Genomic DNA, 57,671 nt, shown 5'->3' with positions numbered 1-57,671 from the left:
AACGTACGTTTACGTTCTGAGCGTGTACATGTGGCACGTACAAATGTTAGCCGCCCGGCAACAGAAGCTGACCTGGCCAATTTTAAAGATGCAACTATCGAAATGACCGAACATGCAGAAGTGCCGGTTGTAGGTAAAGAAGCTTTTGTTACCGGTGAAGTTTCATTAGAAAAAGAAGTACAGGAAAACAATGAAACTGTACAAGGCACCGTACGCAAAACTGAAGTTGACACAGAAAATGTAACCAGCAAAGATGCTACGATAACCAATCAAAGCAGCAATGTTTCTTCCGGCTTAAATAGCGGAAGCACTTCAACCGGAACAGATAAAGACGGTTTTTATAAATAAACTTAATAAAAGCGAAAGCTTATTTAAAGCGCCAGCCAGTAATTATGCTGGCGCTTTATTTTTTAAATCTTTAACCTAAACAATTATTAATCATGGCAGAATTAAACGTACAACCCAAAAAAAATAACTCCTGGTGGATCTGGGTCTTGTTATTACTCATCTTACTTGGCTTATTATTTTTCTTCTTAAAAGGCTGTAACAACAAAACCGGTACAGGCACCAAACAAGATTCAACCGCAAGCAACAGCACTGATGGTACTTCCAATAAAGCTATTGCAACCACAGCGCCGGCAGATTCTAATCAAATTGATTTTAACTCACCAAAAGCAAACTATCAGGAAATCACGGATACAAGCATCAGTGTGCGTGGCAACAACAACTATAGCATTTATGGTTTAGGCGAAGATATTTTGTTTGATAAAGACAAATCCACACTTAAAGGTAGTGCACAAACTCAGTTGAAAATGATTTCAGCGTCTTTGGCCAAACGTTTTAAAGGTGCCAATATCACGGTTTACGGACATACAGATTCTACCGGAACTGCAAGTCACAACAAACAATTGGGCGCAGAACGTGCAGAAGCAGTGCGTAACTGGTTTGTTAAAAACGGGGCAATTGCAGATCAAAGTATTGCGGTAAAATCTTTTGGCGCAAGCAACCCGGTAGCTTCAAACGCAACACCAGAAGGCAGACAGCAAAACCGTAGTGTAGCCATTGTGGCAGCACCAGCCAAACCTGCCGGAACTAAATAAACCATTTTTTAAATTTTAAATTGAATTACCATGGCAACTAACGAATATGGCTCAAATGCACAATTACTGGCATTAAGCGGAAGTGATTTTGAAATTGCAGACGGACAACCAAACATTAAAGGTTGGGACGTAAAAGATGCACAAGGAAAACAAATTGGCGATGTAGATGATCTAATCTTCAACCCAAATAACGACAAAGTTGTATATCTTGTAGTAGACCAGGATGATAACGAATTGGATCTTACTGAAGATAAAAAGGTATTAATACCGATTGGTTTAGCCGAATTGCACGAAAAAGATGACGATGTAATTTTATCATCTATAACTGCTGCACAGTTGAACCAGCTTCCTGCTTACGAAAAAGGAAACATCACCTCTGAAACAGAAAGTACAATACGAAATGTTTTGGGCGGAGGAGCAGTAGCAGCTGGAGCAGCAGCGTTAACAGGAAAAGAGGATTTTTATCAGCATGAACACTTTAACGATGATAAATTATACGGCCGTCGGCAGCAAAAAACAGCTGATTTAACTTCTGCCGATCAAACCACCACTTCTATCCCTGTAATTGAAGAAAAAATGGAAGTTGGCAAACGCGAAGTGGAAACAGGCGGTGTGCGTTTAAAAAGCCGTGTAGTACAAGAGAAGGTTCAGGAAAACGTAAATTTGCGTTCTGAGCATGTACGCGTAGAAGAAACTCCTATAAACCGCCCTGCAACAGCAGCCGATTTGGAAACTTTTAAAGAAGGGACCATCGAGATGAAAGAATATGCAGAAGTGCCAGTAGTAAGCAAAGAAGCATTTGTTACCGGTGAAGTTTCTTTGGAAAAAGAAGTGGAAGAAAGAGACGAAACCGTACAAGGAACCGTTCGGAAAACTGAAGTTGAAACCGAAAACTTTACAGAGGATTCAACAAAACTTACCAATAATCCAACTAAGCTTTCGGGTGAAGAAGGAAGTGGTAATACTTTTAACAAATAGTTTTATATCATCATCAACAAAATCGCCGACTATTACAGTTGGCGATTTTTGTATGATAAAAGAAGCATTGGTATTAAAACAATAATTATTAAGGATAATTTCATTTTAAAAACTCAAAATCATGTTCGATCAAATATTAAATTTAGTTAAAGACCATATGGGCAGCAACCCAGAACTTTCATCTGCCATACCAGCAGGGCAAGAAGATGCCGTTCATCAGGAAATTGCAAGCCATGTAGCCAACGGGTTGCAAAACCAGGCATCGAGTGCAGGCGGTGCCGGTGGTTTAATGTCAATGTTGTCAGGCGGAATTGGTTCCGGAAGCCCGATCACTAGTGCGATAGAAGGCGGTTTGGTAGGCAGCTTGGGCACTAAATTTGGCTTGCCACCATTGGCCACCGGTGCTATTGCCGCAGCTTTGCCAGGTTTGCTGCAAAAATTTGCCAACAAAGCAAACGACCCAAATGATTCCAGCATTACCCAAGACAGCATGACCAGTGCTTTTTCAGGTGGCAGCGGTGGCCTTGGCGGAATGTTGGGCGGCATGTTTAAATAATAAGTTTTAGCTGATAGCTTTAAGCCATCAGCAATCAGTTGAATGCCAATTTTAAAAGCATGATACTGATTGTTGATGGCTTCTTTGTTTTATATTGAAATCAAGTTTACCACCAGATTAGCCAATGCTTTTTTTATCGGTATATTTTTGGTGTGAGGTTTCAGGTATGAGGCTTTGCAATTCGCTAATGCCTCAAAGCTAATTGCCAATGCTTCTTTTATCGGTATATTTTGGGTAAAAGGTACGAGGCTTTAGGTATGAGGCTTTGCAATTCGCTGCTACCACAAAGCTAATTGTTAATGCTTCTTTTATCGGTATATTTTGGGTAAAAGGTACGAGGCTTTAGGTATGAGGCTTTGTAATTCGCTGCTACCACAAAACTAATTGTTGATGCTTCTTTTATCGGTATTTTTTTGGTACGAGGTGTGAGGTTTCAGGTAAGAGGACTTGCAAGTTCCTAAAACCTGATACCTATTACCCCAAACCTATTCACTTCTCAAACTCTTTATTGGATTAGCCAATGCCGCTTTTACAGTTTGCAATGCAATTAAAAGCGCAGTAACCAGCGTAAGCAAAGCAATAGCAATCAAAAACGGATTTGCGGAAATCGTAATCCGGTAAACATAATCGCTTAACCATTTTTGCATGATAAAAAAAGCAATCGGGCAAGCTGCCAATGCTGAAAGTACAATAGTTCCCAAAAAATCTTTTAAAAATAGTACAATAATACCAGCGACTGACGAACCTAATACTTTCCGAATCCCGATTTCTTTTGTCCGTTTTTGGATGCTTTGTGCAATCAACCCTAAAATTCCCAATAAAGCAATAATAATGGCCAAAGCAGTTGCTAAGTAAGAAGCCTTTTGCAACTGGATTTCGGTTTGATATAATTTTCGCAGCGCATCATCCATAAAATTATATTCAAAAGGCGCATCAGGTAGGAGAGTTGCCCATTTCTTTTGCACGGCTTCCAGGTTTTGCTGCATATTTCCAGGCTTCAACTTAATGGAGAAGTAACGATAAAGATTAGAAAAGTTAACGTTGACGAAAGTAGCGGGTTGGATTTGCTGCTGCATGGAACCAAAATGAAAATCGGCAGTAACACCGCAAACGGTGAACGAATTTTGATTTCCGGTGATGCGGATTTGTTGTCCGATCGCCATTTGCGGATCGTTCCAGCCCATCGCTTTTGCTTGTGTTTCGTTGATCACCACTTTTGCAGAATCTGATGGCGTATATACTTCAGTAAAAAAACTACCTGCTTTTAACGGGATGTCATAAGTAGCTGCAAACTGGTTATCAGTTGCTAATGCTTGCGTAATGATTGCTTTTGTAGAATCCTGGCTTTGCTTATACACCTGAAACCCGCCGCCATTCATTCCATCAGGTATTTCCCAAGAAAGCGAAACGCTACTTATTTGAGGAGTTTGGGCGAGTTGCGTGCGTATCTGTTCCATCTTTTGCACGCCTTTGCGCGACCAATCCCGCGGGACAGAAGCATAAACCACGTAATCTTTATTGTAACCCAGGTTTTTGCTGAAGAAAAGTTTGACTTGCTGAGAGATAATCAGCGCGCCAACAAAAACGATAACCGCAATCGCAAACTGGAAAGCAACTAACAATTTCCGCATCAACACGCTTTCTTTAACCGAGTTTACTTTTCCTTTTAAAGAATCAACTGATTTTAAAGAGGCCAAAACAAAGGCCGGATAAACGCCCGATAGTAAACCTATAAAAAGTGCCAGTAAAAAAGGTATCAGAAAAAAGTAAGCCGGGAAGGCAAAAAGGCTTTGAATATCTTTCCCTAAAACATCATTAAAAAACGGCCTTGCAATGGTGTAAATGATTAATGCAAAAACTGTAGCCAGCAAAACCAGTAAAGTAGATTCGATCAGGAACTGCCAAACCAATTGCTTTTTCATCCCGCCTAAAACTTTGCGGATGCCCATTTCTTTCATTCGCGCAGAAGATTGGCTGATACACATATTGATAAAATTGACGACAGCCATCAACAAAATGAAAAGCGCAATGGAAGATAATGTGTACAACATCTTTTTTACCACGCCATTATTGGCCGATAAGTAATAAGTTTTTAACGGAACCAGATAAGGCGTTAAATTTTGTTGAATTTGAACTATTGTATTTTTCCTGAGCAGGTTTTTTATTGGTTTTTCTAAGTCAACTGGTTTTACGCCAGGTTGTAATTCTATGTAGCCCACCAAGCCAGTATTGCTCCAGCCATCTACCGTTCTGCCCATAAATTTGGCGGCACTTACCGGAAGAAAAAAATCGTTGTTATTGTTGTCGTTTAGGTTGAGAACAGAATTTTTGTTTGCTTCTTTTAATACACCGGAAATGGTAAAACTATGTTTTGACCCGGAGAAATTTTCGATTGTGATCGTTTGTCCAACTACATCTGTCTTTCCAAAATATTTGATGGCTTTAGCTGCCGTAACCACTACCGAAAAAGGGTCGGTAAAAACAGTATGCGCATCGCCATGCAACAAACTAAAACCATACATAGTAAGCAAAGTACTGTCGCCAATTTGGATATGTTCCCGAAAATGTTTTTCGCCTTTTGATATGGTTGAAGTAACACCATCCCAATGGTAATAATTGGCCACCAGGTTTGGATAATCTGTTTTTAAAGCTTTCGGCAATCCTGCCAAAGTACCCAACTCAAAACCCATGTTTGGGTCTTTCCATTTACTCTGGATGATGTATTGTTGATCGGCATTTTTCAACTGGTGGTTCACCTGCAACTCGCCCCAAACGTAAGCGCCAATCAACAGCGTAAAAGCAATACCGGTTGATAAACCGACAATATTTACCAGCGAAAAAACACGGTTTTTGATGATGTTTCGCCAGGCGATTTTGATGTAGTTTTTAAACATGGTTTTAGTTTTTTAGCTGATGCTTCTTTTATCGATACTTTTTTGGTGTGAGGTTTCAGGTACGAGGCTTTGCAATTTGCTGATGCCTCAAACCCCAAACCTACTCACTCCTCAGACTTTTTACTGGATTGGCCAATGCTGCTTTTACCGCCTGAAAACTAACGGTAATTAAGGCGATAATGATAGTTAAAGCCCCAGCTAAAGCAAACATCCACCAGCTAATGCTGATTTTATAAGCATAGTTACTTAACCACATTGCCATTGCCCACCAGGTAAGAGGTGAGGCAATGATTATTGCAACAATAACAAGCTTTAAAAAGTCTGCTGACATTAACTGCACAATTCCGATTACGGTAGCGCCCAGTACTTTGCGGATGCCAATTTCTTTGGTTCGTTGTTCGGCAGTAAACATCACAAGGCCTAACAAACCCAAACACGAAATGAAGATGGCTAAGAAAGCAAAGGCATTAGAGAACTTATTTACAATCTGTTCATTTCTATACAGCTTTTGATATTCTTCATTAGAGAAAGAATAAGAAAACGGAAACTGCGGATTGAACTTTTTGCAAAGTGCTTCAAGACTTGCCAATGCCTCTTTGGTTTTGCCCGGTTGTGTACGGATTAAAATATCGCCATAGCCATATCTTTCTCCAAACCTCATAATTAATGGTTGTATCTGCTCATGTAATGACCGGAAATGAAAGTCTTTTAAAACACCGATGATCGTCCCCTTACGGCCGTTCATCGTCAAGGTGCGTTCTACAGGATGAGCATAACCCATCTTTTGGGCTGCTGTTTCATTAATGAGATAAGCATTGGAATCTGTGGGAAAGTTCTTAGAAAAATCTCGCCCACCTGCCAATTTTAGTTTCATGGTTTGTACAAAATCATAACCCGCAACTGGTTGTTCAAAAGAAATCATGGTGGTTGCATCTCGTCCTTCCCAATCAACAGCATTAGTTTGTGAGTCAAAATTTGTTGGATTATCTGATACGCAACTTATATTTTGTATGCCGGGCTTTTTTAAAGCTTCATTTTTCCATGTTGCATACTTATTTACAAGTTCACCTTCTATCGGAACATAAATTAAGTTTTCGCGGTCGTATCCTAAGTTTCTTGTTTGTATAAAGTTCACTTGTTTTGAAACTACGATTGTGCCAATGATGAGCACCATAGAAAGAACAAACTGAAATACCACTAAACCTTTACGAAACCATATTGCACCGTTGCTAAGCTTAACCGTTCCTTTTAAAACTTTTACCGGGTTGAAAGAAGATAAAAACAAAGCCGGGTAACTTCCTGAAATCAATCCAGTGATCAATGTGATTGCAACAAGCTTCAACCAAAAAACAGCATCACCAAAAGGTACTGCCATTTGCTTTTGCGTAATCTCGTTAAAGACAGGCAAAAGCAAAGTCATTAGCATCAATGCAACAATCACAGCGAATGCAGTAAGCATCAGCGATTCGCCAATAAACTGTTTGATCAATACCGAACGCAAGGCACCAACCGCTTTACGCACGCCAACCTCTCTTGCTCTTTTTATTGAACGTGCAGTAGTAAGGTTCATGAAATTGATACAAGCAATCAGCAAAATAAAAATCGCAACCAGGCTAAAAAGATGAACATATTCAATACGTCCGCCAATAATTTTTCCATCTTTAAAAATGTTATGCAGGTAAACCTCATCAAATTTTTGCAACCCAAGTTCTATACGATGAGCTTTGCTTTGATTTTTATAGGTGTCCAGGAAATGGGTAAGCTTCTTATCAACCAAAGCCGGGTTTGCACCCTGACGTAATAATAGATAAGTTAACGGCCCACTTGCTTCCCAGCTTTTCGCCCAGAGGTTGTCTTGCTGCAAGGCTTCCCAACTGATGGCATAATCAAATTTGCGGGATGCATTTGCAGGTAAATCTTGAAACACGGCAGTTACAATAAAATCCCTTTTGTTATCAAAGCGGATAGTTTTGCCCATGGCATTTTGCGTAGTACCAAAAAACTGATTAGCAATTTTTTTTGAGATGGATATATTTACTGTTGAACTTAGCGCTGTTTTAGACGTGCCCTGCAAAAGAGGATAGCTAAACATGCTAAATAACTCTGCACCTGCACCGGTTCCTTCCACTTTCAAGATTTTGTTACCTACCAGGAAAGTAGCCTTGTGATTCTCTTCTTGTAGCATAACCGCATCTTCAACTTCTGGTATTGTCTTCTTAAGTTCTTCTGCTAAAAGTCCGGGTGTATCATAATCACCGTTTATGTTATGGTTATAGTACTCACGCTCATACACTTTGTACAACCTTGCACCGTTTTTATGAAAGGCATCAACGCTTAACTCATTTTGTACCCAAAGCAGGATAAGCAAGCTGCAACCTATACCTACAGACAAACCTGCAATATTGATAAAGGAATGAACCTTGTTCTTAATGAGGTTACGCCAGGCGGTTTTGAAATAATTGCTAAGCATGATTTTTAGTTTTTAGCTGTCAGCAATCGGCTGTCAGCTTCTTTTATAGTTAAATATTTGGTGCGAGGTGTGAGGTTTCAGGTACGAGGCTTTGCAAAGTGGCTGATTGCTGAAAGCCGATAGCTGACAGCTTCCCTTCACTCACTCCTTAAACTCTTTACCGGATTGGCCAATGCTGCTTTCACCGCCTGAAAACTGATGGTGAACAAAGCAATCAGGACAGCCAGCAATCCGGCCAAAGCAAAAATCCACCAACGGATTTCAATACGATAAGCAAAGTCCTGCAGCCATTGTTGCATGGCAAAATAAGATGCGGGAAACGCAATTACGCAGGCAACCAATACCAATTTGATGAAATCTTTGGAAAGCAAAGTGGTAACGCTGGCAACCGATGCACCCAAAACTTTGCGGATTCCGATTTCTTTGGTGCGTTGTTCGGTAGTGTAAATGGCCAAACCAAATAAACCTAAACAAGCCACCAAGATGGTCAGCATGGTGAAAATATTGAGGATACGGCCAGTTTTTTCTTCTGCCGAATACGTTTTGTTGTACAGTTCGTTGATAAAAGAATAAGTAAAAGGTTCATCTACATTAAACTTTTCCCATTGCTGTTTCATGGTTGACAAAAGGCCGGGAACATCGCCGGTTTTTATTTTAAATATCAAACCCGGTTCTGGGTTTAGTACCATAAATAAAGGTGTAATCGCTTCGTGTAAAGATTTGAAGTGAAAATCCTTTACCACGCCAATCACGCGGTAACTTACTTTTTGGACTTTGTCGCCTTTAATCCAGGTAATGTTTTGGCCGATGCTATTATCTTTAAAACCAAATGCATTGGCAGCAGCTTCATTAATAATTACTGCAGAAGAATCAGTTGGAAAGGACTTTGAGAAATTTCTGCCTGCGGTTATTTGCATCCCAAAAGTTGGAATGTACTGCTCGTCTACATCAAAACGATTTGTCCGCATCATCGAATTTTCTTTTCCGTTTGGATAAATCAAGGAATTGTTGCCATTGGTCGGCCCGGCCGGTTTGTACCCGGAAACGGTCGCATTCAAAATCCGTGGGTCTTTCAGCATCTCTTCTTTAAAAACCCGTTCGTTTTTCCCCAAAGCCCAGGAATTGGGCAGTACCAGCAATTGTTCTTTGTTGTAGCCCAGCTTTTTGTTGCGGATAAATTGCATTTGCTGGTAAACCACTAAAGTGCTCACAATCAAACTGACCGAAATAAAGAACTGAAAAACAACCAGGCCACTGCGCAAACCAAAGCTTTTAGTGCTTCCGCCAAGTTTACCTTTAATGATGGCAATGGGTTTAAAAGAAGAAAGAAAAAACGCCGGATAAATGCCCGCCAAAATACCGACCAGCAGGCCGAGAGCAATAAAAGCTGCCCAGGGTTTTAGGGCAAAGCCTAAGCTCAGGCTTTTACCAGACAGCTCATTGAACGCCGGCAATACCAACTGAACGCATAAGATGGAAACGATCAACGCCATAAACGCCAGCAGCACGGATTCTAACAAAAACTGTTTAACAAGTTCCGGTTTTCCTGAACCGATTACTTTGCGGATGCCTACTTCTTTAGCCCGTTTGGATGCGCTTGCTGTAGAAAGGTTGATGAAGTTGATGCAGGCGGTCAGCAAAACAAAAATAGCGATGGCGCCAAAAATATAAACGTACTTGATATCGCCGCCCGGCTCTAATTCATAGTTGCTTTGTGAATGCAAATGAATATCGGTTAAAGGCTGCAAAGCAAAACCAAGCTCGTTGCCTTTGGTACGAAACTGCGACAAGCTCATGCCCATGGATTGCGCTATTTGTGGCCCCATGTATTTCTCTACCATTCCCGGCAGTTTGGCTTCTAATTTTTTGTAATCGTAACCATCTTTCAAAAGTAGGTAAGTAAAAAAGTTAGAAGCCATCCAAGTTGGTTCTTTGGCTTCGGGCAAACTTTGCATCGAACCAAATAGATCAAAATGAAAATGTGAATTGGTTGGGATTGCAGCAATCACGCCGGTTACTTTATATAAATCCTTGTTGTTTAGGGTGAGTATTTTCCCAATCGGGTCTTCCTTTCCAAAATAGCGGTTTGCCGTTTCCTGGGTAATTACCACTGTGTTGGTTTGCTGCAATGCTGTTTTTACATCACCTTTTATCAGCGGCAGCGTAAACACTTTAAAAAAGTTGGCATCTGCCAAAGCCATGCTTTCTTCTTTAAAGGTTTTGTTGGCATAAGTAACTTTTGGTTTGCCCACTTCGCGCAGCCGTGTGGCTTCTTCCACTTCCGGGTAATCGTTTTTCATCGTTTGTGCAACGGGCGGCATTACAGTGGCTTCAAATATTTTTCCGCCATTGATATTTGCCTTAAAAACCACGCGGACAATTCGATCCGCTTGCGTGTTAAAGCGGTCATAACTCAGTTCATCCTGCACAAACAGCATGATGATAAAGCAAACCGAGATCCCGATGGACAAGCCCAGGATATTGATGGCCGAAAAACTTTTGTTCCTCCAAAAGTTTCGGAAAGCGATTTTGATATAGTTTTTGAACATGGGATTTGGTTTTTAGCTGATGCTTCTTTTATCGGTATATTTTTGGTGCGAGGTGTGAGGTTGCAGGTACTAAACTTTACAAGTTGCTGATGCTTCTTTTATCGGTGTTTTTTTGGTGCGAGGAATGAGGCTTTGCAAAGGCTGATGGCTAAAAGCCGATAGCCGATAGCTTTTTCCCTATTCACTCCGCAAGCTCTTAACCGGATTGGCCAATGCTGCTTTTACCGCCTGAAAACTGACGGTGGCCAGGGCGATAACCAAGGCAATTCCTGCTGCAACAGCAAATAACCACCAGCTTAACTCTGTTCGGTAAGCAAAGCTTTGCAGCCATTTGCTCATTATTAGCAAACTTAAAGGCGTTGCAATCATGGCGGCAACGGCTACCAGCAAGATGAAATTCCCGGAAAGTAACTGCACAATATCACTTGTACTGGCACCCAACACTTTGCGAATACCAATTTCTTTTACCCGTTGCCTTGCAAAAAGCGCAATCAAACCAAACATGCCCATGGCAGCAATAAAAAGGGTTATGGTAGCCACATAATTGGTTACTTTTAAAATCCCATTTAGCAAAGCGTATTGCTGGTCGGCCAAATCACTCATATATTTATAAGAAAAGGCGCGGCGGGGGTTTATCGCGTTAAATTCCTTTTCAAGTTTTGTAAAGATGTTTGCCGCATGTTTCGGGTCAATCCTCAAACTTAAATATTTGTAGTTTACGCTTTGCTTGCCTGCGTAACTGTGAATAATTGGCTCGATACTTTCGCTCAACCTGCGGTAATGGAAATCTTCCATTACACCAATTACGTTATAAACTTCATTGCTGACGCCTTTTGGTTTTAACTGTTTGCCAATGGCTGTTGTCCACCCCAAAGCTTTCATGGCCGAACGGTTGATGATAACGTTGCTTTTTTCGTTGGTATCTGCAACGTTTTTAAAATTACGCCCTTCTACCAATGGAATTTGGTAAGTATCAATCAAACCGGCATCGGTAGCAGCTTGTCGTAAACTCACTTCTTTGCCTGTGGCCGGATCGTAATAAGTATTATAATTTTGCTGATATGTGGTTGGAATGGTGTAACTGGTAGAGATGTTTTTGATGTAAGGATTGTTCCGAAGATCATTCAAAACGGCATCAAAACGGGCAGTTGCTACGGCAGGATTTTTAAAAGCTAGGTCAAGCGGAACAACCAAAACGTTTTCCTGGTTGTAGCCGGGAGAAGCTTTTTTCATGAACGACATTTGCCTGTTCAAAATTAGCGTAACACCAATAAAAATAATGGCCAGCGTAAACTGAAGCGTGATCAAAGCATTTCGGGTGATAAAGTTGCTGTTGTTATTGCTCAGTTTTCCTTTTACCGTATCGGTTATTTTGATAGAAGTTAAATACAAGGCCGGATAACTTCCGGCAAGTATCACAACTAAAGTTCCTGTAAAAAGAATGACCAATGTTAGCGGATAATCTTTTACCAAATCAAAAGACAGTTCCGAAAAATTGCTTTTGACCATTTGGTTGATTTGAGCAAGCAACACAAAACGGAACAGCAAAAAGGCCAGCAACAGCGAAGTAAATACGAGGATGGCATTTTCCACACAAAACTGCCACACAATTTGCATTTTGCTGCTACCTACTATTTGCTTCACCGCTACTTCTTTTGCCCGATTAAACATGGTGGCCATATTCAGGTTGATAAGGTTGGCCACAATAATTAGCAGGATAAAAACAGCACTGCCGGTAGCGCCTTTGATGATTACACTAATGGTATCGCCGGATTCTGCTTTAACCAAATCTTCAAAAGGCGCTAATTTTATACGCTGGTTTTTGTTGTCGGCAGCATAATTGGTTTTTACAATTTGATTGATTTGATAAGTGATGCGCTTTTTGTTGGCACCGGGCTTCAGCAATAAATAGTTTTCGGCAAAGGTGTTGTACCAGTTGGCCATACTTACAAACCCGGGGTTGGTTTTCAATAAATTTATACTGAGAATAACCGTCGGACGAAGCGTTGCATTGGCCGGAATGGGTTTTAAAACGCCGGTAACCGTGAGTTGCGTAGTATCATCAGCGGTAATGGTTTTTCCTACGGGATTGACTTTTCCAAACAGTTTTTCGGCAGTTTCGTGGCTCAGTACCACATCATATTTTCCGCTTAAAGCCGTTGCTGCGTTTCCTGATTCAAACGGAAAAGAAAAAACTTTAAAAAAGCCTGTTTCCCCATAAATGGTATTGTCCTGGAATTCTTTATCCTGATATTTTAACCATGGAGAGTGAAAGCTTTGTACGTGCGTTGCCGCTTCTACATCGGGACAAGCTTTCACAATTTCATCCAACAGCGGAAAAGGGGTTTGATTATAACCTTCGCCAGATTTTGAATAGGTTTTTAAATAAACCAACCGCTCCTGGTTTTTAAAAATACTGTTGGTCGTTAAATATTCATAAACCAACAGCGAAAGTACCATCACGCTGGCCAGTCCTAACGTAAGGCCAATCAGGTTAATCAATGTAAAACTTGTGTTTTTTAACAAGTTGCGGTAGCCTGTTTTAAAATAGATTTTGAACATGATTGTAGGTTTTTTGCTGATGCTTCTTTTATCAATACTTTTTTGGTGCGGGGTATGAGGTTGCAGGTACGAGGCTTTGCAATTTGCTGATGCTTCATACCTCTCACCTCAAACCTATTCACTTCGCAAACTCTTTACCGGATTGGCCAATGCTGCTTTTACCGCCTGAAAACTGACGGTTATTAAAGCGATTAGCACTGCAATAATTCCTGCCGCAGCAAATACGCCGATGCTAATGTGTATTCTGTATGCATAATTCTCTAACCATTTATACATCGCCCAATATGTTATAGGAATCGAAATAATAAATGCAATTATAACAAGCGATAAAAAATCTTTTGATACAAGTAGTAAAACATTTGGTACTGAAGCACCTAATACTTTCCTTATGCCAATTTCTTTGGTGCGTTGTTCAATTACAAAAGCTGAAAGCCCGAATAATCCAAGCGTTGCGATGATGATTGCAATAACAGCAAAGGCCGAAAATATTTGTTGTGTTCTAAGTTCGCTTGTATATAAATTTTTAAAATTATCATCGAGAAAACTATAACTTAAAGGACCTTGAGGATTAAACGAATCCCATTTTGTTTTCAGGTCATTTAAAAATCCTGTTACATCATTCGTTTTTATTTTGATGATTACTCCGCCGTAATTTTTACCCATCATCATCATTAGTGGTGCTATCTTTTGTTTGGCTGATGTATAATTGAAATCTTCCACAACACCAACAACTTTAAACTTGTGTTTAGCAGAGCGCACAATGGTTCTGTTTATGGGATTTACTTTATTCCAACCCAATTCATTTACCGCGGTTTGGTTAATAACAACGCCATCGCTGTCTGATGCAAAGCCTTTTGAAAAATATCTTCCTTGTTTTATGTGCATACCTAAAGTTTTCACATAATCGTAGTCAACATGATAAATGTTCATGTGGATTTCCGTGCCGTTTCCATTTTCATTTTCCGGATTTACCTGCGTTCCGTCCATAAAATCATTGCTACCCGGAACTGAACTTGAAATACTGGCAGCAACAACACGGCTATCCTGTAATAACTTTTGTTTAAAAGCATCCTGTTGCTTTCCCATTAATCTTCCCTCAGGCAAAAACAAAACCTGTTCTTTGTCGTAACCAAGTTTTTTATTCTGCATATAATTTAATTGCTGATAAACGATAATGGTTGAAATAATCAATGCTGTGGAAACGAAGAACTGGAATATAATTAAGCTGCTTCGCAGCGCATTTTTATTGCTTCCTATGTTCAAGGAACCCTTTAAAACTTTTATCGGGTTGAAAGATGATAAAAAGAAAGATGGATAAATGCCGGCTACAATTCCTACAAAAAATATAAGCCCCAGAATTACAAGTATGAACTTATAATTGAGAAAATATTCAATACTAATTTGCTTGCCGGAAAGCTGGTTGAAATAAGGAAGCAATACAAAGATCAAAACAATTGAAAGCAACATGGCGCAAAAACTCATCAATACAGATTCGGATAAAAATTGGTTTATCAATTGAAGTTTCCCTGAACCCATTACTTTTCTTACACCAACTTCTCTTGCTCTTTTTACCGAACGTGCAATGGAAAGATTCGTAAAATTTACACAAGCAAGTAGTAAAATAAATAGGGCTAATACGGAAAAAATATACACGTATTGTATATCACCGTTTGATTCAAGCTCATATTTTGTGTGAGAATGCAAATGAATATCTGTGAGCGGCTGCAAACTGAATACATATGTGTTCACAGATTTTTGTGCTTCAGCCAGGCTTACGCCCATATCATGTTGTATTTCAGGTACAATATACTTTGCAACAAGTTGAGGAAACTTCGCTTCCAGCTTTTTTACATCAATATTCTTATTCAATTTCAAATAAGTAAACACTCCAATATTGCTCCAGGTTGGATTTAGAACATGCAAAGTGGAAAGGCTTAAAAATGCATCAAAATGAAAATGAGAATTAACTGGTACTTTATCAAATATGCCGGTTACTTTAAATACTGCTTTATTTAAGACAAATGTCAACGACTTTCCAATAGCATTTTCATCTCCGAAATATTTTTTTGCAAATGCTTTTGAAATAACAATGCTGTTTGGTTGTACTAATGCTTCTTTATTGCTTCCGTCAAGCAATGGAATAGCAAACATTTGTAAAAAATTCTCATCTGTAAAAGCAAGTTTATTTTCTTTAAACTGCTTATCATTATACTTCACAAAATCTGTCGCGGGAGAAAGTCGTGTAAAATCTTTTATTTCAGGAAAAGCATTCTTCATTCCTTCACCAACTGCAAAATCAACATTCGGATACACAGCAACATCACCATTGCCGGTTACATTTAAATTAACACGGTAAATATCCTTTGCATTGTTGGCATAAGTATCATAACTCATTTCATCATGCACAAAAACAGCGATCAACACAAAGCATGTTAAGCCAATTGCCAAACCAATAATATTAATAAATGAAAATACTTTGTTCTTTTTAAAATTTCTTAAAGCTGTTTTGAAATAGTTTTTTAACATGGTTTTAGTTTTTTAGATGATGCTTCTTTTATCGGTATATTTTTGGTATGAGGTTTTAGGTATAAGGCTTTGCAAATCGCTGATACCTCAAACCTCTCACCCCAAACCTATTCACTTCGCAAACTCTTAACCGGATTGGCCAATGCTGCTTTTACCGCTTGAAAACTGACGGTGGCCAAAGCAATCACCAAAGCAATCAGCGTAGCCAAAGCAAAAATCCACCAACTCATATCAATGCGATAAGCAAAACTTTGCAACCAGTTGTGCATCACCCAATAAGCCACCGGGAAAGCCAACACGCTGGCCAGCAAAACCAGTTTGATAAAATCTTTGGAGAGCAAAACCACAATCCCCGAAATGCTGGAACCTAACACCTTGCGGATGCCCACTTCTTTGGTGCGTTGTACCATCGTCATCATGGCCATGGCCAGCAAACCGATACAGGAAATAAGGATGGCCAGGATGGCACCGCTAATGAACATATTCGACAGCCGTTTTTCACTTCGGTACTGGCGTTCGGTATTTTCATTTAGCCAGGAACCGTTAAATTCAGTGTTCGGAAAAATTTGGTGCCACTGCGATTTTAGGTGGTTAAAAGAAGCATTGAGGCCAACGGGTTTTATCCGCACAAAAACGTATTCTAACCGGTTTTTATGATTAATACTTAGGGTAAGTGGTTCCACTTCCTGGTGCAACGATTGGAAGTTATAATCTTTTACCACACCAATAACTTGCATCGGCGGTTCATCATCTTTAAACGGTAAATAAGTGCCAATCAGATTTTTACTGCCGATTTGCGCCGCCATCTTTTCGTTAATGACAACAGCGTTGCTATCTGTCGCAAAATCCCTTGAAAAATCCCTTCCTTGTGCTAATTGGATGCCAAGAGTTTTAAAATAATTATAATCAACAAATTGTATGTTCGTCCGCAGTTCATGTCCTTTATAATTAAAACCGCTAACGGAAGTGGAAGTAGAACCGTCGTTGCCCAAACCCAAATTACTACGCGAGCCGGTTACACTTTCTACTTCCGGCGAACCTTGTAATTTCTGCCGCAAAATATCTAAAGCATTGGTGCCAGCTAGGTTGCCCAACGGAATACTGATCACTTCCGTACGGTTATAACCCAGCGGCCGGTTTTGCATGTACTGCATTTGCTGCCAGGTAACCAGCGTACAGATAATCAGCAAAGTAGAAAGCGCAAATTGGGTAACCAGCAAAATGTTGCGCACACGGCCTGGCTTCGTGGTATTTACCGTTCCTTTTAAAACCAAAACCGTTTTGTAACGAAGCATGAGCCAGGCCGGATAAAAGCCAGCGATGATGGTTATCAAAAAAAAGGTGCTAAAAGAAGCAAGCAGCAAACCCGGCTGCAACAGCATGTTTAAATGGATGTGGCTTTTAAAATTCTGTGCAAACAGTGGCAGAATAAGTGACGAGATCAGCAATCCAAAGCCAAAAGCAATCAAACAAACCAAGGCCGTTTCTACCCAAAACTGAACCAGCAATTGCCATTTACCTGCACCTAAAGTTTTGCGGACACCAACTTCGCGGGCGCGGTTAAACGCGCGGGCAATGTTTAGGTTGATAAAATTGATGCAGGCAATCAGCAAAATAAAAATACCAATGGCCAGCAGGGCAATTACATAGACTTTACTGGTGTTACTGCCTTCCAGTCCGCCAATTTCGTTATTAAAATGATTGTTGGCGAAAGGAGCAAGGTTTACGGTGAACACGTTTCCGTTGGCATCCGGTTTGGCGCCATCACGTTTAATATTGCTGATGTCTTCTTTAAAATGGTTTTTTGCAAAAGGGATTAAACTTTTTTCAAAAGAGGCCGGATTTGTACCTGCGTTTAACTTCACAAAAGTAGCATGGTTTTGTACATCCCACTTATCCAGGTTTTGCTTGTAGTTGATGTAGTTTTCAAACCGCATTAACACATCAAAACTGATACTCGAATTATCCGGAAAATCCTTCGCTACACCGCTAACCACAAAACTTTGCGGCTGGTTGTACAAATTTACTTCTACCGTTTTGCCAACTGGGTTTTCTTTTCCAAAAATCGCTTTGGCAACAAATTCGGTAATTACAAAGCCATGCAAATCGTGCAATGCTGTTTTTACCGACCCTTTTTCAAGTGGGAAGGTAAATATCCTCAGAAAGTCCTCGTCCACAAAATGGACAGACTCCATAATCTTTCTCGTCTTGTAGCTGACCTCTGCATGACCGTTTCCTAACCGCGAAATATATTGCACATCTGGATATTCTGCTTTTAAAGCCGGCGTTAACGGTTCGGGCATTGGTGCAGCTTTTTCTATGCCTTTTGCCCGGTTTTGGGTGAGGTAAACCTGGTAAATATCGGGCAGGTTTTTGTGGAACTGGTCGTACGAAAACTCGTAAACCACGGTGAGGAACAGCAACACGCAGCAGGCAATTGCCGCGCTCAAACCGGCGATGTTGATTATGTTAAATGTTTTGCCTTTTAACAGGTTTCGCCAGGCAATTTTAAGGTTGTTTTTGAGCATGATGATGAGGCTTTTAGCTGTCGGCAATCGGCTTTCAGCTTTGGTATAGTTTGTAAATGGTAGTAGTTTAAATATGGGCTTTGCAGGTAGCTGAAGGCTGATAGCTGATTGCTTACAACTTTCCTCAATGATGTGCCGGTGGCGGAGGTGGCGGCGAAATGCCCAAAGAATCGTTCACCCTTTTAAGCAAAGCATCCTTTTGGTTTTGGCTCATCCCGCTAACTAAAAAAGTATGGTCGTATTTAACATCTTTCCCGGCTCTGCTGCTCTTGATCATGATGTGCATTGTCTTGCCATCATCGCTAACAGATTGCTTGGTATCGTCTGTTTTGTAAGTACTGGTTTTGGTTCTGGTTTGCGCTGAAGCGCACAAAGAAAAGGTGGATAAAAGAAGTATGGCTAAGTTTTTCATGTTGCTGGTTTTAGTGTTTTTTAAGTTTGAGTGTTTTTTAAATCATTAAGTTCTGCCATCATCTTTATCAATTCTATGCCGGATAGCTAATTAATTGTTTTTCAACCGATTAATTCTAATAAGCAATTGTAATCCGTTCGGTTTCGATACAGGTGCTGTACTTATTTGATACAAGTTTTTAGGCGGTAAAAACAGTATGCCCTTTAAAGATTTACTTATTAGTTAAACATTATTGGTTTTCTAAACTTTATAAAAAGAAACATGATATCAAAATAGAAAACATGAAAAAACTATCCGGAAAAACAGCGCTCGTAACCGGGGCAGAATCAGGCATCGGCCAGGCAATCGCCATTGAGTTTGCCAAAGAAGGTGCAAACGTGGTTATCGTTTATTTTAAAGATCAGGAAAACGCCGAAGAAACATTACAGCAGGTAGAACAAACCGGACAAAAAGGCTTGGTTTTGTACGCCGACGTAAGCGATGAGCAAAGTGTGGCACAACTGTTTGAACAAGCTTACCAGCAATACCAAACTTTAGATATTTTGGTGAATGATGCGGGCGTAAACGGCTCCGGAACGACTGTTGCAGATATGGATACGGCAACTTTTGACCGAACGATTAAAACCAATTTATACGGTCCGTTTTTTTGCTGCCGTGCCTTTTTAAAACACCGTTTGCAACAAGGCGGCAAAGGGAAAATTGTGAATATCAGTTCGATACACGAAGAAGTGGTTTCGGCCGGAACCGCAGATTACTGCGCATCCAAAGGTGGTTTACGCAACCTGATGCGCACGTTAGCGCTCGAAGTTGCCGAACAAGGCATCAACGTAAACAACATTGCGCCCGGTATGATCTTAACGCCGATGAACCAAAAAGCTATCGACGACCCGAAAGACCGCGAACAAAAAGAACAAAAAATACCGATGAAAAGAGCAGGCGAGCCACAGGAAATTGCTAAAGTTGCTGTTTTTCTGGCTTCTGCAGATGCCGATTATGTTACCGGTTCTACTTATGCCATGGATGGCGGTTTGATGCGTATGGTGGCACAGGGGGCGTAACCCTCCTAACCTCCCCAAAGGGGAGGAAGCAAAGTTCATCACTTTTATAGTTTGCTATGCAAAAGCCCTCTCTTTTGGAGCGGGTTTAAGTGAGGCTTTTCTATTCGCTCCTCAAACTTTTTACTTTTGCTTATAAAAGTTACGCCAGGCAATTTTGAAATAATTTGTAATCATAGTGCAAATATTAAACCCTTAATTTTTGTAAATTTGACTTGTAACCCGAAATTATTGTAAAATGGAACGGATCGTTATTGAAGTTGAAGACGCTACGGCAAAAAAATGGCGGTTGTCTTCGCAACAAACAAAGAATAAAGTATCTCAGCAAATAAATATCAGGCTGGCCAAGGAATTGATGACTGATCCTAAAAGTGAATTCAAGCAGTTTCTTGATGAAATAAGGGATACAATGGAGGAGCGTGGCCTTACAGAAGAGATCTTGAATGACATCTTGAAAGATGAAGATTGATTTTTTTGTTTTTGATACAAACACATTAATCAGCTCAGCACTTATTAAAAACTCTACAAATAGCAAAGCAATAGATAAAGCTATTGCCATAGGAACTATTGCAGTTTCGCAAAGCACTTTTGAGGAGTTTACTGAGGTATTGTTTCGTAAAAAATTTGACAGATATTTTTTAGGCGATGAGGAGCGTTGGTCTATATTAAGTAGATTGGAAGCCAATTCAAAACTTTTTACACCTGATTTTATCATCACCGATTGCCGGGATCCTAAAGACAATAAATTTTTGGAATTAGCCATTTCTGCAAATGCCTCTTGTATTATCACCGGAGATAAAGACCTCCTTGTCCTCCATCCGTTTCGTGGCATCTCTATTTTAAATGCGGTCGATTTTGTCAATAGCTTTTAGCTGATGCTTCTTTTATCGATACTTTTTTAGCCCCATCTAACCTCTCCAAAGGGAAGGAACCCAAGTGCTATATCTTTCCTTTATACTTTTATTATTTGCCCTGCAAAAGTCCGCTCTTTTGGAAAGGGTTTGGGTGAGGCTCTTTTTATTTTTAAATTATGAGGTATCAAACTTGTAATACGCTGATACCTCTTACCCCAAACCTCACTCACTCCTCAAACTTTTTACCGGATTGGCCAATGCTGCTTTTACCGATTGAAAACTGATGGTGAGCAGTGCGATGACAATGGCTAAAATTCCGGTCAAAGCAAAAATCCACCAACTGATGTTGATGCGGTAAGCAAAGCTTTCCAGCCAATTGTGCATTGCCCACCAAGCAAAAGGCGTACTAATTAAAACTGCCAGGGCAATTAGTTTGATAAAATCTTTGGAAATCAAAGCCACAATATTGCTAACAGTTGCGCCAAGTACTTTCCGGATTCCGATTTCTTTGGTGCGTTGTACCGTCATCAACGAAATCAACCCCAGCAACCCCAGGCAACTGATCAGGATAGCAACTACCGTTCCTGCTGTAATCAGCTTGCCAATCATTTCCTCTTTCTGGTAAAATTCGGCCAATTGTTCATCCAAAAAATGGTACTCAAAAGCGTTTTGCGGATACGTTTTTTGCCACTGCTGCTGAATCAAATTGAGGGTTTCATGTTGGTGGGAACCAGTTATTTTGACCGCAGCATTTTCAAAATATGTTGGTGCAGCAGTAATTAAAGCAGGTGCTAATCCAGAAGTAAGCGGAACGATGTTAAAATCTTTTACCACACCGATGATCGTTCCCGTATGATCGCCAAAATCACCGGCAGTAAGCCGTCGTCCAATTGCCTGTTCTGGTTTTTTTATACCTAAACTTCTCAAAACCTGCTGGTTAACAATGTACGCGTTTGTTGTATCTGTAGAAGACAAATTGCGGCCGACAAGTAACTTCAAGCCAAAGGTTTTGATGTAATTCTGGTCTCCAATAATACTAGAAACCGTAAACTTTTCCCACTCGTGCCCGTCGTAACGGATACTTCCTCCTTTTTGCGTTATTGCAGAAGGCGGCTTGTAGCAAAAAGTTACACTTTTTATCCCGGGATAGTTGCTTAACTGGTTGCGGAAATAGGAGAGCTTTGATGGAGAATGATCAGGAACGGGAACCATAATGATAGCATCTTTGTTAAAACCCAGATCAGCATTTCTCAAAAACTTCACTTGCAAAACAATGATGATGGTGCAAACAATCAAAGATTGCGCAATCACGTTTTGCAGGATGATCAATACATTTCTTGATACTTTGGAAGAAGTATTGCTGTTTCCTATCCTGTTTTTTAAAGCGTCAACCGGTTTAAAACCACTTAAAATTACGGCAGGATAAAAACCGGCGACAAACACAATCACAAGTAACAAAACCATCAAAAATAAAATTGATTGGTAATTTATAGCCAACGGAATTTGCAACCAATTATTTAAGGTTGGTAAAAACAGTATGGTCAAAAGCAAGCCAAGCAATCCTGCTGATAAAGCAACGAAAGCGGTTTCTGCGATAAACTGCCAGAAGATTGCTTTCCGGCTGCTGCCCAAAACTTTCCGCGTCCCAATTTCTTTTGCCCGGGTTAAGCTTTGTGCCGTAGCCATATTTACAAAGTTTACACAAGCAATCAGGATAAGGGCAAACCCAACCAAAGCCAAAACCCATAACAAGGGTTTAGAAATTTTACCACTGTAATGAGGGTTAAAATGTATATCCGTTAAAGGTTGTACCCGGAACTGATAATAATTATAAGCATTAAAGTTTTTTTTAACCGTTGCATTTATTTGCTCTTCAACTTGTTCCTGCGCATGTTCATCATTCAACAACAAGAAAACATAATTTTTTGAGGAGACAAAGCCAATATCAGTCCAAAATTCTTTTGGTTCCGGGAACATGGTATGAACCGAAATTATGGACAAGAACAGATTGGATTGAATATCCGTATTGCTTGGATTATCCTGCAATACACCTGTAATTGTAAAATTATACTTGTTTTCAACTTGGATAGTTTTACCAACAACCTGGTCTGTATTGAAATATTTTTTGGCGAGATTGGAAGTAATAACCGCAGTATATGGATTGCTTAAAGCCGTACTTGGATTGCCACATTTCCAATGATAAGTGAATATTTTAAACCAGTTGTTGTCTGTAAAAGCAATATTCTCAAACTCGTAAAAAAGGCTTTGTTTATCCTTGTTTTTTTGAGATACAGAAACGGTGAAACTGCGTTCACCCAACAGCGCAGTTTTGTTTGTTACAGATGGTAAACCTTTTACAAATTCGGTCATCCTATAAGGCGAACCCTGATCGTAATCAATACTTCCATCCGGGATATGCAAGTCGGTTACGGTCCTGAAAATCCGTTTGGCATTGGTATGATAAGTATCAAAACTTAGATGATAATTGATAAACAAGAACAGCACAATGCTGCAACTGATGCCGATAGCCAAACCAAATACATTGATGCCAGAATAAAACTTTTGCTTGTAAAAGTTACGCCAGGCGATTTTGAGGTAGTTTTTGATCATGTTATTGAGTTTTCAGCTGTCGGCAATCAGCGATCAGCTTTTTAAATAGTTTGTTATTTTAGTTTTTAGCTGTTAGTAATTAGCTTTCAGCAATCAGCTTCCTTAATAGTTTGTTATTTGGGTATATCTCAGGTTTGGACTTTCGGGGGCTTCCAACTTGCAAATCCCTGATCCCTGAAAGCTGATTGCTGACAGCCTCTTCTCACTCACTCCTCAAATTCTTTACCGGATTGGCCAATGCTGCTTTTACCGACTGAAAACTGATGGTAAGCAAAGCAATTACGATGGCCAGGCTTCCGGCCAAAGCAAACATCCACCATTGGATTTGAATGCGGTAAGCAAAATCCTGCAGCCAAATTTGCATGGTAAAAAAAGCAATAGGCGAAGCGATGAGGATGGCCAATACAATCAGCTTTAAAAAGTCTTTGGAAACCAAGGTAACAATACTGCTTACGCTGGCACCCAAAACTTTTCGGATACCGATTTCTTTGGTCATGATTTGCGCAGTATAAGTAGCCAAACCAAATAAGCCCAGACAGGAAATCAGAATCGTAATCACCGAAAAGATATTGAATAAAGTGCTTGTGCGCTGATCGGATTGGTAAAGCTTACCGTAATCTTCATCCAGAAAAGAATATTCAAACGGAATTCCCGGATTGTATTGGTTCCAGAGTTTGTTTGCAGCAGCAATGGCTTTGGTAGCACCTTTTCCGGTAGTTTTAATGTATAAACGATATCCTGTTGGCCTAAAATAAATTACGGCAGGTTTTATTGCTTCTTTTAACGATGTAAAATTAAAATCTTTTAAAACGCCTATAATAGTTCCTTTTGTTCCCCAAAGATCAAAACGTTTACCTACAGGATTATTGATGCCCATCATTTTTACAGCAGTTTCATTAAGCAAATAATGTGTGGAATCTGATTTTGTACCAGAAAAATTTGTACCTGATGAAAGTTTCATTTTCATCATTGAAATGAAACTTTCATCAACACCTAAAGGACTAACGATAAACATGCTATTCGGGTCTTTACCATTCCAGTCCGTGTCTCCCGTAGTATTTCCGTTATCTACTAAAGTAGCTTCGGAAGTAGTAGATAAAGAAGTAATAGCTGGCTCAGCCTTCAAATCTGCTTTTACGGCATCTAAATGTGCCCGCATCTTTCCCAGATAAAAGGAAAAAACCTGTTCCCGCTCATAACCAGGATTTTTTTCGCGGATGTATTTTAACTGCCTGCCGATTATCAGCGTACTAATAATCAGCACCACAGAAAAAACAAATTGCGTGGTAACCAGTGTTTTTCGGAAAGCCGTATTGCCAACGCCCAAATTCAGTTTGCCTTTTAGTGATTTTAGCGGATCAAAAGAAGTAAGCAGGAGCGAAGGATAAATGGAAGAAGCCAGCAAAGTGCCAATAATGGTGAGTGAAATAACTTTCCAAACATTGACATCCAACAAATTAAGGTGCATCTTTTTGCCCGAAAGTTGGTTGTAAAAAGGCATCAGCAACGCAATCAACACAAAAGCAAGCAAAAGTGAAATGCTGAAAAAGATAACTGATTCGATAATGAACTGAAAAAACAGTTGCTTCTTTTGTGCACCAATAATTTTGCGGATGCTCACTTCTTTTGCCCGTAAAATAGAACGTGCAGTTGACAAGTTAACATAGTTGATGCAGGCAATCAGCAGAATGAGGATGGCAACCACCAGAAATATCTTTACCGTTTGCATACCGGAAGAAGTTCCGTCGCCTTTATACAAATGAATGTTGGCCAGTTGCTGCAATTCATAGTGATTATCTGCTACAGAAACTTTGATGTGCGGTGCATTTTTCATCTGTACGCGGATCAATTGCTCACCAATATTTTTTAAAGAAGTGCCTGGCTGAACTTCCAGAAAAGTAGTGTAGCCAAAATTTCCCCAATCGCTGTCTAATGTTTTCCAAAAGCCTTTTCCATTATATTGTTTGGCCTTAATATCCATCGGAAAAAGCATATCATAATTAATGCTAGAATTGTTCGGAAAATCTTCCAAAATGCCGCTTACCGTAAAGTTATCTTTATGGTCCGCTTGTAAAACTTTACCGATCGGATTTGCCTTGCCAAAATACTTTTTTGCGGTTGATTGGGTAATAACAACAGATTGATTGTTTGGAAACGGGTTTTTCAGGTTTCCCTGCAATAACTTAAAATCAAACATTTGAAACAGGGAAGGATCAGTATAAGCTACATTGTTTTCCTTTAATGTTTTATTTTGATAGGTAAAAACAGCATTGTCATAATTTTGGATGATGCGAACGGCATTCTTTACACCGGGAACTTCTTTTTTGGCATAAGTTGCTATTGGGCCTTGTGTTACTTCGAAAACCTGTTTGCTATTGCCAGTGCCTATTTGCGCATTTACCCGGTAAATATTTTTTGCTTCGTGATGAAAGTTATCAAAGCTTAATTCATCCTGCACCCAAAGTAAAATCAAGATGCCTACAGCCAATCCAATAGTTAAACCGGCAATGTTAATGATAGAGTAAAACTCGTTTTTAACTAAGTTTCGCCATGCTGTTTTTAAATAGTTTTTAATCATGGTTGATTTGATTACATAGGTTCAAATTGATTACACAGATTTTGATGCTTCTTTTATCGGTACTTTTTAGGTTTGAGGCTTGAGGTAAGAAGCTGAAGGTATGAGGACTGTGATGCCATTCGCTGAAAGCCGATTGCTGAAAGCTGACAGCCCCAAACCTCTCACCTCCAACCTACATCCTCACATTAATCCCGCCAATGCTCGTGCTCACCGTAACCGGGATGCCGCCGCCGTTCAGTTTGCCTACCATTCGGCTGTCGTCTTTTTCGCCGTTAAAATTGCTGGTAACATTGGTGCTGATGCGGTTGCCGTGCAAGTCCAAATCCAAACCTTTGCCGCTTGGTATCTGCAAATCTACATGGCCAACACTGCCGTTGATTTTAATGTATTTGCCCAGTTTTTCCATTTGCACATGCGTACTGCCCGCACTGGTGGAAGTTTCTAAACTGCAGGCCATTTCGGTTAAATTGATGCTGCCGCCGGAAGTCCCGGTTATCAGTTCGCCCGAAATATGGTCGCCGGTAATGCCGCCGCCGCTGGTTCGGGCGTTGATGGTTCCGTTGAGGTTGGCGAGGTGCAAAGAACCGCCGGAAGTGCTCAAACTGATCGTTCCCTGGCAATCCGCCGCAGTAATGCCGCCGCCGCTGGTGCGCAAATCAATGTTGCTTTTTGAGTTGGAAACTTTGATGGAACCGCCTGAGGTACGTCCTTTTACCAAACCGTTCAACTGGTCCAAGTTTAAACTTCCGCCGCTGGTGCTAAAGTTTTGTTCGCCGTTTAAATTGCTTAGTTTGATGCTGCCGCCGCTGGTGGTCAAATTGGTGGATACTTCTTTTGGCACATAAATTTTGAAAGAAATGCTCAATGATTTTTTCCAATTGAAGTTGCTTTTTGCTTTTGCCGTAGCTTGAAGTTCGTTTCCGTTTAAAGAAACATTCAGGTCATAATCCTTCAAACGTTCGGTCAGTTCATCTTTCGAAAGATCCTCGTTGTTGTTGTTATTGGCGTTGATGTAAACTTCCACATGCGCATCGGCAGCAGTTCCGCCACTCACGGTGATGCTTCCGCCCGAAGTTTTCACGTTCACGTTTTTAATCGCCGCATTGGCAAATGGTTTGTTTAAATAAGGCTCCTGGTTGTTGTTTTGTGCCGAAGTTGCCAAAGCCTGGCCAAGCAGGAACAAAACGAAAGTGGTTTTAAAAGTTTTCATAATAGTATTGGTTTTAGGGGATTTGAAAGATCAGGTTTTGCCCTTGATCCTCTCCCAAAAAAGGGAGAGGGTTTCAGGCTTCATTTAACATTAACATTTAACTCAGAACAACAGTACTCCTACTGCAAGTTAGATCAAACATCAGTCGTACCAAAACGCTAACTTATTGACTGTAAAAGAAGTAGTTATTTTTATCCTTCTACAGATGTCCGTTTTCGTTACAAGTAAGTGTTCGGTAACGGGCAGAAGATTTGAGGTGCCGGGGAGTGAGTGGGGGCGAAAACAAGTGCTTTTCTAAACATTAAGCAAACACACTTTGATTTTTTAATGATGTTTGTCTTTACTAAATTTGGTTACAATTAAACACAACATGCTGACAACCATTAAAGGCATATACGACAATGGAAAAATTGTTTTAGATGAAATGCCACCAACTAAAAACAAGTCGAAAGTTGTGGTTACATTTTTGGAAGAAGTGCAACCTTTTCCTGTTGCAAAAAGGCGGTTAGGCAGTTTAAAAGGTAAAATCAGCATTCCTGATAATTTTAACGATCCGCTCGATGATCTAAACGACTACATGTATTGATGGATTACTTGTTGGATACCCAAATTATTATTTGGGCTTTAGAAGATAACCCAAAGCTTAAAACTTCGCTACGAATTTTAATCGAAGATTTTAACCATCAAATTTTTGTAAGCCAATTTAGTTTGATGGAATTGTCAATTAAATTAAAATTAAGCAAACTTCCTGCATTTATAGTCAGTATAGATTTTATTGCCAACCAACTCTTGGCAGATGGTTTTGATATGTTACCGTTAAAAAACGAACATATTTATGCTTATCAGTCCATTCCTCTTTTTGAAGAACACAGGGATCCTTTTGACAGGTTTTTATTGGCAACTGCTTTATCAGAACAAATACCTATCATCTCGGTGGACAAAAAATTTTTACTTTATCAGCCGTTGGTTAACGTTATCCATTAACTACTCACTCCGCAAACTTTTCACCGGATTGGCCAATGCTGCTTTTACCGCCTGAAAACTGATGGTGGCCAAAGCAATAAATACAGCCATACCTGCCGCAAGCGCAAAAACCCACCAGCTAATATTGGTGCGGTAAGCAAAGCTTTGCAGCCATTTGTTCATGGCAAACCATGCAATCGGCACAGCAATAATAATGGCGATGAAAACGAGCTTGATAAAATCTTTAGAGAGCATAGCCGTAACATTTGTTACGGTGGCGCCCAAAACTTTTCGGATGCCGATTTCTTTGGTGCGTTGTTCGGCAGCGTAAGTAATCAACCCAAACAAACCCAGACAGGCAATCAGGATGGCAAAAAAGGCGAAAGTGATAAACAGTTTGCCGGTTCGTTGTTCGGACTGATAAAGATGATCAAAATCCTCATCCATAAACGAGTAGGTAAAAGGCTGGCCTTCCATTTCTTTTACCACACCATGGTATTTAGCTTCTATTTGCCCAATAACTTGCGGCATATTGTTGCTTTTGATACGGAATGCAAACGTGTCGGCATATTTAGAAAGGCGGAATACAACTGGTAAAGTTTTATTACGCAGGGAACCGGTATTAAAATCTTTTACAACACCAATGATCTGACGTGTATTTGTGGTGTTGTTCTGATTAGAATCATACAGTTTTTCCTGCAAAGGATTTTTATAACCTAAAAGGCGGGCAGCGGTTTCGTTGATGATTAAGGAATTAGAATCTGTTGGCATTTGTGCAGAAAAGTTTCGGCCGGCAGCCATTTGCATTCCTAAAGTTGGGATATAATCTGTATCAACAGACCAATCAGCAAGAGTTACAGTTTCTGCTGCGCTCATCGAAGCATCCTTCGAAAAAGCGTTTTGGTTAAAATTCTGTTCGCTGGAAGTGGGTAAAGCACTGGCCCTTGCGCCAGAAATTACGCCAGGGATCTGCAACACTTCGTTTTTAAAAATTTGTGCATAATTGCCAAGCGAATAAATATTCTTCAAAACCAAAACCTGTTCGCGGTTATAACCTAAGTTTTTGTTGCGGATATAATTGAGCTGATTGTAAATAACCAATGTGCCGATGATTAAAATAATAGCGGTAGAAAACTGAAAAACAACCAACGTATTACGCAGCCAGCTTCCTTTAAAACCTGTAGACATTTTCCCTTTTAAAACTGTGATTGGTTGAAATGCGGACAGGAAAAACGCAGGATAAAGTCCGGCTAAAATGCCGATAAAAACAGTAATCAGCAGGAGTGCAGGAAGCGTCCAACCCGAAGAAAAAAGACTTAAACCAGTTTCTTTTCCGGCAAGCTGATTAAAGTACGGTAAAAACAGCATCGCTATAAACAAGGCAATTACCATCGCCAGCAAACCGGTGAGCACGGATTCGGTGAGAAACTGCGTTACCAAAGTAGCTTTATCAGAACCTAAAACCTTGCGTACACCAACTTCTTTTGAGCGACCAGCCGAACGCGCGGTAGAAAGGTTCATGAAATTAACGCAAGCCAGCAGCAGGATAAAAACAGCAACTACAATAAAAATATAAACGTATTGGATATTGCCGGAAGGCTCTGCTTCGTTCGTTAAATCCGAATATAAATGAATACGTGTTAACGGAATAGTCTGGTAACGCAGAAAATCGCCCTTTTTTGCCAAATCGTTAAAGTTGCTGTGAAAGAAGGTTTGCACCTGTGGCTCTACATATTTTTTCGCGGCGTCCTTTAAATAATTATCAATTGATTGCTGACTGGTACCCGGACGAACAAGCAGATAAGTAACAAAGCTGTTGTTTAACCAAACCGGATTGTTTGCAAATTCATTGCCAACAAACGATTTAATAAAATTAAAATGCAAATGTGCAGCAGCAGGCATGTCTTTAATTACGCCGGTAATTTTGTAAAATGTGGTGTTATCAACTTTTAAAGTTTTGCCGATAACATCGATCGTATTAAAATATTTTTTGGCGATAGAAGCTGAAATTACCATAGTTTTTGGCTGACTTAGTGCCGTTTTTGGATCACCAGCAATCATCGGCAGCGAGAAAACCTCGAACAAATTTGGATCGGCAGAAAAAGCATTTTTTTCAACAATCGTTTCGTTGTCTTTTTTCACCAACATTTCGCTTCCTGTGCCTACGCGGGTAGCTTGTTCAATCTGCGGATAATCCTTCATTAACGCCGTAGCCATAGGAGCTGGCGTTAAACGTTGCTTAAAATCGCTGCCGTTTAAATGAATGTAGGTGTTTACACGATAAATGCGGCCGGCCTTTTCGTTGTATCTGTCGTAGCTCAACTCATCCATCACAAACAAAGTAATCAGCAAACAAACAGTAAGGCCAATAGCCAGTCCGAAAATATTGATGGCGGAATAACCTTTGTTTTTCCAAAGGTTCCTGAAAGCGATTTTAAAATGGTTTCTGATCATGGTTATTTGGCTTTTAGCTGTCGGCAATCGGCTTCATTCTTTGTAAAGTCATTGGTAAATTGTTTCTTCTGGTTCAATACTACAATCCTTGTTAATTTTATGCCGATTACATAAATTATTGTTTATCATATAGTTAATTACACTAGCTGCTTTGATCCGTTCGGTTCTGATACACTTGCTGTGCTGTTTCGATACAAAGTTTTAGGTGGTAAAAGAAGCATTTAGAAAAAGCTTTTAGCCGTTAGCAATCAGCTTTCAGCTTTTTGCATAGTTTGTTATTTAGGTTTCAGGTTTCCAACTTGTCAATCGCTGATAGCAGAAAGCTAATCGCTGACAGCCTTTTCTCACTCGCTCCTCAAACTCTTAACCGGATTGGCCAATGCTGCTTTTACCGCTTGAAAACTGATGGTTGCCAAAGCAATCAGTATGGCAATAGTAGCTGCAATTAAAAATATCCACCAGCTTATTTCTATCCGATATTGATAACCTTGCAGCCATTTCTGCATCATCCACCAGGCTAAGGGGAAAGACAGCAGGCAGGATAAACCAACCAGTTTTAAAAAATCTACAGACAACAAACCTGCAATCCCAGTTACACTGGCACCCAAAACTTTTCTGATCCCAATTTCTTTTGTCCTTCTTTCGGCGGTATAAGCAGACAGTCCAAACAAGCCCAGGCAGGAAATCAGGATGGCCAACGCTGCAAACACGCGCGACAATTTGCTGATCAACGTTTCGCTGATGAACATTTGGTTAAACTGCTCGTCCACAAACTTATAGTTGAACGGATAGGCTGGATTGTTCTTTTTCATCGCTGCTTCAATCTTCACTAAAGCTTGTTCGATGTTGCTTTGCGGTTTGAGGCGCAGGTACATTTTATTGGCATGTTCCGGCGAGGTTGCAGAAAACAAAACCGGGTTTGGCTTGCCGTACATATCGCCGTAAACGTAATCGTTCACCACGCCCACAACCGTTAGTATTGTTCCGCTGGTATCGCCAGAACTCCATATAGTTTTGCCCAAAGCACTGTTTTTACCCATCAGTTTTTCGAGCGATTGAGTAATAATCACATTTTGTTTTTTTGAAGTAACAGAATCCGTCGAAATAAAATCTCTGCCTTCTAAAAGTTTTAATTGAGAAGTGCTGATAAATTCCGGTGTAACGTTTCGGTTAGAAATTAGTATTTGCGTGCCAGGCATTTTGCCCTGCCAAGTATAAATACTTGTATTGTTGCCGCCACGAAGTGTGGGATGATCAGATAAAGCAATATTTTCTACCATCCCGGTTTTCAATAAATCCTGTTTGAGTGCATCATAGTATTTTGCCCTGTCGCCTTGCGCATCTGCTTCAATCAGGTTGTTTTTGTTGAAACCCAATTGCCTGCTTTTTACATGCTGTATTTGCTGGTAAATAATTATTGTGCTGATAATCAATACAATCGAGATGGTAAACTGCAAAACCACCAAACTTTTACGTATAAAAGAAGCACTGCCGTCTTTCAACTTAACGCCTTTTAAAACCGCAACCGGATTGAAAGATGATAAATATAAAGAAGGGTAACTGCCTGCTACCAATCCGCAAACCAGCGTGATCAACAATAGCGCAATTAGGTGTGTGGACTGGTTAAAGCCCAACGTAAGCTGTTTTTGCACCAGATTGTTAAAGGTTGGCAACATCAAGGCGGTAATTACAACAGCAATTATTGCTGCCAGCAAAGCCATCAACAAAGCTTCGGCAATAAACTGTGTAATCAGACTTCGTTTTAATGCGCCCAACACTTTCCGTACGCCAACTTCCTGTGCCCGTTTTTCGCTTCTGGCGGTAGCCAAATTCATAAAATTGATGCAGGCGATCAACAGGATAATCCAGGCGATGATGGAAAATAAATGAACGTACTGTATTTGTCCGCCGCCGGTTGCTTTGCCGTTTTCAAATTCATCATATAAGTGCCATTGGCCCATGTTCCATAAAAACGGACGGGCAATAACTTGCGGCTCTCTTTGCTGAATGAAATTGTATAATTGCTTGTTTACCGATGCCGGGTTTGCGCCTGGTTTTAATTCAACATAAGTGCTTAATGTATTATTGCCCCAAGTATACAACCATGGGCTTTGATCGTAGATGGTTTTAAAAGGCGCTGCCCATTCAAATTGTAAAGTGGCATTTTCCGGCAGGTCTTTTAATACGCCGGTAATGATGTAATCCTGTTTGTTGTCAATCCGTACTGTTTTGCCAACTACATCTTTATCGTTTCCAAAAAATTTCTTTGCTGCTTTTTGGGTTATCACCAATGAATACTGCTGAGCAAATGCTGTTTTTAAGTTGCCTTGTACAAAGGGGAGGGTAAACATGCTGAACAAAGACGGATCCGAATAAATGCCGCCCGCATACATATTTTTATCACCAATAGAAAAAAGCGTTGCATCCTCATCATATATCCGGCAAGTATTGGCAACGCCCGGTATTTCTGCCTGCATTGCCGGTCCCATTACTCCGGGTGTTGAGCCGAAAGTTGCCACATAGGTATCGTACTTTTGGTTCTCGCGGATTAAATACAAGTTGTCTTTTTTCAAGTTGAATTTATCCCAGTTTACTTCATCTTCCACCCATAAAAAAATAAGTGCCGCACAGGCAATACCGATGGCCAAACCAAATACATTGAGCAAGCTGTAAACTTTGTTTTTTTTAAAGCTGCGGATGGCGGTTTTGATGTAGTTTCTGAACATGGTTGTGGTTCTTTTATGGTTTAATATTTTGGTGCGGGGTTTGGGGTGCGAGGACTTTGCAAATTGCTCATGCCTCTTACCTCAAACCTGATGCTTCTTTTATCGATACTTTTTTGGTGTGAGGTTTCAGGTATGAGGCTTTGCAAGATGCCCTTACCTCAAACCTCTCACCTCAAACCTATTCACTCCTCAAACTTTTCACCGGATTGGCTAATGCTGCTTTTACCGCCTGAAAACTGATGGTGATAAAGGCGATAAGCAACGAACCAACACCTGTTAAAATCAAAACCCACAAACTTAAATTGATGCGGTACGGGAAGTTTTGCAGCCACTTGTTCATCGCATACCAGGCAAGCGGCGAGGCAATCACAACGGCAATCAAAACAAGTGTTAAAAAATTAACTGTCAGTATTCCTGTAATATCTGTTAAGGTTGCGCCCAATACTTTTCGTATGCCGATTTCTTTAACCCTTTGCTCGATTGCAAGCGTTGCCAAACCAAACAAACCCAAACAAGAGATCAGGATGGACATCACAGAAGCAATGGTGATGATCTGTTTCCACCGGCTTTCCTGATCGTATTGCCCGGCAAGCATATCTGTTAAAAAATTATAAGTGCAAGGATAATCCAGGACCAACTTTTTAAATTCTGTATTGATGGCTTTTAAGGCAGCAACTTTTTGGTTTTCATCAATTTTTATCAATACCTGGCCGTACGTAGCGGCTGCTGGTTGTTTTAAAAGTAGCGGTTCAATCTTTGAATTTAAAGAAGCATTATGAAAATCAGCGGTAACACCAATTACAGTATACATGTGTTTATTCTCTCCAATTAAGTGTCCTATCGGACTGTCTTTCCAACCGGCAGCTTTTGCAAAAAACTGGTTAATGAGACAATGTGTTGTATCACCGGCAACGGTTGTAAACCCTCTTCCTTGTTTAATTGGAATGTTTAATTCTTTTAAAAATTGATCGTCAATTTCAAAGAACGGTGTGTTTAATTTTTTTCCGTCAACGTCAAATTCCATTCCTGTCATGCCGGTAAAAGGCGTTACTTGTCCGGATACTTCTTTTATAGATGAATATTTGGAAAGCTGGCTTTTAAAAAGTTCAAAGTTTGGATGTTTCTCCTGAGGAAATCGTACATCCACAATGTTTTGCGGTTTGTATCCAAGGTCAGCATTGATCAACAAGTTAAACTGTTTTTGCATTACAATTGTCCCGATTGCCAGAAACACGGCAACCACAAATTGTACAACAACCAAACTTTTGGCCAGGTAATTATTACTGCTGATTTTAAGTTTGCCATATAAAGTTTGCACTGGGTTAAAACCTGAAAGTACAACTGCAGGATAAAAGCCGGCCAGTAAAGTATTGACCAAAATAAGGAGGATAAAAACAGCTAAGGTTTGGCCGTTAACCAAATAGGAAAGTTGAAGATTTTTATCCGCTAACTGATTGAATTTTGGTAAACAGATTGCCACTAAAGTTATAGCGATAAAAGAAGCAATCAGCGTTAGCAAAAAAGATTCGCCTATAAATTGCAGGATCAATTGCCAACGTGTACTGCCGTTTACTTTGCGGATCCCGATCTCTTTGCTTCGCCTTAAAGAACTTGATAAGCTTAGGTTGATAAAATTGATGCAGGCAATAAACAGGATAAACAAAGCAATACCGCCTAAAATATAAGAAAAATCAATTTTGCTTGAAGCTGTTATGCCGTTGCCTGTGCCATAATCTTTATCTAAGTGAATGTTATAATAAGGTTGTAACTTATAACTGGAACCTGCTTTTTCACCATAGGTTTTTTTCATTTCGGCTATTAGTTTGCCTGCATATTGGTTAAACACCTGTGCCATTTTTTGCTCTGCAACCTGTGGGTTTGCGCCTTTTTTTAAATAGATAAAAGAGTTGAGGAAAGAATTGAACCAATCCAACGAAGTATATTTTGAAGGAAGCGTACGTTCAATATTCAGTAAAAAATCAAAACGGACGGTAGAATTGTACGGAGTTTCATTGGCTACGCCCGATACGATAAAAGGCACAAAATTTCCATTTTGATTAATTTGTAAAGTTTTGCCTATCGGGTTTTGATCGCCAAAGTATTTTTTAGCAATGGCTGTTGTAATCACCACATTGCTGATTTGATCCAATGCTGTTTTAGGATTGCCTTTTATTAAAGGAAAAGAGAATATTTTAAAAAAGCTTTTATCGGCATAAAGCATCTTCTCTGAAATTATATTTCCCCCTTTTTTAACTAATTCTTCCCCGCCGCCGTTTATCCTGCAAAATTCCTGTATTTCGGGTATTTCCTGTTTAAACGTTTCGCCTTGTACGCCTCCTGTAAACCCGCTTTTATATTCCGTGCCGTCCGGCCCGTGCCCGTCTTGTACAAGCCGGTAAATTTGCGCCCCGTTGGTTTGAAAGCGGTCAAAACTAAGATCGTCTTTGATATACAATACAATCAGCATCACGCAAGCAAGGCCGATACTTAAACCAAAAATGTTGATAGCGGTATAAGTTTTGTTCCGCCTCATGTGGTTTACTGCTGTTTTGATGTAGTTTTTAAGCATGGTTTTTAGTTTTTAGTTGATACTTCTTTTATCAATACTTTTTTGGTGTGAGGTTTCAGGCATGAGGCTTTGCAAACTGCTGATACCTCAAACCTCTTACCCCAAACCTCATTCACTCCGCAAACTCTTCACCGGATTGGCCAATGCTGCTTTTATCGCCTGAAAACTGATGGTAAGGAGGGCGATTAAAATAGCTAAACCGCCTGCCACAGAGAAAACCCACCATTTAATAGCAATACGATAAGCAAAACCCTGGAGCCATTCGTGCATAAAGTACCAGGCAAGCGGAGAGGCCACCAGTACGGCAATCAGGGTCAACTTTAAAAAATCTTTTGCAATTAAGGCAACAATTCCACTAACTCCTGCACCTAAAACCTTGCGTATGCCAATCTCTTTGGTGCGCTGCATGGTGGTAAAAGCTACCAAACCAAACAAACCCAGGCAGGCCAATAAAATTGCAAGTATTGAAAAAGTGCTGAAAACTTTAGCCGATCTTTGTTCTGAGACATACAAACTATTGTATTCATCGTCCAAAAAACGATATTCAAACGGCATTGACGGCACGCGTTGTTTCCACAGGTTCTGTAACGAATGTAGGGTTGCAGGCAAATTTTTTCCGCTTACCCTAACAAAGAAATCGTTCGTATAATTTCGGTCTAAAAACAACATAAGCGGACCAATCGGCTGGTGGAAAGACGAAAAATGAAAGTCCTTTACGACTGCTTTTACCACGCCGGGAGCATTTTTATCTACCACCTTTCCGATCGCTTGTTCTGGTGTCCATCCAAAAGCTTTTACCGCAGTCTCATTTAAAATAAAAGTATACTTAAAGTTTTTACTTTGATTTGTGGTGTCTGTAAGCTTCAAATCAGCACGGGTAAAGTCCGTTCCAGCAATGATTTTCATGCCCATTGTTTTAATAAAATCTAAATCAGATGGGAGGGCCGTAATATCCAAGCTGACTTTGCCATGGCCGGTTTCGGTACTGATCCCATCGCCCCAACGCACAAAAGTTGGCGTTGCATTGGCACCACTCACACTAATTACCTGTGGCAACCTGCTGATTTCTGCTTTAATTGGTTCATAATTTTGTCTTACCTGCTGTGTGATCGGTAATACCAAAATATGTTCTTTATCATAACCAAGATCTTTACTTTGAATATAGTTGAGTTGCTGTAAGATAATTATCGTGGCAACAATTAAAAATACGGAAACTGCAAATTGGAAAACAATCAACGATTTCCGCAAAGTTCCACCGGAAGAAGAAAGCCTTAATCCCGATTTTAAAATATGAACAATCTTGGTGTTAGAAAGTATAAATGCCGGATAGGCACCCGAAGCAAAAGCAATTACAATAAATAAAATCACCATTGTAATAAGCGGAACCGGCTTCATTATCAGCGAAAATGAAAGTAGTTTGCCGGTTAGCTGGTTAAAATAGGGCAGAAGAATGGCTGCAAGTATAAGTGCGATGACGAGCGATAATAGCGTAAGTAAAAATGATTCGCCGATAAACTGTTTGAAAAGCTGTAATTTTTCTGCACCCAAAACTTTTCTGATACCAATCTCCGCACTTCGGGCACTCGATTGTACAGTAGCCAGGTTAGTATAGTTGATACAGGCAATCATCAGTATCAGCAAAGCAATAATTCCAAGTATGTAAACGGTAGTAATGCTGCCGCTTGGTTCCAAACCATCCAATTGCGAATACAAGTGAACGCTAAGCAAAGGTTCAAGATTGTAAAGCAAGGGACTGTTGTTTTCTAATTTCAGCTCATTTTTGCTTATCCCAAACATGTAAGCGTTTAACTGCCGCTGGAAACCTTTCAATTCGTCCTTATTTTTCAGAAGTAAGTAAGTTGTATAATTGGCTGTCCACCATTCTTCGCTTGCTGCTGCTTTAAGCGATGTAAACGACGCAATAAAATCATATTTAACCTGTGAATTTTCAGGAGCATCGGCAACTACGCCCGTTATAGTGTAATCTTTATCTTTCCCGATGGCGACATTTATTGTTTTACCGATTGGGTCAATACCATTAAAATATTTTTTCGCCGTTTTTGCCGTAATCACAACCTCATTTGGCGCATTTAAAGCTGTTTTTGGATTTCCACGGATCAGTTTGAAAGAGAAAATATTAAAAATTGAAGGGTCTGCAAACAGGAAGTTCTTTTCATGAAACACTTCCTGGCCATTTTTAACGATGGCCTCACTGTTCATTAACCTTACATAATCTTGAATTTGCGGGAAGGTGCGTGATAATTGCGGGCCAGCTTTGGTGCCAGTCAAAGCAACTTTTTGGGCACCGCCATCGCCGTATTGCATTGTCATGCGAACAATCCGGTCAGCTTTTTTGTTAAAACGGTCGTAACTTAGTTCATTAATGACAAACAAACTAATGAGCAGGCAACTGACTAAACCGGCTGTTAAACCCACAACATTAATCAAGGTGAATAATTTACTTTTTTGCAGCCTTCGTAACGCAATTTTGATGTAGTTTTTAAACATGGTTTATTTTATTACACAGATGTAAACTGATTACACAGATTTTGATGCTTCTTTTATCAATGTTTTTTAGGTGAGAGGTGAGAGGTATGAGGCTTTGCAAACTGCTGATACCTCAAACCTCTTACCCCAAACCTATTCACTCCGCAAACTCTTTACCGGATTGGCCAATGCTGCTTTTATCGCCTGAAAACTGATGGTTGCCAAAGCGATAACCAAAGCTATGATAGCAGCCAAAGCAAAAATCCACCAACTCATAGTGATACGGTAAGCAAAATTTTGTAGCCATTTTTGCATTGCCCACCATGCAACTGGTGAGGCAATAACAATGGAGATTAAAACAAGCAGCAAAAAATCTTTAGATAAGAGGGCAGTGATTTGTTGGACAGAAGCTCCTAAGACTTTGCGGATTCCAATCTCTTTGGTTCGTTGTTCTGCATTAAATGCAGCCAATCCAAATAACCCTAACGCTGAAATGATAATGGCTATGACAGAAAAAATAAGAATGAGCCGGGATGTTTTAATGTCAGATTTGTAGAGGCGGCTAAAACTATCATCCAAAAAAGTAAATTTAAACGGTTCGTCTGGAAAAGATTTGTTCCATATTGCTTTAACTGCCGTTATTGCTTTTGAAATATTTCCCGGATTTACTTTTATAAAAAAATACGGGTTATCGTCTTCATCATTTGTGATAACCATCGGGCCAATCACTTCGTGCAAATTTTTGTAATGAAAGTCTTTTACCACCGCAACAACTTGTCCTGTATCGCCTCCCCAGGAAAAACGTTGTCCGATAATTGGTTGGTGCAACTTAAAACTTGCAGCGGCTGTTTCATTTAAAATATAATTATGATTGGTATTTCCTAGTTCAAACCAATTTCCGGCTTTTAGTTTTAACCGGAACATTTTTTGAAAACCATCACCAACATTTAACCTGGCAATAGCTGGATTATAACTTGTGTCGCGTCCGTTCCAATCTGCATTACCAGAACCACTGCCTGTTACATCAATAATTTCAGATCCTCCGCTGCTTACTGCTGCTATGCTGCTTTGTAATTGTAAATTATGTTTCAAATTTTCATACAATGCCTCTCTTGTTTCCTTTTTTAAAAAGAAGGTTTTGAACGGAACTTGAACAGACATAATCTGTGATACATTGTATCCAGGGTTTATAGTTTGTATAAATTGTAGTTGTTTGTAAATTATAATTGTACCAATAATTAATACGGTAGATAAAGAAAATTGGAATACAACTAAGCCTTTGCGAATAGAACCATCGTTTAATTTTAAAACACTTTTGCCCCTAAAAACATTTAATGGTTTAAAGGACGATAGTAAAGCAGCCGGATATATACCATTTAAAATAGTGGCAAACAATAAGGTCTCTAATAAAACTTGCCACAAGATTGTTGAAGTAATTGGAAGTTCAAAATTTTGTTCAGTTATGATATTGAAAATTGGTAAAAATAATTTAACAAGTAGTATCGTAATAAACAATGCTAAGGCACTTATCACAAGTGATTCTGTAATAAATTGAAAAAATAGGTTTAACCTTCCGGCACCTACAATTTTTCTGATGCTGATTTCCTTTGCCCGCAAACTTGCTTTAGCTGTTGTGAGGTTGATATAATTGATACAAGCAATCACCAATAATAAAAAGCCCAGGATGCTAAAAATGTAAGTTGTTTTTTTGTTGCCATGTGGTAAGGTAGAAAATTGATGGTCTGTTTCAAAATACATATCCTTTAACCTTTCAAGGCTGATCTTGTCTGTATGGACTTTACTATTTTTGTTGATAATATCGTTTAATTTATTTTCAACTTGTGATAAGTTTGCTGCCGGTTTTAATTGTAGAAAAGTAATATAATGAAAGTTGCCCCAGGATTTGTCATTCTTTAATGTTTGCGGGTCAGCTAATCGGCCTCCTATTTGCATCATAATATCAGATTGAAAACTGGAATTTACCGGATTGTTTTTAACAATGCCTTGGACAGTATAGTTAACGGAATCAACCTTAATGATTTTTCCAATCGGGTCTATATCACCAAAATATTTCTTGGCTTTTCCCTGGGTCAAAACAATACTAAAAGGGTCGCGGCTAAAAGAGTTTGCGTTACCGGCCACAAAATCGTAATGAAAAAAGTTAAACCAATTTTTATCTACATAAGCACTGGTTTTTTCTGTAAAAAGTTGATGTTTAATAGTGAAAGTTACATTGTCGGAGGAATTTGTAATTAGACATACAGATTTCGCAACCTCCGGTATTTCTCTATCAGCGGCTTCCCGCAATAGCATGGGTGAAGCTTCAAATTTCCAAGTCTCATTTTTATTGATTTGGATTGTGTTTGTTATGCGAAAAACATGGTCGCTATTTGGCTGATACTCGTCAAAACTTGTTTCATTATGAACCCAGATAAAAATAAAGACAGCAGTGGTCATCCCAACCGACAATCCAAAAAGATTGATCAAAGTAGTAACCTTATTTTTTAAAAGGGTACGCCAGGCAGATTTAAAATAATTCTTAATCATATTTTTTTGATTTTACTGATGCTTCTTTTATCGGTATATTTTTAGCCCCACCTAACCTCCCCAAAGTGGAGGAACCCAAGTGCAGACCTTTCATATTCGCCCTGCAAAAGCCCTCTCTTTTGGAAAGGGTTTGGGTGAGGCTTTTATTCACTCCGCAAACTCTTCACCGGATTGGTCAATGCTTCTTTTATCAATGTTTTTTTGGCAAGAGGTATCAAACATGCAAATCACTGATAGCCGAAAGCTGATCGCTGACAACTCCTTACACCAACAAATTCTCCGTAACCGTTTGCCCGTCCAGCATCCTGATGATCCGGTGGCTGTACCGCGCGTCATGCTCCGAGTGCGTTACCATCACAATCGTGGTTCCCTGCTCGTTCAGTTCGGTCAACAATTGCATCACTTCGTTTCCATTGGATGAATCCAGGTTACCGGTTGGCTCATCTGCCAAGATTAATTTTGGATTGTTGACTACGGCGCGTGCAACAGCAACTCGCTGCTGCTGTCCGCCGGAAAGCTGCTGCGGAAAATGGTTGCGGCGGTGCATGATCTGCATTTTATCTAAAACCACATCTACGCGTTTTTTGCGTTCGGCGCTATCAACACCTAAATAAATGAGCGGCAGTTCTACGTTTTCAAAAACGGTCAACTCGTCAATTAAGTTAAAGCTTTGGAACACAAAACCAATGTTGCGTTTGCGCAAATCCGCCCGTTTGCGTTCATTAAAACCGGCAACTTCAATGTTGTTGAACATAAAGCTTCCGCCATCCGGGTCGTCCAGCAAACCCAAAATGTTGAGCAAGGTAGATTTGCCGCAGCCCGACGGACCCATTACGGCTACAAATTCGCCGTCGTTTACATGGATGGTTAGTTTGTTTAAGGCCGAAGTTTCAATGTCTTCGGTGCGGTAGATTTTTTCGAGGTCGGTAATTTTTATCATGATAGAGAGGTTTGAGGTATCAGGTATGAGGCTTGACACAAGCTGTACACCTTTTACTTTTTATTTTAAATTAATTTATTATCTTTAAACTATGCGTAATTATTCTGAATTATTGGTTTGGCAAAAAAGCCATTGTTTAACATTAAAAGTGCATGCTGTAAGTGCTTCCTTTCCTAAAGAAGAAGTGTGTGGTTTAACCTCACAAATGCGACGGTCAAGTTCGTCTATCCCTACCAATATTGCCGAAGGTTGCGGCCGAAATAGCAATGCGGAAATGAAAAGGTTTCTCATAATTTCTTCTGGTTCAAGTTCTGAGTTGGAATATCAGTTGCTTTTGGTTAAAGACTTAAAATATATTGATGACACCGTTTATAAAGAACTTTCAGAAGCTGTTGTAGAAATCAGAAAAATGATTCACGCTTTTATTAGAGCTTTGCCAGTTACCTGATACCTCAAACCTGATACCTACTGGCTTTTCAACACCAATTCCTGCATATTCCCATAATTTTCATAACTGCTTGTAACCACTTTGTCGCCGGGTTTTAAGCCTTGCAAAATTTCGTAATAATCCGGGTTTTGGCGGCCCAACTGCACATCAACTTTATAAGCCGTTTTGCCGTCGTCGCTCACTTTAAAAATCCAGTTGCCGCCGGTTTGCTGGTAAAAACCGCCTTTGGCTAAAAGCAAAGCTTTGGTTTCGTCGCCTAAAGCCAAGCGGATTTGCAAGGTTTGTCCACGCCGGATACCTTCCGGTACTTTGCCCACAAACTCCATATCTACCTGAAAACGTCCGTTCGTTACCTGCGTAAAAACTTTCTTAATTTTCAGTTTATAGGTTTTGTCAGAGAAATCAAAGTCGCCGGTCAGCCCAGTAAATATGCGGGAAATATAATGTTCGTCCACATCCACCCGAACTTTAAACCCGCTCAAAACATCAATTTGGCCCAAACGCTCGCCCTGGTGTTTGTTTTGTCCGATTTCCGCATCCAAAGAAGTTAATTGGCCATCAACCGGCGCGCGGACAATCAAATCGCCTACTTTTTGCCGCATTACGGCTAAGGCATTTTGCGTACGGTCGAAAGATTGCTTGGCCTGGTTCAGTTCCTGTTTGGTAGAAACCGAATCCTGCTTCAAAATCTGCTGCGTCAGTTTTTTGCGCTTCACCTGGTAATCGTAAGCAATTTGCGATTGCTTAAACTCCTGCAAACCAATCGCTTTCTGTTCGTACAAATGCTTGTTCAGCAAATACAACCTTTCCGATTCTTTAAACGCATTGTCCACGTCCGCCATTTGGTTCAACTTGCTGATGGTATTTTGTTGCGCCGCATTTCGGGAAATCTGCATTTGCGTGAGCAAGTTAAAAACGGAAGTTTCCTGGTTCACCAAACTCAGTTCTAAATCTGTGTTGGCCAGTTTCATAATCGGGTCGCCTTTTTTCATGATGGTTCCGTCTTCCACAAATTTTTGATCTACCCGGCCGCCTTCATTCGCGTCTAAATAAATCGTGGTGATTGGCATCACCACACCGTTAACTGGGATAAACTCCTGGAATGGGCCATTTTTAACTTCGCTGATCGTGATCCTTTCGGTATCCACGTTCAATTTGGATTTGCCGGAAGTAAAATAATAACTGCTGCCGATCAGCAAAACCAGGGCTGTAATTCCGCCAATGGTTAAAAGGCGTTTGGTTGTCCATTTCTTTTTTGCGATAACTCTGTCCACGATGCTTCTTTTATCAGGTATTTTTTAGTGTGTACTATTTGGTTAAAGCAATAGGAAAAGTTGTGCCATCTACATTAAATGCTTGGTTTACAAAATTTTATGTGATAAAAGAAGCATCGGGCTGTGCGTTTGCATTACAAGTAGTGTTCGGTTTTGATACAGTGGTGCAGGCTTAATTTGTAAATGGGCGAAATGGGTTTGAGGAAAAGTAAACCACCACAAAGCTGTCCGTAAACGGACACTTGCTGTACGAAGGCGAACAATTTTTTAGGTAGATAATAAAAATGTTCCTGATTTACAGGAGTTTAGAGAATTGGTATCAGTTGTGGTTATTCAATTCGGAACAAACATTTTGCTATTAGCTCAAACCTGTTGCCTCATACCCAAAACTTATGATCAAAAACTATTTTAAAATTGCCTGGCGGAACCTGATTAAAAACAAAGTATATTCAGCAATAAATATTGTTGGTTTAACTGTTGGAATGGCAGTTATCATGTTAATCGGTTTTTGGATTTATGATGAGTTGTCGTTCAATAAAAGTTTCGACAACTATGATCACATAGTAAAATTCATTCAAAATTCAAGCGATGGAAAAGATATTTCAACTTACCCAACAGTTTCTATTCCTTTAGTTTTAGAGCTTAGAAACAAGTATGCTTCCGATTTTAAGCATCTAGCTTTAAGCAAGTCTGATGAACTACACATACTTTCATTTGGAGATAAAAAGATAAGTAAAATAGGAATTTACGCAGAACCGGAAATGCCTGAAATTCTGTCTTTAAAAATGGTAAGTGGAGAGCTTCGGGGAATACAAGATCAATCTACCATAATGATCAGCGAATCTCTTGCTAAAATCATATTTGGTAATGCCGATCCTTTAAATAAAGTACTCTTAACAGACGATAAAAAGAGTTATAAAGTAAGTGGCATTTTTAAAGATTTTGGGCGAAATACAGATTTTAAGGGAGTAGATTTTTTAATGCCTTGGTCAGCTTTAGTTGCAGAAAAAAAATGGATAAAAGAAGCGTATGCAGATTGGAATGATAACTCGTTTCTTCTCTATGGCGAACTGAATGAACATTCAGGATTAGATGAAGTAAACGCAAAAGTTAAAAATATTTTTATTGGAAAGCCTGGCCGAAATGATGACGCAAAAATCGTTTTACAACCTATGCGTAACTGGCACTTGTACAATGAATTTAGACATGGTATAAATACAGGAGGTGCTATTCAATATGTTTGGATGTTTGCTTTAATCGGCTTATTTGTTCTACTGCTTGCTTGCATCAATTTTATGAATTTAAGTACTGCACGATCACAAATTCGTGCCAAAGAAGTAGGCGTAAGAAAAGCAATTGGCTCGCAACGCAAACAGCTTATTATTCAGTTTTTAAGTGAATCTATATTAATCACTTTTATTGCTTTACTGCTTGCTTTGTTATTGGTAAAACTATCCTTGCCAAAATTTAATATGTTGGCTGAAAAAAGCTTGATTATTCCTTGGTCAAACCCGATTTTCTGGTTGATGATTTTAAGTTTTACTTTATTTACCGGATTAATTTCTGGCAGTTATCCTGCTCTGTATCTTTCATCATTTAATACTATTAAAGTATTAAAAGGAACCTTTAAAGTCGGACGTTTTGCTGCTGTACCTCGTCAGGTATTGGTCGTTTTTCAGTTTAGTATTTCAGTAATACTGATTATTGGAACGATCGTCGTATTTCAACAAATTCAATATGCTAAAAACCGGCCTCTTGGTTATGATAAAAATGGTTTGATTACTATAGATATGTCAACACCAAATTTACACGGCAAGTACGATTTACTGCGAAGCGAACTGCTAAATTCAGGCGCATCTATTAACATGGCAGAAGCTTCCAATTCTGCAACTAATATTGGTTCTCATTTAACTGGTTTTAAATGGAAAGGAAAAGATCCAAATGTTGATAAAGATATTAGCGTTTCAGGGGTTACACACGATTTTGGAAAAACAGTAGGTTGGCTCTTTGCTGCCGGTCGTGATTTTTCAAGACAATATGGTACAGATACAACAGGGATGATTGTAAATGAAGCGGCAGTAAAACACATGGGATTAAAAAATCCGATAGGCGAAACGGTGAAATTTAACGATGTTCCTTATCATGTAATAGGCGTAATTAAGGATGTAGTAATGGAATCACCTTATGAGCAGGCACAACCAACTGTGTTTTTTTTGAATTATGAAGGTGCTACCATTACCATAAGACTAAATCCAAGAATGAGCACAAGGGAATCTTTAGCAAAAATAAAGGCCATATTTGAAAAGTTAGATCCTGCTGCACCATTTGATTTTCGATTTGTAGATGCTGATTTTGCCTACAAGTTTGCTGCTGAGCAACGGGTTGGCAGTTTAGCTACTTTCTTCGCTGTTTTTGCTGTTCTGATTAGTTGTCTGGGTATTTTCGGTTTAGCTTCTTTTATAGCAGAACAACGAGTAAAAGAAATCGGTATCCGGAAAGTATTGGGCGCATCCGTAGTAAATCTTTGGGCTTTGTTGTCCAAAGATTTCCTGGTGCTGGTTTCGATATCGTTCTTGATCGCCATTCCTGCTTCCTATTATTTTATGCACCAATGGCTTCAGCATTACGAATATCGAACCGAAATTTCGATTTGGGTTTTCCTGTTTACAGCTGTCGGTGCTATCGTTATCACTTTACTCACCGTCAGTTTTCAGGCGATAAAAGCAGCATTGGCTAACCCAGTAAAAAGTTTGAGGAGTGAATGAGGAAGAAGCTGTCAGCAATCAGCTTTTGGCTATCATCGGATTGCAAGTTTAAAACCTCAAACCCCATGCCTCCAACCCAATAAATAAACTATACAAAAAGCTGAAGGCTGATTGCTGACAGCTAAAAGCTTAAAATCATGATCAAAAACTATTTTAAAATCGCCTGGCGGAACTTAAAACGTAACCAATCCTACACTTTAATTAATGTTTTGGGATTGTCTTTAGGTATGGCTTGCGGCATCCTGATTTTTACGCTGGTAAAATATCATTTAAGCTTTGATGATTTTCATCGTGATAAAAACCGGATTTACCGCATCGTTACCGAGTTTCACGAAGACGGCATCAATTATTCGCAAGGCGTTCCGTCGCCGCTGGGCAAAGCTTTTCGCAATGATTATGCTTTTGCAGAAAAAACAGCCCGCGTAGTAACTTATGGAAACAGCCTGATTTCTATTCCAGCAAGCAAAGACAACAAAAAATTTGAAGAGGAAAACGGCGTTGCTTTTGCCGAACCTGAGTTTTTTGATATTTTCAATTTCCCCTTAAAAACAGGTGATAAAAGAAGCATGCTGACGGAATTGAATACAGCAGTCATCACCCAAAACCTGGCCGATAAATATTTTTCCAAAGAAAACCCAATTGGAAAAATTATTCGGGTAAGCAATAAAATCGATTTTAAAATAACTGGGATACTCCAAAATATTCCAGTTAACACAGATCGGAAACAGGAAATTTATCTTTCTTATTCTAGTTTAAAACAACGAAGCAGGTGGCTGGCCAGCGATAGCAGTTGGGCAGGCGTAAACAGTGGAATGCAGTTTTTTGTAAGATTGAAACCAAATGTTTTGCCTGCTGATGTAGCAAAAGTTTTCCCGGCATTCCGCAAAAAGTATTTAGGAAAAGATGAAGTGAACGAATTCTTTTTCAACCTGCAACCGCTTACCGATATCCATTTTAATACCAATTATGATGGTGAAACCGATAAAAAATATTTGTGGGCTTTGGCATTAATCGGGTTGTTTTTAATTACTACGGCTTGCGTTAACTTTATCAATTTAGCAACGGCGCAAGCGTTAAAACGTGCCAAAGAAGTTGGTGTACGCAAAGTTTTAGGAAGTTTACGCGGACAACTTTTCTGGCAATTTATAGCAGAAACGGCATTGATTACTGTTTTTGCATTATTTATTTCTTGGTGTTTGGCAGAACTGGCTATTCCTTATATCAATCAACTTTTTAAAACGGAGCTTTCCGTCAACATCTTCCATGATCTTCCTTTAATGTTTTTTCTTTTACTGCTTTCGGTATTGATCGTCTTTCTGTCTGGCTCTTATCCGGGCTTAATTTTGTCCAACTTCAAACCAGTTACAGCATTAAAAGGAAAACTCACCCAACATGATGCTGGTGGTTTTCCATTGAGAAGGGTTTTGGTGATTGTGCAGTTTGCCATTTCACAAATACTAATTATTGGAACAATTGTGATTTCGGCACAAATAAGATATGCCGCCAAAGCTGATTTGGGTTTTAGAAAAGACGGAATTGTATTGCTGAACCTGCCAAATTCTTCTGTATCAAAAATGAAGGTTTTAAAAACAAGACTTTTATCTGTTGCCGGGACTCAAAATGTAAGTTTTTGTTTTGAACCACCTGCTTCCGGTAATAATAATGGCAGAGATATCCAATATGAAAACAGGCCGGTAAAAGAAGCATTTACAGTTGATGTAAAAGATGCTGACAATCAATATATTTCAACTTTCGATTTGAAGTTAATTGCCGGTAGGAATATTTTTCCTTCTGATACTATCCGAGAATACTTGGTAAATGAAACATTGGTTAATAAATTACATCTAAAGTCACCGCAAGAAATCATTGGGAAAACAGTTAACATCAACGACAAAAAAGCACAAGTTGTAGGTGTGCTAAAAGATTTTAAATCCGAATCTTTTAGAAATGAAATCAGGCCAATTGCAATTGCTTCAAATCCTATTCAATACAATTATGCGGCCGTTCGCATTAACCTTAACAACATCAAACCAACTTTAACTGCTTTAGAAAAGGTTTGGAAAGAAACCTATCCGGAGTATGTTTATTCTGCTGTTTTTGTGGATGAAAAGATTGCCAAATTTTACGAATTGGATAATACTATTTTGCGCTTGGTACAAGGTTTTGCCGGTATCGCCATCCTGATTGGTTGTTTAGGTTTGTATGGTTTGGTTTCTTTTATGGCCGCACAAAAAACCAAAGAAATTGGCGTACGCAAAGTGCTTGGCGCAAGTATGCAAAACATATTATGGCTGTTTGGCAAAGAGTTTTCCCGGCTGCTGCTGGTTGCGTTTGTAATTGCGGCACCACTTTCGTGGCTGGTAATGCACCATTGGCTGCAGGAGTTTGTGTACCGTATTAGTATTGGCCCGTGGATTTTCCTGATCGCCATTCTTTCAACTTTTATAATTGCAGGGATAACCGTTGGGTTTAAGTCGGTAAAAGCAGCATTGGCCAATCCGGTAAAAAGTTTGCGGAGTGAGTAAGGAGGAAGCGGTCAGCAATCAGCTTTTGGCTATTAGCGGATTGCAAGTTTAAAACCTCATGCCTCATGCCTAACACCAAAAAAACACCGATAAAAGAAGCATTAGAAAATATACAAACCGCTGAAAGCCGATTGCCGACAGCTAAAAGCTCAAGAAAATGATCAAAAACTATTTTAAAATTGCCTGGCGGAACCTCATCAAAAACAAAGGTTATTCGGCCATTAACATTGTTGGTTTGGCCGTTGGGATGGCGGTTGCGTTACTGCTAACACTTTGGGTTTATGATGAGTTATCCTTCAATAAATCTTTCCAAAACTCGGATAGGATTGCGCTGGTGATGCAAAATAAACAAAGCAATTCTGGTATTGAAACCTGGCCGTTAACGCCCTATCCGCTGGCCGATGCCCTTCGTTCCGAATATGGCAGCAGTTTTAAACAGGTTGTATTGGCAACTGCAACCTGGCCACATTTGCTCAATACCGGTTCTAAAAAGCTATCGCCAACCGGAACTTATTTTGAACCGGGCGTTACCAAAATGCTTAATTTAAAAATGTTGAGCGGTTCTGAAAACGGATTGCAGGACCAGAATTCTGTTTTACTTTCCAACCTGGTTGCAGCATCATTATTCGGAAAAACAAATCCAATCGGCCAGATCATCAAAATGGATAACAAAACGCCGGTTAAAGTTGCGGGTGTTTACCAAGCTTTACCGCTCAATTCTGCTTTTGCTGATGTGCAATTTATAGCGCCCTGGAAGTTGTATTACAGTAATACGGATTGGATCAGAACAGCGGAAGACCCGTGGCGGCCAAATGCTTTTTTTACCTATATAGAATTGGCAGCGAATGCCGACCTGGAAAAAGTATCAACCCAAATTAAAGATGTGCGGCTTAAACATGTTAACCAAAATTTGGCCAAACAAAACCCGCAATTGTTTTTGCAACCGATGCGCAAATGGCACCTGTATAACGAATTTAAAAATGGCGTAAACACTGGCGGCCGCATTCAATACGTGTGGCTTTTTGGGTTGATTGGCGCGTTCGTACTGTTTTTAGCCTGCATTAATTTTATGAACCTAAGCACCGCTCGAAGCGAAAAACGGGCAAAAGAAGTTGGCATCCGTAAAACAATAGGTTCATCGCGCCAGCAATTAACCAATCAGTTTTTTGCAGAATCTTTACTTTTTGTGTTTCTGGCTTTTTTTGTGAGTCTGATTTTGGTGCAATTTTCACTTCCCGTTTTTAACCAGGTTGCCGGAAAAGAAACCCATATTTTGTGGACAAACCCTTATTTCTGGCTTTCGAGTTTAACCTTTTGTTTGCTTACCGGCATAATTGCCGGGTTGTATCCGGCTTTGTATCTTTCATCTTTCGAGCCGATCAAAGTGTTAAAAGGAACGTTTCGTTTAGGCCGTTCGGCAGCTACACCGCGCCAGGTTCTGGTGGTTGTACAATTTACGGTTTCTATCGTTTTAATTATTGGCACGATAGCTGTTTTCCGGCAAATCCAATTTGCCAAAAACCGGCCGGTAGGCTATAACCGCAACGGTTTGGTGATGATCGGGATGCCTTCCGCAGAAATGCACAACCATTTTGAGGCGGTAAAAACAGTATTGAAAAATGAAGGCGCCATTGTAGATATGACCGAATCTGAAGGTGCGGTTACCAATATAAACTCAACCAATACGGGTTTTGACTGGAAAGGAAAAGATCCTTCGCTGCCAACCGAATTTCCAAAAACAGATGTTTCTTTCGATTACGGCAAAACTATTGGTTTACAGTTTCTTGCCGGTCGTGATTTTTCTAAAGATTTTGCAAGTGATTCTTCCGCAGTAATTATCAACGAAGCTGCTGCCAAATTAATGCAAATGAAACATCCGGTTGGAGAAACCATCACCTGGGACGGCCATCCAATCCAGATTATTGGTGTGGTAAAAGATGTGGTAATGGAATCGCCTTATGCACCCGTAAGGCCGTCTATATTTAATTTATTAACTGAACCTGGAAGTGTGCTGATCGCCAGGATCAACCCGAAAAGAAGTGCAAGTGAGGCTTTGCAGCAGATTGAAAAAGTGTATAAAACGTACAATCCGGAGCAGCCGTTTGATTATAAGTTTGTTGATGAGGATTACAATCGCAAGTTTGGCGATGAAGAACGCATTGGCAAATTAGCCGGCGGTTTTGCGGCGCTGGCCATTTTTATCAGTTGTTTAGGTTTGTTCGGTATGGCCTCGTTTGTAGCCGAACAGCGCCGGAAAGAAATTGGCGTACGCAAAGTGCTTGGTGCTTCGGTTTTCAATTTGTGGCAAATGCTTTCTAAAGATTTTGTACAACTGGTTTTTTTATCCCTGCTGATTGCCACGCCAATTGCCTGGTTATTTCTACATTACTGGCTGCAGCAATACGCGTATCATGCGTCAATTTCCATCTGGGTTTTTGCAATTGCCGGTTTCGGGGCTATTGGCATTACCTTGCTTACCGTTAGTTTTCAGGCGATAAAAGCAGCATTGGCCAATCCGGTGAAGAGTTTGAGGAGTGAGTGAGGGGGAAGCGGTCAGCAATCAGCTTTCGGCTTTCAGCGACATGCAAAGCCTCGACCTCAAACCCAAATAATAAACTATACAAGAAGCTGAAAGCCGATAGCTGAAAACTGAAAGCCGTTCACTATAATTGCTTTACCAAATTATTCTATGAGCCTGAAACATGCCTGCATCCTGATTATTGATGACGATACCGATGTGCTGACTGCCGTTCGCCTCCTGTTAAAACCGGTGGTAAAAGAAGTCATCACAGAGAAAAACCCGGAAAATATCCGTTCGATTTTGGCCAAAAATACATTCGATCTGATCTTGCTCGATATGAATTTTAACAGCTCGATCAATACCGGAAACGAAGGTTTGTTTTGGTTGAAAAAGGTCCGCGAATTCAAATCGGATGCGGCCGTGATCATGATTACGGCTTACGGCGATATTGATTTGGCCGTACGTTCCCTAAAAGAAGGCGCGGCAGATTTTATGGTGAAACCCTGGCACAACGAAGTGCTGCTGAATGTGATTACAGAGGCTTTAGAAAAACGTTCCAAAACAAAATCTCCGACTACTTTTAACCTCGAACGCAATTCCATTATCGGCAAAGAGCTGCTGGGCGAATCCGAAATTATGCACGAAATCTTTTACAAGATTGAAAAAATCGCGCCAACCGATGCCAACATTTTGATTTTGGGCGAAAACGGGACCGGGAAAGATTTGATCGCCAAAGCTATCCACCAGCAATCGCTTCGTTCGGCAAAAGCTTACGTAAAAGTGGATGTGGGCGCGTTGTCCGAAAACTTGTTTGAAAGCGAACTTTTCGGCCATAAAAAAGGTGCTTTTACCGATGCGCGCGAAGACCGGATCGGCCGTTTTGAAGCCGCACACAACGGTACTTTGTTTTTGGATGAGATTGGCAATATCGCTTTGCACCAACAATCCAAACTGCTGACGGTTCTGCAAAACCGACAAGTAACCAAGTTGGGCAGTAACCAACCCGTTGATGTAAATATCCGCTTGATTTGTGCAACCAACGTTCCTTTAAATGAGCTGGCTAATGAAAGCCGTTTCCGCCGGGATCTCATGTATCGGATCAACACCGTGGAAATTACCGTTCCACCATTGCGCAAACGCGGAAAAGATATTGAAGTGCTGGCCAACTATTTCAGCAAATTGTACAGCGCAAAATACCTCAAACCGGTTTTGGAACTGGAGCCGAAAGCTTTGCTCAAGCTGCAGCAATACTATTTTCCGGGCAACGTGCGCGAATTGCAATACATTATGGAACGCGCCGTCATCATGTCCGACGGGCCGGTTTTGCGTGCCGATGAACTGATCTTTTCACCCATCGAATCTGTGCACGAAACGGAGCAGCCGGACGAACTTCGTCTCAGTTCCATCGAAAAAAATACGATTCTACGCGTGATTGAACTCCACAACGGCAACATCACCAAAGCCGCCAAAGAATTGGGTTTAACCCGGACAGCACTTTATAGGAGGTTGAGTAAGTATGAGATTTAGAGGAAGCTATCAGTTGTCAGCAATCAGCTTTCGGCCATCAGTTGTCAGCAATCAGCTTTCAGCTAAATATCAAATTTACGACCTTGCTGAAAGCTGACTGCTGAAAGCTAAAAGCTCTCCCACCCATGAAAACCCGCTGGCCCATCCTCTTCCGCATACTGTTTTTACCAGCAACTTTTTGCTTGGCAGGTTTTCTTTTTTTTCATCATTGGTTGGGGCTTTTTTATGGGATGCTGGTCGTGATTTTGGTACAACTAATTGAACTGTATAATTTTCACCAAAAAATTTATGTCGAGTTAGACCAGTTTTCCGAAGCCATCCGCTACCGCGATTTTTCCCGGCATTACAATACCAAAGGTTCAACAGTTGGTTTGGAAGAGTTGCGCGTTGGTTTTAATTCGATCAACACCACTTTTAAAACCATTTCGCGCGAGAAGGAAACGCAATACCAGTACCTGCAAAAAATACTGGAACTGGTTGGGACGGGCATTTTATCGTACGAAGCTGAAACCGGCGACGTGGTTTGGATGAACGAAACGCTAAAATCCATGCTTCTTTTACCGTACTTAAAAAATATCCGCTCGCTGCAAAAGCGCGACGGGCATTTGTACCAAGAAATTATCAGCCTTAAAAACAGCAACAGTTCGATTGTTACTTTGCAAGGGCCGCAATCGTCTATCAAAGTTTTGTTATCGGCCACCGGGTTTCAAACCGAAGGCAAACGCTACAAACTGCTGGCTTTGCAAAACGTGAACGAGGCATTGGATGAAACCGAATCGCGCGCCTGGCAAAAGTTGTTAAGTGTGATGACGCACGAAATTATGAATTCCATCGCGCCGATTTCTTCCCTCGCCAATACGTTGAAAAACCGCTTGCAGGAAGCCAATGCTTCTTTTACCGCCCCAAAATCAGAACCGGCTTTGCTGGAAGATTTAGAACTGGGCATTGATACCATCCAACGCAGGAGTGAAGGCTTGCTCAAATTTGCGGAAACTTACCGTAACCTCAATAAAATCATCACTTTAAGTGTAAAAAAGGTTTATGTGCGTGATCTTTTTGAAAGTTTAAACACGCTGATGGAGCCAACTTTAGCACAGAAAAACATTGAGTTGGACATCGTTTTAAAAGACCCGGGATTAACGGTAGAAGTGGATCCGATGCTGATCGAGCAAGTGCTGATCAACCTGTTGGTGAATGCCATTGAAGCCGTAAAAGAACGCGAAAAGCCACAGATCGTGCTTTCCGGTTATGTTTTGAACGATAAAAAAACCGTGATCAAAATAACCGATAACGGCACCGGCATGGCCGAAGATTTATTGGAGCAGATTTTCGTTCCGTTTTTCAGCACCAAAAAAAACGGCAGCGGCATTGGCCTAAGTTTGTGTAAGCAAATTATGCTGCTGCACAAAGCGCAAATCCAGGCACAATCGGTAGAAGGGGAAGGGACGGCGTTTTTGTTGACGTTTTAAAAGAAGGTGAAATTTAAATTGTTAAAACTTTTGCCAACAGCAATTATTTGTATTTTTGATAATTAACCTTACTGCAATTGCCACATTTGTATATTATTTCCGGTTGCAACGGAGCTGGTAAAACAACTGCATCTTATACAATTTTGCCCGAAATCCTCAATTGTAAAGAATTTGTAAATGCCGATGAAATTGCAAAAGGACTTTCTCCTTTTCAGCCCGAAACGGTTTCTATTTTAGCAGGAAGGATCATGCTGGAACGGATCAATGAAATGTTGGCGCAAGGCGTGGATTTTGCCATTGAAACCACTTTGACCACGCTTTCCTATCAGCAAACGATTGAACATGCAAAACGCAAAGGTTACACTATTACATTGTTGTTCTTTTGGCTGAATCATGTAAATTTAGCTATTGAAAGGGTAAAAACCAGGGTTGCAGAAGGCGGGCATCATATCCCGGAAGATGTAATAGTTCGAAGATATTATAAAGGCATTTCCAATTTGATCCAAGTATTTACAAGTTTGTGTGATTATTGGATTATTATTGATAATTCGGTTGAACCTAATTATACTATTGCAACTGGCAACAATGATGTTAATATCAAGGTTAAAAACAAAGATACTTGGATGAAAATATTAGATTTAGCAAATGGAAAATAGCGATTTAAAGAACGAAGAATTACTAAAGAAAATTGAAAAAGGTTTAGACTTAACTTTTAAAAAGTTGTTAAAATCAAAACGCCAAACTGATGGTGTTTTTGTTTTTTCTGAGAACGGCAAAATAATAAAAGTCAAAGCCAGAGACATAAAAGATTAAAATACAAATTTTAAAAATAATGCTTCTTTTACCCTGTAAAATTTGTTCTTGTGTTTTTATATACACGCATACAATCAAACATAAGTTTCAATGATTTTTATGGCATAAAAGAAGCATTACTGTTTTCAATATTATCTTTCAGCAAGCTTTCAAAAATTGTTTAAATTGTTCATGCTCTTTTTGCCAAATGGCAAATGTATAACCATTTGCATTTGCTAACTTGCACCAATGGAAGCGCTCATCAATTACCTATTGCAATTTGGCCACTTAAACCAACAGCAAATTGATTTGGTAAAAAGTAAAGGCGTTTTAAGGGAATTAAAAAAAGATGAATATTATGCCGAAGCCGGAAAAACACCAAGGGAGATTGCATTTTTAACAGAAGGCATTTTTAGGGTTTGTTATTACAACAAACAAGGGGAGGAGATTACCAAGTATTTTATAGATGAAAACAATTTTGTGGTAGACATCAACAGTTACAACCAAAACATTCCTTCTTCAGAATATATACATACCATTACCGATTGCAGGATGATTATTTTTTCAAAGGAAGCGATGCAAGAACTATCTATGACGATCATTGGATGGGATGTTATCATCAGCAAAATTACGGCAAAAGGGTTTGCAGAAAAAGTTAACAAAATCAGTACAATGATGGCGGAAGATGCAACTGAACGTTACCTTAACTTCTTTACAAAGTTCCCTAAACTTGCAAACCGCATCCCGTTATCGTACTTAGCTTCTTATTTGGGCATTACCCCATCATCCTTGAGCCGGATCAGAAAAAACATCAGCAGCTAAATTGCTTTTTGCCAAATGGCAAACGGTTTCATTTTTTAAGTAATGAATTTTGTATCACAATTTAAAAAACTAAAAAATGGAATCCATCATTATTACAGGCGCGACAAGTGGTATTGGCTTTGAATGTGCCATGCAAATGGCCAAAATTGCACCTAACGATCAAATCGTAATTGCTTGTCGAAACCTTGTATCGGGCAATAAAGTTACCCAAAACATCAAACAAAAAACAGGGCATAAAAATTTAATTTGCATGTTGTTGGATTTAGAATCTTTACAATCTGTACGGGAGTTTGCAACACAATTTTCAAAGCAGCCCAACAACAAAATAATTGCACTGATAAACAATGCAGGCATCCAAAATGTTGCAGAAACACAATTTACAAAAGAAGGTTTTGAAGTTACTTTTGGTGTAAACCATTTGGCTACTACTTATCTTACTTTGTTACTTTTGCCATTGATGGACAGCAATGCAAGTATAACGTTTACGGCCAGTGGCACCCATGATCCAAAACAAAAGACAGGAATGGAACCGCCCATATTTAAAAGTGCAAGTGAATTGGCGCATCCAACTGAAACAAATGAGAAACGGATGGCCGTAGGGCAACGCAGATATACCACTTCAAAATTGTGCAACATTTTAACAACCTACGAATTGCAAAGAAAGTTATCCGAAACCAATATCAGGGTAAATGCTTTTGACCCGGGGTTTGTGCCAGGCACGGGACTTGCAAGAAATTATCCGCCATTTTTACGCTTTATATCAAACAAAATTTTGCCCGTGCTTAGGTTTTTTGTACATAATGTAAATACGGCTCCAGTTTCGGGTAAACGCTTGGCAAACCTTGCTTATGCTGACCAATATAAAAACTATAAAGGAAAATATTTTGAAGGCGCTAAAGAAATCAAATCTTCAACTGATTCGTACAATAAAGAATATCAAGATATTTTATGGACATCAACAATTGGCCTGCTTAAAATAAAACAAGATGAAACTTCAGTTCAATTGGCTTGAAACAAACTTTCGATAGCGAAAAAACGTAGCATTAAGTATCAACTTTAAACTACATTCCAAATCCGGCAACGTTTATCTGTACCATAATAAAAATAATGACAAACAACGCTGTAAAAGCCTACCAAAACAACCCGCAATTAAAAACCCCAAAAGCCCCGGAAGGATGGCAGGGGACACCTGTTGATGAAAAAGGCAAATTTTTGAACTTGAGCCATCCTTTTGTTCCAAATTTTGCCGATGTTTTTCGTTGGAAATTAGAAAGCAGCCCTTTCAGAAAAGAAAAAAAGGCAGAAGTTTGGAACCCAACTATTTACAATGATGGTTCCTGGCTGAAAGAAAGTGATGACCTAATTGTATGGCTCGGGCACAGTACTTTTTATATCCGTATCAATGGCGTCCGAATAATAACCGACCCAGTATTTGGTGATATCCTTTCGGTTAAACGTCGTTCCGAATTTCCTGTTGGCCCCCATCTTTTAACAAACCTGGATTATGTTTTATTGTCGCACGACCATCGGGATCATCTGGACGAAAAAAGTTTGAAACTATTATCAAAGCAAAACCTAAATGTTAAATATTTAACGGGATTAGGCATGAAGGCGGTTGTGCATAAATTCACCCAATCAAATAAAATAGAAGAGGCCGGCTGGTACCAGCAATACGAAACCGGCAACAGTCCCATAAAAGTTACTTTTATTCCTTCCAGGCATTGGTCAGCACGCGGTTTGTTTGATGCCAACCAACAGCTTTGGGGAGGGTTTGTAATGGAAGCGGCAAACAAGCGTATTTTATTTGGCGGAGATAGCGGGTACGATACGCATTACAAACAATTGGCGGCCGTTTTCGGTAGTTTTGATTATGCCATTTTAGGCATTGGCGCTTATGAACCAGCTTGGTTTATGAGTGCCAACCACCAATCTCCGGCAGATGCATTGAAAGGTTTTACAG

Annotated in this window: 37 protein-coding genes (1 of these 37 running past the window's edge); 20 read left to right on the top strand and 17 right to left on the bottom strand. The window is 39.8% G+C overall.

Features of this window, described 5'->3' with window-relative positions:
- From Q0192_RS05450 to Q0192_RS05435, 4 genes are all read left to right on the top strand, one after another.
- A protein-coding gene (locus Q0192_RS05450; RefSeq protein ID WP_299287269.1) for a YsnF/AvaK domain-containing protein crosses the window boundary here: on the top strand, positions 1-348 show its final stretch. 519 nt of this gene lie to the left of the window's left edge; the window shows 348 of its 867 coding nt (coding positions 520-867); its start codon lies beyond the left edge, outside the window; the stop codon is at positions 346-348.
- A 92-nt stretch (positions 349-440) separates the two neighbouring features.
- Entirely contained in the window at positions 441-1,100 is a 660-nt protein-coding gene (locus tag Q0192_RS05445) for an OmpA family protein (RefSeq protein WP_299287266.1), read from the top strand.
- Positions 1,101-1,130: 30 nt separating this feature from the next.
- The gene (locus Q0192_RS05440; RefSeq protein WP_299287263.1) at positions 1,131-2,078 is read left to right on the top strand and encodes a PRC and DUF2382 domain-containing protein; all 948 of its coding nucleotides are present in this window, start codon (positions 1,131-1,133) and stop codon (positions 2,076-2,078) included.
- 121 nt (positions 2,079-2,199) lie between these two features.
- Entirely contained in the window at positions 2,200-2,634 is a 435-nt protein-coding gene (locus Q0192_RS05435) for a DUF937 domain-containing protein (RefSeq protein WP_299287260.1), read from the top strand.
- 485 nt (positions 2,635-3,119) lie between these two features.
- On the opposite strand, the gene Q0192_RS05430 is transcribed toward Q0192_RS05435, so the two are convergent.
- The 7 genes from Q0192_RS05430 to Q0192_RS05400 all read right to left on the bottom strand — a co-directional run bounded on the left by Q0192_RS05430 (position 3,120) and on the right by Q0192_RS05400 (position 18,575).
- A complete protein-coding gene (locus Q0192_RS05430) occupies positions 3,120-5,528 on the bottom strand; it encodes an ABC transporter permease (protein ID WP_299287257.1) in 2,409 nt (802 codons plus the stop codon).
- A 100-nt stretch (positions 5,529-5,628) separates the two neighbouring features.
- A complete protein-coding gene (locus Q0192_RS05425; RefSeq protein WP_299287254.1) occupies positions 5,629-7,998 on the bottom strand; it encodes an ABC transporter permease in 2,370 nt (789 codons plus the stop codon).
- 137 nt (positions 7,999-8,135) lie between these two features.
- The gene (locus Q0192_RS05420; protein WP_299287251.1) at positions 8,136-10,547 is read right to left on the bottom strand and encodes an ABC transporter permease; all 2,412 of its coding nucleotides are present in this window, start codon (positions 10,545-10,547) and stop codon (positions 8,136-8,138) included.
- 177 nt (positions 10,548-10,724) lie between these two features.
- Positions 10,725-13,109: an ABC transporter permease gene (locus Q0192_RS05415; RefSeq protein ID WP_299287248.1), complete on the bottom strand. Its 2,385-nt coding sequence runs from the start codon at positions 13,107-13,109 to the stop codon at positions 10,725-10,727.
- A gap of 114 nt (positions 13,110-13,223) precedes the next feature.
- On the bottom strand, positions 13,224-15,635 hold the full coding sequence (locus tag Q0192_RS05410; protein WP_299287244.1) for an ABC transporter permease: 2,412 nt from the start codon (positions 15,633-15,635) through the stop codon (positions 13,224-13,226).
- A gap of 107 nt (positions 15,636-15,742) precedes the next feature.
- Positions 15,743-18,163 (bottom strand): ABC transporter permease, encoded by a 2,421-nt coding sequence (locus tag Q0192_RS05405; protein WP_299287242.1) that lies wholly within the window; start codon positions 18,161-18,163, stop codon positions 15,743-15,745.
- Positions 18,164-18,287: 124 nt separating this feature from the next.
- Positions 18,288-18,575 carry a hypothetical protein gene (locus tag Q0192_RS05400; RefSeq protein WP_299287239.1) on the bottom strand — a complete coding sequence of 96 codons (288 nt, stop codon included), beginning with the start codon at positions 18,573-18,575 and terminating at the stop codon, positions 18,288-18,290.
- A 281-nt stretch (positions 18,576-18,856) separates the two neighbouring features.
- Between Q0192_RS05400 and Q0192_RS05395 the strand changes: the two genes are divergently transcribed.
- From Q0192_RS05395 to Q0192_RS05385, 3 genes are all read left to right on the top strand, one after another.
- Positions 18,857-19,633 (top strand): glucose 1-dehydrogenase, encoded by a 777-nt coding sequence (locus Q0192_RS05395; RefSeq protein ID WP_299287236.1) that lies wholly within the window; start codon positions 18,857-18,859, stop codon positions 19,631-19,633.
- A 235-nt stretch (positions 19,634-19,868) separates the two neighbouring features.
- A complete protein-coding gene (locus tag Q0192_RS05390; protein WP_299287233.1) occupies positions 19,869-20,099 on the top strand; it encodes a hypothetical protein in 231 nt (76 codons plus the stop codon).
- Positions 20,089-20,502 carry a putative toxin-antitoxin system toxin component, PIN family gene (locus Q0192_RS05385; protein WP_299287231.1) on the top strand — a complete coding sequence of 138 codons (414 nt, stop codon included), beginning with the start codon at positions 20,089-20,091 and terminating at the stop codon, positions 20,500-20,502. Before Q0192_RS05390 ends, Q0192_RS05385 begins: the two co-directional genes overlap by 11 nt.
- Positions 20,503-20,706: 204 nt before the next feature.
- Here Q0192_RS05385 and Q0192_RS05380 read toward each other — a convergent pair whose 3' ends face one another.
- The 3 genes from Q0192_RS05380 to Q0192_RS05370 all read right to left on the bottom strand — a co-directional run bounded on the left by Q0192_RS05380 (position 20,707) and on the right by Q0192_RS05370 (position 26,882).
- Positions 20,707-23,094: an ABC transporter permease gene (locus tag Q0192_RS05380; protein ID WP_299287228.1), complete on the bottom strand. Its 2,388-nt coding sequence runs from the start codon at positions 23,092-23,094 to the stop codon at positions 20,707-20,709.
- A 202-nt stretch (positions 23,095-23,296) separates the two neighbouring features.
- Positions 23,297-25,672, bottom strand: a complete 2,376-nt coding sequence (locus tag Q0192_RS05375; protein WP_299287225.1) for an ABC transporter permease — start codon at positions 25,670-25,672, stop codon at positions 23,297-23,299.
- A 172-nt stretch (positions 25,673-25,844) separates the two neighbouring features.
- Positions 25,845-26,882 (bottom strand): hypothetical protein, encoded by a 1,038-nt coding sequence (locus Q0192_RS05370; protein WP_299287223.1) that lies wholly within the window; start codon positions 26,880-26,882, stop codon positions 25,845-25,847.
- Between the two features lie 370 nt (positions 26,883-27,252).
- Here Q0192_RS05370 and Q0192_RS05365 point away from each other — a divergent pair, with 370 nt between their 5' ends.
- Complete coding sequence (locus tag Q0192_RS05365) at positions 27,253-27,468, top strand: hypothetical protein (RefSeq protein ID WP_299287220.1); 216 nt, start codon at positions 27,253-27,255, stop codon at positions 27,466-27,468.
- The gene (locus Q0192_RS05360) at positions 27,468-27,866 is read left to right on the top strand and encodes a type II toxin-antitoxin system VapC family toxin (protein WP_299287217.1); all 399 of its coding nucleotides are present in this window, start codon (positions 27,468-27,470) and stop codon (positions 27,864-27,866) included. Before Q0192_RS05365 ends, Q0192_RS05360 begins: the two co-directional genes overlap by 1 nt.
- Here the strand turns inward: Q0192_RS05360 and Q0192_RS05355 are convergent, their stop codons facing one another.
- The 6 genes from Q0192_RS05355 to Q0192_RS05330 all read right to left on the bottom strand — a co-directional run bounded on the left by Q0192_RS05355 (position 27,867) and on the right by Q0192_RS05330 (position 41,568).
- Positions 27,867-30,299: an ABC transporter permease gene (locus Q0192_RS05355; RefSeq protein ID WP_299287214.1), complete on the bottom strand. Its 2,433-nt coding sequence runs from the start codon at positions 30,297-30,299 to the stop codon at positions 27,867-27,869.
- A gap of 344 nt (positions 30,300-30,643) precedes the next feature.
- Entirely contained in the window at positions 30,644-33,025 is a 2,382-nt protein-coding gene (locus Q0192_RS05350) for an ABC transporter permease (protein WP_299287211.1), read from the bottom strand.
- A gap of 178 nt (positions 33,026-33,203) precedes the next feature.
- Positions 33,204-35,594 carry an ABC transporter permease gene (locus tag Q0192_RS05345; RefSeq protein ID WP_299287208.1) on the bottom strand — a complete coding sequence of 797 codons (2,391 nt, stop codon included), beginning with the start codon at positions 35,592-35,594 and terminating at the stop codon, positions 33,204-33,206.
- A gap of 108 nt (positions 35,595-35,702) precedes the next feature.
- Positions 35,703-38,102: an ABC transporter permease gene (locus tag Q0192_RS05340; RefSeq protein WP_299287205.1), complete on the bottom strand. Its 2,400-nt coding sequence runs from the start codon at positions 38,100-38,102 to the stop codon at positions 35,703-35,705.
- Positions 38,103-38,234: 132 nt separating this feature from the next.
- Positions 38,235-40,628, bottom strand: coding sequence for an ABC transporter permease (locus Q0192_RS05335; RefSeq protein ID WP_299287202.1), 2,394 nt, complete (start codon positions 40,626-40,628; stop codon positions 38,235-38,237).
- Positions 40,629-40,890: 262 nt separating this feature from the next.
- Positions 40,891-41,568 carry an ABC transporter ATP-binding protein gene (locus Q0192_RS05330; RefSeq protein ID WP_299287199.1) on the bottom strand — a complete coding sequence of 226 codons (678 nt, stop codon included), beginning with the start codon at positions 41,566-41,568 and terminating at the stop codon, positions 40,891-40,893.
- Positions 41,569-41,659: 91 nt separating this feature from the next.
- On the opposite strand from Q0192_RS05330, the gene Q0192_RS05325 reads away from it, so the two are divergent.
- Complete coding sequence (locus tag Q0192_RS05325) at positions 41,660-42,016, top strand: four helix bundle protein (protein ID WP_299287196.1); 357 nt, start codon at positions 41,660-41,662, stop codon at positions 42,014-42,016.
- 17 nt (positions 42,017-42,033) lie between these two features.
- Here Q0192_RS05325 and Q0192_RS05320 read toward each other — a convergent pair whose 3' ends face one another.
- The gene (locus tag Q0192_RS05320) at positions 42,034-43,290 is read right to left on the bottom strand and encodes an HlyD family efflux transporter periplasmic adaptor subunit (protein WP_299287193.1); all 1,257 of its coding nucleotides are present in this window, start codon (positions 43,288-43,290) and stop codon (positions 42,034-42,036) included.
- 392 nt (positions 43,291-43,682) lie between these two features.
- On the opposite strand from Q0192_RS05320, the gene Q0192_RS05315 reads away from it, so the two are divergent.
- The 10 genes from Q0192_RS05315 to Q0192_RS05270 form a co-directional block, all read left to right on the top strand.
- Positions 43,683-46,055 (top strand): ABC transporter permease, encoded by a 2,373-nt coding sequence (locus tag Q0192_RS05315; RefSeq protein ID WP_299287190.1) that lies wholly within the window; start codon positions 43,683-43,685, stop codon positions 46,053-46,055.
- A 137-nt stretch (positions 46,056-46,192) separates the two neighbouring features.
- Positions 46,193-48,580, top strand: coding sequence for an ABC transporter permease (locus tag Q0192_RS05310; protein ID WP_299287187.1), 2,388 nt, complete (start codon positions 46,193-46,195; stop codon positions 48,578-48,580).
- A gap of 157 nt (positions 48,581-48,737) precedes the next feature.
- Positions 48,738-51,122: an ABC transporter permease gene (locus tag Q0192_RS05305; protein WP_299287184.1), complete on the top strand. Its 2,385-nt coding sequence runs from the start codon at positions 48,738-48,740 to the stop codon at positions 51,120-51,122.
- A 147-nt stretch (positions 51,123-51,269) separates the two neighbouring features.
- Positions 51,270-52,628, top strand: a complete 1,359-nt coding sequence (locus Q0192_RS05300; RefSeq protein WP_299287181.1) for a sigma-54 dependent transcriptional regulator — start codon at positions 51,270-51,272, stop codon at positions 52,626-52,628.
- A gap of 125 nt (positions 52,629-52,753) precedes the next feature.
- Positions 52,754-54,097: a HAMP domain-containing sensor histidine kinase gene (locus Q0192_RS05295; RefSeq protein WP_299287178.1), complete on the top strand. Its 1,344-nt coding sequence runs from the start codon at positions 52,754-52,756 to the stop codon at positions 54,095-54,097.
- Between the two features lie 77 nt (positions 54,098-54,174).
- Positions 54,175-54,753 carry a zeta toxin family protein gene (locus Q0192_RS05290; protein ID WP_299287175.1) on the top strand — a complete coding sequence of 193 codons (579 nt, stop codon included), beginning with the start codon at positions 54,175-54,177 and terminating at the stop codon, positions 54,751-54,753.
- Positions 54,743-54,910, top strand: coding sequence for a hypothetical protein (locus tag Q0192_RS05285; RefSeq protein WP_299287172.1), 168 nt, complete (start codon positions 54,743-54,745; stop codon positions 54,908-54,910). Before Q0192_RS05290 ends, Q0192_RS05285 begins: the two co-directional genes overlap by 11 nt.
- 228 nt (positions 54,911-55,138) lie before the next feature.
- On the top strand, positions 55,139-55,711 hold the full coding sequence (locus Q0192_RS05280) for a Crp/Fnr family transcriptional regulator (RefSeq protein WP_299287169.1): 573 nt from the start codon (positions 55,139-55,141) through the stop codon (positions 55,709-55,711).
- A 76-nt stretch (positions 55,712-55,787) separates the two neighbouring features.
- Complete coding sequence (locus Q0192_RS05275; protein WP_299287166.1) at positions 55,788-56,723, top strand: SDR family NAD(P)-dependent oxidoreductase; 936 nt, start codon at positions 55,788-55,790, stop codon at positions 56,721-56,723.
- A 95-nt stretch (positions 56,724-56,818) separates the two neighbouring features.
- Positions 56,819-57,671, top strand: an 853-nt coding sequence (locus tag Q0192_RS05270) for an MBL fold metallo-hydrolase (RefSeq protein ID WP_299287163.1), incomplete at its 3' end; no start/stop codon positions are given.

Source organism: uncultured Mucilaginibacter sp., assembly GCF_937859865.1.
In the GTDB taxonomy this organism is placed as follows: Bacteria; Bacteroidota; Bacteroidia; order Sphingobacteriales; family Sphingobacteriaceae; genus Mucilaginibacter_A.
The sequence above is the reverse complement of the archived record's forward strand: the minus strand, read 5'-3'. Positions and strand labels throughout refer to the sequence as shown.

What these genes read in the sequence shown, in the direction of transcription:
- Q0192_RS05445 (WP_299287266.1), top strand. Translation starts at nt 441, where the DNA reads ATGGCAGAATTAAACGTACAACCCAAAAAAAATAACTCCTGGTGGATC.
- Q0192_RS05440 (WP_299287263.1), top strand. Translation starts at nt 1,131, where the DNA reads ATGGCAACTAACGAATATGGCTCAAATGCACAATTACTGGCATTAAGC.
- Q0192_RS05435 (WP_299287260.1), top strand. Translation starts at nt 2,200, where the DNA reads ATGTTCGATCAAATATTAAATTTAGTTAAAGACCATATGGGCAGCAAC.
- Q0192_RS05430 (WP_299287257.1), bottom strand. Translation starts at nt 5,528, where the DNA reads ATGTTTAAAAACTACATCAAAATCGCCTGGCGAAACATCATCAAAAAC.
- Q0192_RS05425 (WP_299287254.1), bottom strand. Translation starts at nt 7,998, where the DNA reads ATGCTTAGCAATTATTTCAAAACCGCCTGGCGTAACCTCATTAAGAAC.
- Q0192_RS05420 (WP_299287251.1), bottom strand. Translation starts at nt 10,547, where the DNA reads ATGTTCAAAAACTATATCAAAATCGCTTTCCGAAACTTTTGGAGGAAC.
- Q0192_RS05415 (WP_299287248.1), bottom strand. Translation starts at nt 13,109, where the DNA reads ATGTTCAAAATCTATTTTAAAACAGGCTACCGCAACTTGTTAAAAAAC.
- Q0192_RS05410 (WP_299287244.1), bottom strand. Translation starts at nt 15,635, where the DNA reads ATGTTAAAAAACTATTTCAAAACAGCTTTAAGAAATTTTAAAAAGAAC.
- Q0192_RS05405 (WP_299287242.1), bottom strand. Translation starts at nt 18,163, where the DNA reads ATGCTCAAAAACAACCTTAAAATTGCCTGGCGAAACCTGTTAAAAGGC.
- Q0192_RS05400 (WP_299287239.1), bottom strand. Translation starts at nt 18,575, where the DNA reads ATGAAAAACTTAGCCATACTTCTTTTATCCACCTTTTCTTTGTGCGCT.
- Q0192_RS05395 (WP_299287236.1), top strand. Translation starts at nt 18,857, where the DNA reads ATGAAAAAACTATCCGGAAAAACAGCGCTCGTAACCGGGGCAGAATCA.
- Q0192_RS05390 (WP_299287233.1), top strand. Translation starts at nt 19,869, where the DNA reads ATGGAACGGATCGTTATTGAAGTTGAAGACGCTACGGCAAAAAAATGG.
- Q0192_RS05385 (WP_299287231.1), top strand. Translation starts at nt 20,089, where the DNA reads ATGAAGATTGATTTTTTTGTTTTTGATACAAACACATTAATCAGCTCA.
- Q0192_RS05380 (WP_299287228.1), bottom strand. Translation starts at nt 23,094, where the DNA reads ATGATCAAAAACTACCTCAAAATCGCCTGGCGTAACTTTTACAAGCAA.
- Q0192_RS05375 (WP_299287225.1), bottom strand. Translation starts at nt 25,672, where the DNA reads ATGATTAAAAACTATTTAAAAACAGCATGGCGAAACTTAGTTAAAAAC.
- Q0192_RS05370 (WP_299287223.1), bottom strand. Translation starts at nt 26,882, where the DNA reads ATGAAAACTTTTAAAACCACTTTCGTTTTGTTCCTGCTTGGCCAGGCT.
- Q0192_RS05365 (WP_299287220.1), top strand. Translation starts at nt 27,253, where the DNA reads ATGCTGACAACCATTAAAGGCATATACGACAATGGAAAAATTGTTTTA.
- Q0192_RS05360 (WP_299287217.1), top strand. Translation starts at nt 27,468, where the DNA reads ATGGATTACTTGTTGGATACCCAAATTATTATTTGGGCTTTAGAAGAT.
- Q0192_RS05355 (WP_299287214.1), bottom strand. Translation starts at nt 30,299, where the DNA reads ATGATCAGAAACCATTTTAAAATCGCTTTCAGGAACCTTTGGAAAAAC.
- Q0192_RS05350 (WP_299287211.1), bottom strand. Translation starts at nt 33,025, where the DNA reads ATGTTCAGAAACTACATCAAAACCGCCATCCGCAGCTTTAAAAAAAAC.
- Q0192_RS05345 (WP_299287208.1), bottom strand. Translation starts at nt 35,594, where the DNA reads ATGCTTAAAAACTACATCAAAACAGCAGTAAACCACATGAGGCGGAAC.
- Q0192_RS05340 (WP_299287205.1), bottom strand. Translation starts at nt 38,102, where the DNA reads ATGTTTAAAAACTACATCAAAATTGCGTTACGAAGGCTGCAAAAAAGT.
- Q0192_RS05335 (WP_299287202.1), bottom strand. Translation starts at nt 40,628, where the DNA reads ATGATTAAGAATTATTTTAAATCTGCCTGGCGTACCCTTTTAAAAAAT.
- Q0192_RS05330 (WP_299287199.1), bottom strand. Translation starts at nt 41,568, where the DNA reads ATGATAAAAATTACCGACCTCGAAAAAATCTACCGCACCGAAGACATT.
- Q0192_RS05325 (WP_299287196.1), top strand. Translation starts at nt 41,660, where the DNA reads ATGCGTAATTATTCTGAATTATTGGTTTGGCAAAAAAGCCATTGTTTA.
- Q0192_RS05315 (WP_299287190.1), top strand. Translation starts at nt 43,683, where the DNA reads ATGATCAAAAACTATTTTAAAATTGCCTGGCGGAACCTGATTAAAAAC.
- Q0192_RS05310 (WP_299287187.1), top strand. Translation starts at nt 46,193, where the DNA reads ATGATCAAAAACTATTTTAAAATCGCCTGGCGGAACTTAAAACGTAAC.
- Q0192_RS05305 (WP_299287184.1), top strand. Translation starts at nt 48,738, where the DNA reads ATGATCAAAAACTATTTTAAAATTGCCTGGCGGAACCTCATCAAAAAC.
- Q0192_RS05300 (WP_299287181.1), top strand. Translation starts at nt 51,270, where the DNA reads ATGAGCCTGAAACATGCCTGCATCCTGATTATTGATGACGATACCGAT.
- Q0192_RS05295 (WP_299287178.1), top strand. Translation starts at nt 52,754, where the DNA reads ATGAAAACCCGCTGGCCCATCCTCTTCCGCATACTGTTTTTACCAGCA.
- Q0192_RS05285 (WP_299287172.1), top strand. Translation starts at nt 54,743, where the DNA reads ATGGAAAATAGCGATTTAAAGAACGAAGAATTACTAAAGAAAATTGAA.
- Q0192_RS05280 (WP_299287169.1), top strand. Translation starts at nt 55,139, where the DNA reads ATGGAAGCGCTCATCAATTACCTATTGCAATTTGGCCACTTAAACCAA.
- Q0192_RS05275 (WP_299287166.1), top strand. Translation starts at nt 55,788, where the DNA reads ATGGAATCCATCATTATTACAGGCGCGACAAGTGGTATTGGCTTTGAA.